Raw genomic sequence first — 42,916 nt, forward strand, 5'->3', positions numbered from 1 at the left:
CCAGCCGTTTACGGGGGGTCCGGTGGGCGGACGGGTGGGTGGGCCGGTGGGTGGTTCCACAGGCTGTAGGGATCGGGCGGAGATGGCGAGTCGCCGTCGTAGTTGGCGACTTCGGGGACGGTGTGGCGGTCCCCGCCTGCTATCCGTATACGCCAGTGGCCCCGTCGGTGAGCTCCCGCACGATGTCGGCATGGCCCGCATGGCGGGCCGTCTCCTCGATCATGTGGACGTAGATCCACCGCAGTGATACCTGGGGCATGTTGGGGTGGGCGACGACGTCGTCGAGCCCGTACCCGGCGGCGATCGTCCGGGACCGCGAGCAGGTGCGGTCGTACTCCGCCAGCAGAACCTCCACGGTGTCGGTGTCCGTGAGAATCCAGCTTTCGTCCCCATCGTCGGCCGGTGGCGCGCCGGGGCCGTCGGTCAGCCGGTGAAACCAGTCCCGCTCGACCACCGTCAGATGTTTGACCAGGCCGGCGAGAGTGGTGAGCGAGGGCAGCAACCGGCGGCCGGCGTCCTGGTCAGGAACACCGCGCACCTTGTGGACGAGTACATCCCGGTAGAAGTCGAGAAAGGCCTCGAGAACCTCGCGCTCGCCGGCAGTGCCGGCCTGCATGACCCGCAGTAGAGGCATACGCGTCCGTGGCGGTGGCATGCCGGCAACCGTAGCGCGCCGGAGGGACAGCCAGACCATGAGGACCGAATAGTGATCATCCGAATGCCGCTCGCGGGCCAGCGAGGACGGTGAGGTGCCTGGAGCTGGTAGCGCGGGACGCGCCTGCAGACGTCGCGCGGCCTTCAACCACGGTCACTCGTGTTGGCGGAGCCGGCACTCGCCAACTGTCTCCCCAAGCCATGTCCGCGTGCTGCGTGCGCCAGCTCTGGCCAACTACCGTGACGACCGGCGCGCTGGCACTGGCCAACAACGGCGAACTGCCAGCTCAGGCTGGCCATGTGCACCCGATCCCTACACAGGCTGTGACCGTGCGGGGCGCCGGCCGCCGGCCGANCGTCACGGATCCGAACATCCCCCTTGACGATACAAGGTGACCTTGTATCGTGGCGGGCGTGGAGATCACGAGCACGCAGGATGCGGCGCTGGGCACGGTGATGACGGAGGTCCTCACCGCCTACCACCGGCACACCGCCAACGCGCAGGCGCATCTCGCCGAGGCGCTGCTGCACCCGGACGAGCGGGTCCAGCCCGGGGAGCTGGACGAGGACGGCGAGCCGATGACNCCGGACCACCTCACCCCGGCCGAGCACCAGGCGGCCGCGACCATCGAGGCGGCGCTCGCGCAGGCCGCCGCCACCGCCCTGGCCGCGTTGGCGACCACCCGGGCCTCCCTGCGCATCCCGGCGACGGCGGTGGCCAGCGATGCCTGAGCCCACCCCGATCGAGATCCGGGAGCTGACCGATGCCGAACGGCAGGAGCTGCGCGACCAGGTGCTCGGGGTGGCGTGGACGTGGGCCCGTCGGCTGGCCGACCTGCAGCCCGCCGACGGGCCGATGAGCCCGTACGACGGCGGCGAGGACTCCCAGCGCGCCGCGGCCCTGGCCCGCGGCCGTGCCCTGGAGTTGCTCGCCGCGACGGCGAGCGCGGCCGCAGTCGACGACCTGGGCTACGCCGGCGAGCCGGCCGTCCCGCCCGCGCCGGCGGCGGTGGCGATGTGGACCCGCGACCAGGTCCTCGCCTACCTCGCCGACGCCGGCAGGCCGCTGACCGCGGACACCTGGTCCGGGTACGTCACCCGCGCCCAGGCCCCCGCCCCTGCTCGGCGGGTCGGGCGCACCCCGATGTGGGACCCGGACACCGTGCGGGCCTGGCAGGCCGCCCGGCGCGGCCGCGGCTGGCGCGCCGGATCCACCGGACCGCACCACCAGGACGACACGGCGCGGGAGGCAGGCTCATGACCCTCACCGAGGCCCGGGCCCTGGTCGGCACCGACCGGCTGTGGCTCGTCCCCGGCACCGGCAAGGTCCTCGTCGGCGTCCGCGTCGACGACGTCCGGGTCAGCTACGGGCGCACCCAGCTCCAGGTCCAACCGCTGTCCGGCCGCGGGCATCGGTGGATCGACGCCGAGATGACCCAGGACGTCGAGGACTGAGGGGGTATCCTGCCACCATGGACGATCATCACGTGACGATCGTGGACGGGGCCGGGACGTGCGCCTGTGGCTGCGGCCGGCCCCGGCCCGCCCCGCCCGCCGGCGGCGGCCGTACCCCGCTCTACGCCTCCCGGGCCTGCCAGATGCGGGCCTACCGGGCCCGCCAGTCCGCCCGCCCGGCGACGCCGGCGGACCCGCCGTCCGTCGCGCCGCTGCTCGCCGCGGTGCGGGAGCTGGCGGCCGTCCTGGACGCCGGCGAGACGCCGAGCGCCACCCAGACCGACGTCGTCCACGCCGGGATGATGGCGCTGCTCGCCCGCGCCACCCCACCACGGGCACTATCGCGACGCCGGTACGGCTACCTGCCGTGGGTCGACGCCGCCCGCGTCGGCCGGCAGCTCGCGCTCGCCCCGGACGACGACGTCGACCAGGTCGCCGAGCGGCTACGCACCGCCGGGGCCCTGGCCGTCGGCCCGGCCCAGACCAGCCAGCGGGCCTGCCGGGACTGGGTCGACACCTGGCGCGAGCAGCACCCTGCCGCGCCGGCGATCGCGGCCGTCCAGGATGTCCCGGTGGTGGCCACACCGGACCCGGCGCCGGCCGGTACCACCGACGGCACACGACCGTCACGTGACGACCGTCCCCGCCGGCGGGCCGCCCGGACACCGCGACCGGTGGTCGTGCGATCCGACACCGGGGACCGGCCGCTGACCGAGGCCACCTCGGCCGCAGTCCGCGCCCTCGCCGCGGCCGGCGTCGACACCCAGCCCGTCCTGACCCGCGGCGAGGGCGGGACAACGTGGACGGTCACCCTGGACGGGGTGCGCCTGGGAGAGGTCGTCCGCGACCTCGGCCCCCACGGCGGCCGGGTCTGGCGGGCGGCCGTGGGGGCCGGCGCGCGCCTGCCCGACACCGCCCCTACCCGCACCGCAGCCGTCGACATGATCGTCGGCCATCTGTCCGACCTGGCCCGTCGCGCCCGCCGCGCCACCCTGCGCGCCTCCTGACCAACCTGCGATGCGAGCGGGACTCACGCGAACGCATGTTCGTATCGGTGGAGGCCTGGAGGGTCCTGTCGAGCAGGACCCTCATATGTGCCCGCACGATTTTGGTGAGCCGGCGGGGATGGTGAGCGTCCCGTCGGCGGTGTGCTCGTGAACAGGTCTCAGCCGGCGGCGCGGCGTGCGCGGATGAGGGCCTGGCGCACGGCCTCCCCGTCGACCCGGGCCACCGTGGCGTCCCCGGCGGCGGCTCCCGCCTCTGCCACGGCGGCCGCGGCCGCGGCGTAGGTGCCCTGGCTGACGACCAGCTCGTCCAGCGCGTCCGCGTACACCCCGGCCAGGCGCCGCTGCGCGTCCTCCCCGACGACCCGCCGGGCCTGGTGCGCCGCCGCGGCGCGCGCCGCCGGCGGCAGCGCCTCCAGCACCTCCAGCGCGTCCGCCAGGGCGTCGCGCAGCAGCGCCGCCGGATCGTCGGGACGCGTCGCCTGGTGGTCGTCGTCGCTGGTCATGCCCTGACCGTATACCGCCGTACACCCCGGACGGTCACGCATCCGCACACCATCATGTATGCCGGTGTACACACCCATGTATGCCGGTGTACACACCCATGTATGCCGGTGTACGGTCCCGGTGTGGACATCAGGATCCCCGGGCTGACCCGGCCGCAGGCCCACACGCTCGTCCGGATCACCACGACCCTCGTGGAGGCCGACGGCGAGGTCGGGACCACGCCGCGGCGCGCCCTGCACCCCCGGACCCTGGCCACGCTGGTCCGCGCCGACCTGGCGTGGGCCCACGGCCCGTCGGCCGGACCGACCCCCGCCGGGATGGCGACGGTCACCGCCGCCCTCGCCGCGCTACTCGGCGGCGAGCAGCTCGCCCCGATCCGCCGGCGCGCGGACGAGACGTGGCTGCCGCAGACCGTCGGCATCTCCCTCCACCCCGTCTACAGCGGGTGGGGCGTGGACGTCCGATCTGGGGCGATGGCCCGGCCGCGCGGCTGCTACGGCCCGTACCTGACCGTCCTGCCCACCCGCTACCACGTCCGGTAGCCCACCAGCTCCGGGCGCGGCGCTCATCTGCCAGGACGCACGCCGCGCCCGGTCCCCCACCCCAGTCATCCCGGGAGGAGACCTCCATCATGACCCGCCTGACCCTGCTACTCGGCCTGGTCCGCCGGACCTGCGGCCGCTGCGGCACCCCGATCCGCTGCTACAGCTGCGCCACCCACGGCGGCTGCTGGCACCGGCTCTGCGCCAAGTGCGGCGCCGCATGACCACCGTCACCGTCGTCTCGTTCGGCTACCTGCACGGCGCGCCGCCGGCCGCGCACATCACCCTGGACCTGCGGGCGCATTTCCGGGACCCGCACGTCTCACCCGAGCTGCGCCACCTCACCGCCGCCGACCAGGCCGTGCGGGACGCGGTGCTGGCCACCCCCGGCATCACCGACCTGATCGACGCCACCGTGGCGGCGGTGGCCGCCTACCAGGCTGGCCCGTCGGCGGGCCCGCTCACCGTCGCGGTCGGCTGCGCCGGCGGCCGGCACCGCGCCGCCACCGTCGCCGGCGAACTCTCCAGCCGGCTCGGCGCCCGGCTGGTCCACCGGGACCTGCACCGGCCCGTGGTCACCACGGGCCGGGACCGCACCGGGACGGCCGGCCCGTACGACACCGAGGCCCAGGCCGCCGCCGGCCCCGTCGCGGCGGCGGTGCGCGCCCTGCACGACGCCGGCCGGGTCCGCTCCGGTGACCCCGACGGCGTCGTGCGCGCCGTCCAGCTCGCCGCGCTGACCGCGGCGGCCGCCGACGCCGGCGTTGCACTCGGCGCCCAGGACACCGCCACGCTGGCCTGGCTGGCCGGGTGGACCCCGGTCACCGTCCAGGTCGTCATCGGCCTGATCGCCCGCGCCACCGGCGCGGCCGCCGCACACTGATCACACCGNCTCCGCGAACACCCCGGAAGGAGACCCCCCCATGCGCAGGCGGACCACCGTCGCGTTGGAGCTGTCCAACCTCGCGCAGGACGCCGAGGACACCGGCCAGCCCCGGCTGGCCCGCGCCCTGGACGACGCCGCGGCCGCGGTCGCCGCCGGCCGCGCCCACCCCGACGCCGCCCTCGCCGAGATCCTCCCCATCGTCGCCCGCACCGGCATCGACCCCGAAGACCGCTACTGACCCACACCGGAGGACCCGTGACCCGCCCCACCCGCGAGCAGCGCCTCGCCACCGACCAGGCCATCCGCGACGCCGACCACCGCCGGCTGCAGGCCCGCGTCCTCGACGCCGCCGACCGGCTCGACCCAGCCGACCAGAGCCTGTCCGCCCAGCAGATCCGCGCGACCGCCGCCGACATCATCAGCGCCCCTGACGTCGCCGACCAGCGCGAGGCCGTCTGGGGCGCCCAATGACCGTTTCCGAGGACGCCTACGGCCGACTGATCGCGCTGACGATGAGCCTGGCCGACAAGCACGACGGGGCCCGCGAGTTCATCGAGGCGGGCCTGCCCGACGACGTCCGTGCCGCACTGCCCAAGATCGAGGACGAGGCGTGGGCCCGGATCTCCGCGGCCGACGGCGGCAAGTTCGCCGCGCAGCGCGCCGACGAGATCGACCGGGCCCGCAGACGGCGCCGCTGACCCACCCCTCCACCCCCGCGGCCCCGGTCCGGCATCCCGCCGGCCGGGGCCGCGGCACGTCCCCACCAGATCCCCAACAGCGCCGGTACCGTCCCGCTGGCCGGCCCCCGCGGGCGGCGTGTCGCCGCGCAGACCCCCCTCCAAAAGGGGCTCCGGCTCTATGAGGAGCTGGAGGGCGTCCGGGCGGACACCGCCCAGCGTCACCAGCGTCAGCGGTAGGCCCACAGGTTGGTCGTGTCGACCAGCTCGGTGTCGAGGACGGTGAGGATGCCGTGGTGGTCGCTGGCGCCGGCGGGGGNGTCGAGCAGGTCGTAACGGGTCAGGGCAGGCGCGAGCGGCCCGGATACCCAGATCTGGTCGATGCGGTCGTCGGTGCCAGTGCGGCGCAGCATGCCCGGGTCGCCGGTGCGTTCGTGCAGATGCCAGGCGGCGTCGACGTAGCCGCAGCGTTCCAGCATGGTGGCAACGCGCCGGTCGGGGGCCAGCGCACCCTCGGCGTCGACCTGGACGGTGCGGGCGGCGAGGTTGTAGGGCCTCATCGCGGCATAGTCCGGCTCCGGGCCGCGCGCCGGCGGATAGTTGATGTCCCCACCGATGATCGCGAACGGCGAGTATTTGTAGCCGCGGGTTGCGATCAGCTTTACCTCCTGGACCGCGCGGTCCGGAGAGTGCGGGTCCAGATGGGCGGACACGACCGCCAGCGGTCGCGGCAGCCCGACGTCGAAGGTCGCCACCCCGAAACCGTGGACGCTCCCGGCCTCGGCCCAGTCGGTGTTCCACCGCCGCCAGCGGCCTACCGTCTCGCGACGGTAGAGCAGCGCCGGGCGGATCCCGGTGCCGCTCGGCGGTAGGGGGCAGGCGTCCATGTCCAGATCGGCCATCGCCCGGCCGAGCTGCTTGTGCCCGTACCGGTCCCAGTCAGACGCCTCCTGGAGCAGCAGGAGATCCGGGCGAACCCGGCGGATCCGCTCGGCCAGCTGCGGCCAGCGGTCCTGAGGATCACCGTCCCCGCTCGCGAGCCCTCCATGAGCCAGGTTCTGGGCCACGATCGTCAACTCCACTACATGTCCTTCCCGCACCGGCCTACCGTCACATCCGTGTCCAACTCCTATCAGCGGGTCATCACCGCCACCACGGCCGGTCCGATCACCCTGCACCTGACCGGGACCGCCGACGTCGACCTGACCGCGGCCGGCGGTCCCGACGACCATGCGCAGATCACCCTGCGGGCAGCGGCCGGGAGCACCGCCGCCGCCCAGGTCGACGCCGTACCCGTCCACGAGGACGGCACCGACGTGCACCTCACCCTCACCACCGGGTCCCCAGCGCCGGGAGCACGGCCGGATCGGGTCCACAACCAGATCACCGGCAACGTCAGCGGCAGCATCATTCAGGCCGGCGACATTGGCGGCGGGATCGTCCTGGGATCCGGCCGGCGCGGCCGCGATGTCACCGTGCAGACCGGTGCCCCCAGCACGACCGTCACAGTCACAGCCCGGCTACCCGCCGGCTCGACCGTGCTCCTCACCGGCCAGCCCGCCACCCTGCGTACCAACGGACCGCTCACCGTCCGGATCGTCGGATGAGGAGACGGGTGGAGACCCGCTCACGGACACCGCGCGGCGCGCCGCCCGCCAGGCCGCAGCCTCCACCCAGGTGGACGCGCACCGCCCCGACGGTGACGCCAGGGGTTCTACAGGCCGACGGAGCGCAGCATGTCGAGCAGGATGTCGACGTTGCCGACCGCGTCGGTCAACGCCTGGCGGGCGTCTCGGAGCTGCTCGCTCTGCCCGGCCAGAGTGGCCACGTCCCCGGTCGCAACAGCCCCCTGCGAGGCGGCGATCACCCCGAGCAGCGTGTGCAGGCCAGTGACCGCGTGGGCGGCGGCGACCGGGATCGGGCCGGTCTCGGGATGCTGGGCGATCAGCCGCAGCACCTGCCAGCGCACGAACCCGATCCGGCGCACCGCATCGTCGGCGACTCCCGCCGAGACCAGCTGCTGCTCCCACGCGGCATGCCGGGCGGCGGCGTCGTCCACGGCCCCCTCGGCGAGGACGGCCTCGGCCTGGGCCATGCCCAACAGCGCGTTGACCATCCTCAGCCGGTACGCCTCCACACCCCCGAGCCGTGCCGCCTCGGCTGCATGCTCCGCCGGGGTGTTCGCCCCGTCGTACAGGCCCAGGGCGGCCATCGCCGCNGCGATCTGCCCTACCGTCGCCGGCTCGTCGTCGCCCCGCGGGCGTGTCTGCTCCACGCCACCGGACCCTAACCAGCCCCTACCGGACATCGGCCATCACCGCCGTACAGACCACACCCGGCTGCCGCCAACGGCATGTCCGCCCTCGGAAGCGGGCCGATTTATGGAACCCCTCGGCACCGCACACCCGCGCGGAGGTGGGTGTGGACTGGTACATGGCCCACCGGCCGTGGGGCTCAGAGGGCGCNGGTCATGGGGTTGTCGCGCCACTGATCGACGGCGCGGATGTAGGAGTGCACGACCGGGCTCGCGGGTGACCACCGTCCCTGACGAGCGATCGCGGAGACCGGGGCGCCGGCGCGGGCGGCCGCGGTCGCGCCGCCGGCGCGCAGACTGTGCGCGCTGAACCGCTCCGCACCGGGCAGCTCGGCGCGCACGGCGGCGGCGCGCACCGCCCGGTTGATGCCGTCCCCCGACATCCGTCGGGCGGCGATGCGGCCGTGCCGGTCGACAGCGCGCAGCAGCGGCCCGGCGACGATGCCGTGGTCGGCGAGCAGGTCCAGCCAGCCGCGGACCGCCCGCACCGGGCAGGTGTCGGGATGGCCGCCGTAGGGCACGGCAACGGTCTCGCCGATCGCGTCCTGGTCGGTCTTGCNCGCGCGGACGTGGACGATCAGGCCCTCGTCGACCTCGTCGACGTCGCCGATGTCGAGCGCGGCCAGCTCCGAGCGGCGGCCCATCATCGCCACCCCGAGCACAAGCAGCGCCCGGTCGCGGATGCCGAGCGGCCCGTCGGGGACCGCGGCGACCATCGCACGCAGCTGGTCGCGCGCCGCCGGCGGCGCCTGGCGCACCCGGACGCCAGCCTCGGCCTGGGCCCGGCGATGGGTCCGCAGGACGAGGCGGGCGCCGCGGGTGTCCGGGCCGGGCAGACCGGCGTCGCGGTGCGCCCGGCGGATCGTGGAGATGGCCTGTTCGATGCTCGCCGCGCCGGCGCCGGTGTCGACCAGGGCGCTGACGTACTCGGCCAATGTCGCGTCCGAGCACGGCGACGCGGTGCGGCCCTGCTCGGCGCACCACGCCGTGAACCGCTCCCACTGGCGGCCGTAGGCCCGGCGGGTGTTCGCCGCGGTGGCATCGGCGATGCGCTGCGCGGTGATCGTGCTGATCGTGTCGTCGATCGCGCCGGCCGGGGCGGGCACGGCGACCGCCGTCACGATGGTGCTCGGCTCGATCTCGGTCGTCATCGTGCCGATCCCCGCCCGTTCGATCATGGATTCTGACTCGCGATATTGCATGTTATCGCGACCCAGAACGGACAGGGGGCGGGGCTGGGCGGCGCGACCAGGAACCTGCCGCGGGCGCCACTCGTCAGGATTTCCGTCAGCTCTGGCGACATGCCGCTTTCCGGAGTTGGCGGGCGGACCAGCGCCCGGCTGCAGCCACGTGGGGACTGCGGCGGGGCGCGTGTCGTCGCGCGGGGCAGCCGTTCCCGCGCCACGCGTCCTCCCGTAGATGGAGGAGAGCAATGGCATCGACCTGGAACTGGCGTGGTGTTGGTCTGACCGAGGGGCAGGAACGGCTCATCCGCGTCATCGTCTGGATCATCGTGGTGATCGTGACGATGGCGGTCCCGTCCCTGCACCAGATGTAGACCGCACCCGGCGCCCTTCGACATCCCCCGACCGAAGGGCGCCACCCGATGCCCCCCCCCACGACCGGCGAGACGGTGCTCAGCGAGCTTCGCCAGTCACCCATCCAAGATCGAATGAGTAAAGAATTACTCGCCCTCACGGGTCACGGTCGCGGCACATCGGCGCGCCGGCCGCAGGCGACGCGGACGATCCCCGCCGGCGCCGGCGGACCCGCGACCCCAACCGGCGCCCAGCGCTGTCGCACGGGTGCGTTACGGTAGGGGCGCGGTCATGAACCGTGGGCCCGGCTCGAGGCCCGGGGAGCTCGTCCGGCCCGTGACCGGATGGCCCCGAAGGTGCTCCGCGCCGAGCCGCCTCTCTCTTCTTGTTCGTTCTCGGCCGACGCGTCCCGCGCGGCGAGTTCACGGGATCGCCGCGGTGCTGGAGGACCGTGCCATGCCCAAAAACCATGCCCGCAAGAACGCCCTCGCCGCGATCAAGGACACCTACAGCGTCGACCACACGACGGCGATCGCGATCCTCGACGACCCGGCCAACCAGCTGCTCTGCGAGGACTGCGGCTGGACAGTCGGGATGGTCTGCCCCGAGTGCCCCAAGGGCTGCGGCTGCGAGACGCGCTGCACCGGCTGGCGCCACGACGAGTACCGCGAGTCCGACGGCGAGCCGGACGAGTACGAATGCGACTGCGGCTACCACGGCGCGGAGGACCACTGCTGCGAGTGCGGCGCGGCCCCCGCCGAGTACCACTGTGCCTGCTGACCAGCCGGCGGCGACGACCAGAGCCGCGGCCGTCGAGGCAGCCAGCCGGGGACTCGCGGTGTTCCCGCTCCCACCCGGCGCCCGCCGGCCCGCCGCCGGCGGCTGGCACGCCCGCTGCCTGACCGACCCCGGCGAGATCGCCGCGTCCTGGCCCGCCGGCGCGAACATCGGGATCGGCTGCCGGGCGTCCGCCGTCGTCGGCCTGGACCTCGACGTCGCCGGCGACGGACCCGGCCAGCTCGCCGCGTTCGCCGCCCGTCTCGGCGAGGACTGGCCCGACACCCTGACCGTGCGGACCCCCAGCGGCGGCGCCCACCTGTACTTCCGCGTCGGCGCCGGCTGCACCATCGCCAGCGTGTCCGGCGGGCGCACCGCGCTCGGCGCCGGCATCGACGTCCGCGGCCCCGGCCGGCGCAGCGGCGGCTACCTCATCGGCCCCGGCTCGCTCGTCAACACCATCGCGTACGTCATCGTCCGCGACATCCCGATCCAGCCACTGCCCCCCTGGATCTCGACCCGGCTCCGGTAACCGCAGCGGCCCTCGACACGCCGCCGAAATGCATCACCGATGCATCACTGGTGCGCCGGTGCCGGCCTGGTTAGGTGTCGGATCAAGACCGACGACCCGGACAGTGGAGCGTGCGATGACCACGGCACCACCCAGCACCGCGGCACCGGCCGCCGGCTCCGCCAAGGCGGCGCCGGGGCGGCCGCGGTTGACCGGCCCGCAGGCGGTCGCCGCGCGCCAGCTCGTCGCGGCCGCCGCGGCGCTGCCGGTCAGTGCGGATGCCCGCCTGTTCGCGTTGGTCCTGGCGGTGCGGGCCGCGCGGACCGGGTGGGCGAACGTGACCTGCCAGGACCTGCGCCGCTACGCCAACCCCCACGGGGTGCTCGACGAGCTGCTCGCCGGCGGCTGGATCACCGCCGACGATGACCGGGATCCGCACCGGGTCGTGGACGCCGACCCGGCCGACGCGCTCCCCCTGCAGGCCGGTGGGCTCACCGGGCTGGTCGACCCGCCGATGGGCGAGCTGATGCGCAGCCGCGTGTCCGGCTGGATCACCCGCACCAGCGCGGCGAAGCCGTTGAAGAAGACCGACGCCGCCGCCCGCCTGCTGGCGCTCGCGCTGGTCCTCGACGCCGACCCCACCACCGGCCGCGGCCACCTGCCCGACGACCTGCCCGAGCAGGTCCTCGCCGCCCTCACCCCGAAATGGATCGTCCTGCTCGACGGCGGCGGCTACCAGCTGACCGACGCGGCCGCCGACACCCTGCCCGTCTACCAGCCCACCCCGCAGGCCTGACCGCACACCAGCAGTTCACAGCGGGCGCCACCGCGACCGCCCATGGGGGGTCCGGGCCGAGACAGGTAATACGGCGGCCGGATTTTCGCTGCCGGTCCGGATTTGACTATCCGCCTTTACTTCGCCCGGTATCCACGAAATAATTCTCCTGGAGACTGGAGGAGGGAAATCCTGATGGCGGATCATAGCGGTATCGAATGGACCGAGGCTACCTGGAACCCCACGACCGGGTGCGATCGGATATCCGCCGGGTGTGATCACTGTTATGCTCTGACGTTGGCTCGACGGTTGAAGGCGATGGGGTCGGCGAAGTATCAGAACGACGGGGACCCTCGCACCTCGGGGCCGGGGTTCGGGGTGACGGTCCACGCGGATGTCCTGGCGGTGCCGCGCCGCTGGCGGGAACCCAGGCTGATTTTCGTCAATTCGATGTCGGATTTGTTTCATGCTCGGGTGCCGGTGGATTTCATCCGGGCGGTGTTCGAGGTGATGGCCGACACGCCGCAGCACACCTACCAGGTGCTGACGAAGCGGTCCCGGCGGCTGGCCCAGCTCGCGGGCGGCCTGGAGTGGCCGTCGAACGTGTGGATGGGGGTGACGGTCGAGGACGCCGCCGCTGTCCACCGGGTGGACGACCTCGTCCAGGTGCCCGCGGCGGTGCGGTTCCTGTCCTGCGAACCGCTGCTCGGCCCGATCCCCGGCCTGGACCTGACCGGTGTGCACTGGGTGATCGCCGGAGGAGAGAGCGGGCCGCGGCACCGTCCGGTGGAGCAGGCATGGGTCGGCGGGCTACGGGATGCGTGCCAGGACGCGAGGACACCGTTCTTCTTCAAGCAGTGGGGTGGGTCGACACCCAAGGCCGCCGGCCGGCTTCTGGACGGCCGCACCTGGGACGAGATGCCCCGGGCCCATGCGCCGGTCGCCTGATCCCCCATCAAAGGATGGGAACGGAAACCCGCCCGCGCGGGTGCCTATCGGGGTAGCTCGTAGGGCGGGACGGGCGGGGTGTGCCGGTACAGCCGTATCCCGTGCGGCGGGGTGTTCTTGACTATCTCGAGACCGGGGAAAAAGCTGCCCTGGCCGGTCGCGTCGTCCGCACGGTCCTGCCGGCGGGCGCGGGCTTCCTGNCGCATCACGGGAAACTTCCGCGCGGTGGCGCCGTAGACCGTTTTCATGATCTCGTCCCCGGCAGGGTGGTCCGTCGCGAAGATCATGTCATACATCGGCGAGTTACCCCGATTGGTCATCCGCAGGGTGTGGGTGAACCGGTAGCCCAGCGCTTTTTCCAACTGCCAGCGCATCAGGTTGGTGAACTCGTTCCGGGCGCCTTCGGGATCGAGGTGGCCCGCGCGCCGGCCGGCGAGGATCGGCCTCCACGCCTCCGACCCGAACAGCTCCGTGATCAGCCACTCCGCCCGTGCCCGCTGGTCTGGGGTGAGCTGGTCGTTGACCACCCGGACGATCTGCGCGGACGGCAGGAGCAGGAACAGCTCGACCTTCGTCCGGGACTGCCGCTTGTGGGCCGCCAGCACCTCGAGGAGCGCCCAGCGTGCCTCCACCCCGTCCGGGTCGACGAACGCGAACGTCGGTGACCGCCGGTAGGCGGCCAACCCCTCCAGGGCCGGCCTCAGGGTGTCGTGGACGTCCCCGGTGTGGATCACCACATCCCGGTCGGGATACCGGCGGCGTAAGGCGGCCTGCAGACTCGCCGCCCGGCCCGCCCGCAGCTCGAAGCCCCGCACCACCGTGAACGGCGGGTCGGTCGCCAACGCGCGCAGCAGACTTCCCTCAATCCGCTGATCGCTGTCCCGGCCCACGTTCTCCGCCTGGCCAGCGAAAAGATCCAGGTAGACGGTGTTCCTCGCCTTCGCACACGCCTTCATGAAAGCCGGGAGATAGTCGGACAGCATATGCAGCTTGCTTTCCGTCCAAAACCCCCACGGACGCTCCGCAACCACTCACTGTAAGTATCACTACCGATAACCGCAGGGAACTACCCGTACGGTCCAGACACCCCATAGTCACCAAGACAGCATGAGTCCGCGACGCTGACGCCAGTTGGGTCGCAGGAGTCGGCTGCGGCCGCCGTGGCGTGACTCGCCGGCGGCCCGCCTGGTGCTCGTCGACGAGCGGCGCGACCCTGGACCCATGACGAAGTCGCAAGGTTCGGGCACGCCGATGACGTCGGAGGCCGCCTCGCGGATCCAGTCCGCCGGCGACCGAAACCCCGGCGGGCGCACCGGCCGGAGCGGGTTCGGGCGCCGCGCGCAGTCCGCGGCCGCCGGCAACGAGACGAGCAGGACGACGGGGACTGACCGGCGGCGACGGTCGCGGTAGCGGCCCACCGGGGGGCGCACCCGCCGGATCCGGGTTCTGGTCCCCGCCGGCCCCACCCGGTGCTACCGCTACCGCCCAGCTCAGGGCGCCTCCGACCGGTCGCGCGGCCGCTACCCGGTAGCGGACCCGCCGCTACCGCCCCCGGCGCACGATCATCACGTGATGGCCGTCAGGAGGCGGGGATGCCGCTGACCCCGAGCCGGTGGCCGAGCGCGATCCAGTTGGTGGCGATCTCGTGCTGGGCGTCGGCCAGGGTGAGCTGGCCGGCGCAGACGGCCTTCTTGGCGGCGTTCTCGACCGGGTCCTTGTCGTTGTGCAGCCCCTTCTCCGGCCACAGGTTCGCGACCGCGTCCGGGGCCCCGCCGAGCTCCAGGGAGATCAGATGGTCCAGCTCGTAGTTGCCGGGTGNCGCGCCAGCGTAGTCGCCGTAGGCGGCAATCGCCTCGAGCTTGATCCTGTTCGTGACCGAGGTCGACGGGCGAATCGTCGCCGTCCACCCTGCCTTGCAGATCGTGGTGCCGATGGTCGCCTGGGTCACCGCCGGGTTGGTTGCTCCGGGGGAGCAGGCAGGGTCCGGCAGCTGGTCGTGGTCGCGGGCCTGGCAGTGCGCCGGGTAGTCGGTGGACGCGGCCACCGGCACCGTTGTCGGCGTCGACGCGAACGCGGCACCGCGCCCGGACGCCGAACTCCCGGTGGAGGTGCAGGCCGACAGGGTCAGGGCTGTAACCAGCGCGAACAGGGCGATGTACGGACGTGGCATGACACCGGATTCTGCCGACCCGCCCGCCGCGACCGCTACCGTCCAGCTCAGGGCGGGCGTCCGACCGGTGCGCTGTCGCTACCTGGCGGCGGACCCGGTGCACGTACGTCACGTGATGATCGTCAGAGGATCGTGTCCCGCGAGTCGTAGGCGTCCGGCCCCGGACCGGCCGAGTCGACCAGGACCGGGTCGGGGGCACAGTCCCGGCACCGCTCGCGCTGGTACGCCTCGCCCGGGACGTCGTTGTACCCGCCGATGATCGCGTCGCCGCAGCCGCGGCACTGACCGATCACCGCACAGCTCTGACACCGTTCCCGCCGCCCCGGAGTGCCCGGGGGCAGCGCGGTCACCCCGGGGATCAGCGCATCCCCACAGCCGACGCACTGCGGCGGCACCGCGTCATCCTCGTCGCTCCAGCCGTCGCGCTCCGGCCACACCAGGCCGTACAGGCAGGCCGCGCACTCCTCCGCGCCCGTGGCGGTCGTGCCCGGCACGAGCAGTGCCCCGCACCGGGTGCACTCCGCTCCGGCCACCGTGCCGTCGTCGAGCTGCTCCTGGTCCACGTTGACCCTCCCCGTCCTCGCAGTCGTCACCGTGATGATCCCGCGGCCGCGGGTCCTGCAGTCCCGGCACCGCCTCAGCCGGCCCGACACACGTCCGCGTACGCCGTCGCCGCCACATCCCGCACGACTGTCGGCCTCAGCCCGTACGGCGCGAGATCGATCCGGATCCGGACCGCCGCCGCGTCGTAGTCCAAGCCACTGTCGATCATCATGCAGACCTCCTGCGCGACGGTGGCGAGCGGTCCGAGAGGAATCGTCACGTCGTACAAGGTCTCCAGGTCGGCCTGCAGACCATCCACGCCGCGCCACACCGCCCCGTTCCCCGCCGGGGTGACGGCCGCAGCGGTGATCGTCGCTTCCACAGCAGTGGGAGACGGTGCCGGGGCCGCACGGCCATCCGTCGAAGTCCTACATCCACCGAGCAGCATCACCGCGACCACCACGATCACAGCTGCACCATGACCCCGCACGAACGTCCCCCCGACCCAGTATTTTCGATCTTGCTGTCGTAGATTCTCAACACTGTTGACTAACTCAAACCATGATCATCCCGAGTGCTCAACCATACGATGATCAAAAACCGCATCTGAGCCCGGCGACTCATCATGATCTTTTCGGTGTCGGCCGAATCGACGCTGTCGAACGGGGATCATGATGACCATGGCGGATCCGACCGTTACTGACCCTGACGTACGGCACATGCTCAAGCTGCTGGCGATGATCCCCGGCCCAGACGACGTCTGGTTCTGGAACCGGATCAACGAGGGCCGCTACCGCGGCCATCCATCCCTCGAGCCAGAGGAGTGGTCCGGCGAGGACACCAGAGGGTTCATCGATGGTGGCTACACCGTCAAAAAGATCATCGGGCATCTGCCGGGGACCCTGCGGGGCGAGGTCCAGGCCACGGGCCTGCTCGCCAGCTACCTGATCGTCTTTTTCGATCACGACTCGGACAGCCTGCGTCAGGCCATCGCTGTCCGAGTCGGCGAGGGCTTCAGCGGGTTGTTCGGCCAGCGGTGGATCGACGACATGCTCGCGACCGCCTGGCGGGTCTACGTCACCCATCCCGTCACCCCCCGGAAAGACCTCGCCGAGACCTGGCGTCGACGCGATCTGTAGCCGGACGTTCGTCACGTGACGAACGTCCGCGCAAACCGGGCGAGGACGTCGCCATGGCACGCCCGCGGGGCGCACCAGCAGCCCAGCGCCCGGCCGCGCAGCTCGGGGATCCGGGCGAGCAGATCGGGCCGGCCGGCGAGGTCATGCTCGTAGGCGGCGATCACCTCGGCCCGCTCGGCGTCGCCCGCGCCGGGGCGCAGCCGGTGCCTGTTGCCCCACACGGTGTCCCGGCCGATCCGCACCAGCAGACCGGCATCACGCAGGTGGCGCAGCAGCGGCGGGTACGGCTGGTACAGGCCCGGCAGGCGCACGACGACGGTCTCGCCGGCGGCCAGCCGCTCGAGGATCCGGACGTCCGGCGCCGCCAGGCCGTCGCCGGCGTCGTCGAACAGGCCGGGCTGCATCGGCACGAGCGGCATCACGTGTCCGCTCCACCTACCGGAGGGACGTGGCTGGGCCAGTAGTCGGCGATCGAGGCGTATGCCTCATCCCAGCCTTCCTGGTCGTGTATTGCACCGAGGGAGCACTGGCAGGTCGGTGGGTGCCGATCGGTAGCGAAGTACACCGCGATCGCCAGGGCGCGGTCCTGAGCGACCTCCCAGGCGATCCGCCGGAAGTCCTCGGCGGTGGTGACGATCGTTGCCTGTCGCCGTCGTCCCGCCTTGTCGGCGTCCAGGGCGGCGACTGCGACGCCGAGAGCAGCGTCCTTCGCCCGGCACAGGAGAGCTTCCAACTCGTCGACGCGCTGGCGGAGGGCATCGCGGTCCTGGACGACACGGACGTACTCGGCGGGCGGGATCGGGTCGGATGCGTCACGGATGGTCATGCGACACCTTCGAGGTGGTGGGCGAGGGCGGCCTCCAGCTCGGCCAGAGTCGGCCGGACGGTGCCATCCGCATGGGTCGGGGTGGGCGCGAGGTTCTGCGTGGCGCTCAGGGTCGTCTCCGTGGCCGCTGGGGACTGCTCGGACGGGACCGGCAGTCCGGCCGGACCCGTGACAGTCTCGACCTCCGCCGGGCCGGGCTGCAGGCTCTCGGCGTAGGCGCGGATCGCGGCAACGTCGTGGTCATGTTCGGCGTACACCTGGGCGGCGAGGGTGCGGACGAGGACGGGGCTGCGCCGGGACCGCTGGTAGACCGGGCTCGCCGCGACCGCGGCATCGACGATTCGGCCACGCAGGACGGTGCCGATCGCGTCGTCGATCGCGTCGTGCCGGGCCGCCACGGCGGTGGTGTCGTCCGCGGCCGCCCGGTGCTGCTCGGCCGCGCGGGCCCGGGCCAGCCGTTCGGTCTCCCGTCGGATCTCCGCCTCGACAGCGGCGGTGTACCGGCGGCACGCGGTGCACGGGCACACCGCCGGCGACTCCGGCAGGACCGCCGGTTTCCGGTCGTCGCCGGTGTGCAGCCGGTGCTGCATCAGCCCCTGCGGATGGTCGATCCGTCCGGGCAGGTCGGCGAGCAGGTGGTCGGCGAGCACCGTCGGATCCCAGCCGTCCGCGAGCGCCGCGGCGACCGGGGCAACGAGCAGCGCCCGGGCACGGTCCCCGATCCGGACTCGCTCGTGGCCGGCGACGACCTCGAGCACGGCCCGCACAGCCGCCGACGTCTCCAGATCGGCCGGGTCGGTGGTGTTCGTAGTCGAGGTTGATTCACCACCACCACCGCCTGGCACGGCGACCAACAGCGCGGTCTGCGCAGGCGCCGGCGACGGTGGTGGTTCTTTATTGAGGTTCTTTACATGAGGGGAACCGGACATGGGTGTCCGGTCGTCAGCACCACCACCGGACGCTGATGTCCGGTCGTCGATGTCACCACCAGACACCAGTGTCCGGTCGTCGATGCCTGACCACCGGACACTGGTGTCCGGTCGCGGGGCATCGGCGGGGGGCGGGACGACCGGCATCGGCAGCGCCTGGACCGAGGGCATCCGCGCGGCGTAGGCGGCCTGGGGATGGCTCTTGCGACGGTTGTTGTGCCGGCGGGTCAGCTCGATCAGCCCCCGGGTACGGGCCTCGTCCAGACACCGCTGCACCTGCCGCTCGCTCACCCCGACCTCGGCCGCCAGCACGGCGTTCCCGGGCTCCCCGTCGCGGCCCGGCAACCCATCGCGCCACTTCATGTGGCGGGCCAGGCGCATCAGGACAGCCTTGCCGGTGGGCGTCGACATCTCCGCGTACACGGTGTCCTCCCACCGAGGACGACTCACCCACTCCCCCGGCGGCAAAGGCAGATCCTCGTGGTCACGCGGCGCGCTCACAGTGCCCCCCCCGCGTCGAGGTACGCGGGTTTGACGAGACGCAATATTGCCGGCCGTGACCGGCATGACGCGGGGCGCGGCAGATGTCCGAGGCGGGAGGTAACACGCCTGAACGAATGGGCGGACTCAGTGGCCAGCAGACGCTGGCGCGTGGCATCGTTGAACACGCAGCTGCTTCCTCGGGAGAAGGGGCGGCACCATGCGGGATCACTCGGGCTGGCACCCGGGCCCCGCGCATTCGTAGACGAGGGCCGCGCCTGGCAGCGCGGCCCTCGTTGCGTTACGAGGCCATGGGCACCGCCACGGGCAGCGGTGGCTCGCCGAGCTCGGGCACCATCACGTCGAGCGCGGCCACGAGGTAGTCCGTGCGGGTCGCGCCGGCGGCCGCGGCCGCCGCGTCGATCCGCGCGAGCAGGTCCGGGGACAGCCGCAGCAGCACCGACCGCCGCGGGCCGTGGCTGATATCCGGTGACTTCGGCATGGGGGATGTCTACCGCAGTCCGTCCGGATGCTGACGGACCTACCACCGGCGTGTTGCGCGGGATATCAGTGGTCGCTACGTGCCGAGGCCCGGCACCCCTGTGGTGGGATGCCGGGCCTCGGGTCGTCGTGATCGGTGTCGTCATCGTCCTGTCATGGGTCGGCGGCAAAGGTCGGTGTGGCGTCTGAGGGTCAGAGGGCGGTGCCGAGTGCCAGGGCGGTGAGCAGGGCGCCGGCGCCGGCGAGGGCGAGCAGCGCCCGGCGGATCCGCCGCCATTTCCGGCCGGCCAGCCCGGCGAGGTGCTGCAGGTGCGCGACCCGCGGGGCCGGGTCCAGGGCCAACGCGGCGAGCGCGGCCGCCAGTGCCGCGGCGCCGCCCTCGCCGGATGGGTAGCGGCGGATCGACGCCCACGAGACCGGCGGTGGCTGGCCGGGGCCGTCCGGAGTGAGGTCGGGCAGGACCGCGGAGCCGAGCAGGGCCAGACCTGCGGCGGCGGCGAGGACCGCCGCCCACCAGACCACCTGGGCGGCGGCGGGCAGGCTGCCCGGGGTCCAGTCCCCCGCCATGAGGGCGGCGAGGCCGACCGCGGCGAGCGTCGCGGCCGCGCCGGCGATCCCGAGGGCGGTGCTGTTGGCGCGGGCGAGCTCCTCACGCACGGCGGCGTGCTGACGGTCCAGCTCGGCGAGCAGCGCCAGGTCGTCGGTCGGGGCGGTCATCGGCCGATCCCGGAGACGCCGAGGGTGCGCAGGATGAGCCGCTGGACGTGGCCCAGCGTCGTCGTGGGGTTGTGCTGGTAGGCGACCAGCGCCTGCCCGGGGTCGACCCGGGNCGGGTCGATGTCGAGGGCCAGGGCGAGCTCGTCCGCCGCGGCGAGCGCGAGCAGGGACGGGTCGTCGTAGGGGTGGCGGTGGTCGGCCAGCGCGATCGCGCCGAGGACGTCGACGCGGCCGTCGTTGTCCTCGATCTCGTACCGGGACCAGCCCCGCTCGGTGAGGGCGAGTAGGGCGCCGGCGAGCAGGGCCTGCGGGGTGGTGACCGGGCCGGCCGCCTGGTAGCGGGGGTGGCCGGTGCGCAGATCCGGGCCGATGGTCAGGACGCCGGGGATGGATCCGGTCTGCCAGAGCACCCAGTGTTCGGTGTGGTCGAGCGCGGCCGCGGCCGTCGGCGCGGTCACGCCGGCCGGGGAGTGCAGGGCCAGGGTGAGGATCGTGGCGGCCTGGACGTCGTCCAGCGCGGCCGCCGGCGGCGACGTGGTGGTCGCGGTCGTCATGCCGGGTCTCCGATCAGGGCGAGGGTGCCGGCGCTGGTGGCGCCGGTGACGGCGACCCGGGGCCGGCGACGGGCCGGGCCGGGCGGGACGGCGGGCGCGGGCTGCCATCTGGTGGGCGGCTGCGACTCGGCGGGCGGCACAGTCGGCGCGGGCGCGGGCTGCGGTCCGGCGTCCGGCGTGGCCGGTGCCGGTGCGGGCGTGGGTGCCGGCTGCGGCTCGCCCGCCGGCGTGGTGGGGATGGCGGGCGTGGGGTGGTGGTGGGGCGGCGCGGTGGCCGCGGCCAGCGCGGTCGGGTAGGTCTCCCGGGCGCCGCAGCAGGACCAGGTGGCGGTGGCGGTCATCGGGAGGCCGTCTCGACCGGGAGGTCCCAGCGGTAGCCGAGGCCACGCGCTGTGCTGATGACCTCGAGGGGGGCGAGGTGGCGGCGGATGCGGCGGATGTGTTCGGTGACCGTGGAGGGGTCCTGGTACTGGGTGCCCCACACCTGCTTGAGCAGGTGTTTGCGCTCGAGCATCCGGCGCGGCCGCAGCGCGAGGTAGGCGGTGAGGTCGTATTCGCGGCGGGTCATCGGGACGNCCACGCCGTCCACGCGGACCTCCTGGGCGGGCAGGTCGACCAGGAGCCGGCCGTCGGCGTACCGCAGCACCTGCCGGGTGGGGCGTCGCCGGTCCGCCGCGGTGTCCTGGGCCGCCGGCGGGGGGGTGGGCGTCTGGTCGAGCGTGCCGGTGATCTGGAGGGCGGCGGTCAGCTCGACCACGGCGTCGGTGAGCGCGACCACCGCGGCGGTCAGCTCGGTCGGGGTGTCGGGTCCGAGGGGGGTGCGGATCGGGATCGGGACGGTCATGATGGGGGCCTCTCGTCTGTCTCTGCTGGTCTCTGCTGGTGGGAGCGGGTGAGGGGCCCCGGCGCGGCGATGCTGTCCAGGCATGGGCGCCGCGCCGGGGGCGTACTCAGCTGCTGCTGTCGGCGTAGTCCGCGGCGGTCTCGCCGGCGGGGACGTCGGTGTGGTCCGTCCCGTCGTCCGGCCCGTCGATGTCGCCGGCGTAGAGCTCGCCGTCGTCCTCCAGCCCGTCGGGGTCGACGTCGTCGAGGGCGCCCTGGACGAGCACGTCGGCCTCGTCGAGCAGCTCGTCCACGCCGGTGACCGGCGCGGCGTCCGCCGGGCCGAGCATCCGGGCGACCCACGCCTCGGTGGCCGCGCGGTGGCGCCGCGCGGCGTCGGCGATCCGCGCGGGCAGCGGCCCGGTCGGCGCGGTGTCGTCGACGTGGACGATCTGGACCCGGCTGGCGTGGTCGTAGGTGTACTGGCCGGCGCGGGCCAGCACGGCCGGGTCGGTCAGCGCCAGCACCTCGCGGCCGCCGGCGATGGCGATCCATCCGCCGTTCCCGAGGCGGCGCGAGGCGGCCGACGCGGCGGCCTCGGCCTCGGTGGCGGGGCGCAGCCGCCGGGGCCGGTCGGTGGTCTGGCCGTCCAGCGCCCACAGCCAGCCGTGGCGGGTCGGGGGCAGGGTGGTGTCGGCCGGGCGGGTGACCCGGTCCAGCTCCTGGAGGGCCATTCCCGCGACGCCGAGGGCGCCGGCGGTGAGGGCGACGTCCCGCAGGACCGTCATGCTGATGCGGATCATGGTGTGTCCTCTCTCGTGGTCGTGCTGGTGGATGGAGTGCGGCAGGGGGGCCGTAGCGGAGGTCAGGCGGGCGGGGTGGTGATGGTGATGACGGCAGTCCAGGAGGCCCACGTCCCCTGATCGCCGGTGAACGCGCCTATCAGGGCGCCGGCGCCGGGGGTGGGGTCGAGGCGGATGTCGTGCCATCCGCCGGCGGTGTCGTCGCGGACCTCGTCGGCGGGGGCCAGGAGCTGGGCGACCCCGGCGGGCGTGAGCACCGGGGAGATCGGGGTGTGGGGGTAGGCGGCCCGCAGGATCTGCTCGTGGTCGAACGCCAGGCCCTCGGTGAGGGCCCGCTCGACGGGCACCCACTCGGCCGCGGCGGCGTCGTCGCCGGCGGCCGGTGTCGGCAGGTCGTGGAGGTGGGTCCGGTAGGCCCAGGTGGCGTACCGGCCGCGCGGGTCCCGGCCGGGGTCGGCCCAGACGCCGACCAGGGCGAGGTCCTCGGCGTGCAGCCCGGTCTCCTCGGCCAGCTCCCGGCGGGCGGCGTCCTCGGGACGCTCGCCCGGGTCGATGTGGCCGCCGGGCAGCGCCCAGCGGCCCTCGAACGGGGCCCAGCCGCGGCGGATCAGCAGCACGTGCGGGGTGCCGTCCCGCTCGGACAGGGCAACGACGTCGGCGGTCAGCCGCGCCATCTCGGTGGTGATGTCGGTCATCTCGGTCCTCTCGGGTTGTGCAGGGATGGGCGTCGGGGTGGTCAGTGGCGCCAGCCGGGCGGGATGGCCAGCTCGAGGGGCAGGGCGAGGACCTCGGCGTTGCGCCAGACGTATTCGCCGCGTGGATCGCCCCAGGGGCGGATGACGTGGACGGTCTGGCCGGGTGAGTCCGCCCAGGGCTGGCCGGAGTACTGGTGCCGGTCGGGGGTGGACTCCCACTGCTCGCGGGTGGTGTCCGGTTGGAAACCGGGCGCCAGGTACCAGCCCAGGCAGACCAGGGCGTGCTGCGGGTCCTGCAAGGCGCGCAGGGCGGTGGAGGTCTCCCAGACCAGGTCCCCGGGCTGCGGGTGCTCCATCCGCTGGCGTATCTCGGTCGCCACCCCGGCACGCCGGTCGGCAACGCTGATCGTGGTGCGCAGCAGGCAGGCGGCGGCGATGAGCCGCTGGGCCTCGGTCATGCCGGCCGCGGCCGGCGGCAGGGCGGGCCTGCGGCCGCGTATGCCCATGTCAGCCACGTCCGCGGGCGGCCGCCGGGGCCGGGTCGAGGTGGACGTGGGGTGCGGCGGTCAGGTGGCGGGCGGCGTCGGTCTGGGTGAGGTGCCAGCCGCGGAACGGCTGCGGGTGTCCGGGCAGGTAGCCGGTGCCGGGCAGGTCGGCGGGGAGCCGGGCGGGGTCGGCGGGCACGCCGGGTGGGACCGGGGCCTGGCCGGGCAGGCGCAGGACGGCGAGGTTGGCCTGGGAGAGCTGGTCGCGTAGCTGGGGGTGGATGGTGGCCGCGGACGGATCGCCGGTGATCACGACCAGGGCGACGGCGGCCTTCCGGCCTTCGCGGGCGATGCGCAGGGCGGCGCGGGTCAGCGCAGAGGTCGACGAGGCGAACAGGCCGTGGGTGTCCTCGACGATCAGGATCAGTCCGGGCTGGTCGGGGGTGGGCTGGTGCAGGGCCTGCTGCTTGAGGCCGTTGCAGACCTGCCGGTAGTGGAGATGGGCGACGGCGTCGTCGAGCTGGGCTCCGAGGTCGCGGGGGTTCAGCGCGGCGCGTGGGGTGTTGTACATCAGGGCGGGCAGGTCGCTACCGCCGTGGGGGTCCGTGGTCCACAGGGCGATCTGGCCGGTGCCTGCGGCGGTGACGGCGAGCTGGGNGGCCAGGGNGCTGGTCCCGCTCGCGGGGCCACCGATGATCAGGCCGCTGTGCAGCCCGTAGCCGGGGGTGATCAGTGGCCACAGTGCCGGGGTGCGGTCGGCGTGGAGGCCGATGATCGCGCTGCCGGTGGCGGGGTCGTAGGCGGCGTGCGGGCCGGGGTAGGGGTGCACGGCGCGCAGCCGGGCGGGCAGCTCACCGGCGGGGGNGCGGGNCCTCGAGAACAACATCGGATCGGGTCCTTTCCTGGCAGGGATGTGGGGGATGGACAGGCGTGCTGTGTGGGTCAGGTCGGGCGGGAGCCGGCCGCGTCCTGGCTGGCCTGGTCGAGGTGGACGCGGGGTGCGGCAGCGGCCAGCTGGGTGGCGGTGTCCGCGTCGAGGTGGTGGATCCGGATCGGCCGGGGGTCGCCGGGGGTCAGGGCGACCCCGGGCTGTTCCAGGACCGGCGGCGGGGTGGGGTTGGTGGAGCTCATGGGTGGTGTCCCTCTCTGCGGGGCTGGTGCGGGGTGGGCGGTCAGGGAGTGAGGGCGGGCCGGGCGGCCGTGGCGAGGCGCAGTGCGGTGTGCAGCAGCTCGGTGCCGGCCGGACGACCCGTGGTCTGGGTGAGGTGGCGGTCGGCGGTGTCGGCGGCCAGGGCGACGGCGGCGGCGGTCAGAGCGAGGCGTAGGGCGTCGGCGCGCAGTCGGCGGAGTAGGCGGTGGGTCATGAGGCGGTCCTCTCGCTGGTGGGGGTCCAGGTGCCGTGGAGGTCGTTGTTGACCAGGCCGGCCTTTTTCAGGGCGTTGAGGATCGTGCGGGTCTGGGTTTCGGACAGGCCGGCTGCTTCTTGGATCGCGCCTTTGCGGACGACGCCGTTGCATATGAGCTGGTAGATGGCTTGGTGGGAGGGGGTGCGCAGCACGGGATGCGCGGTCGCTGCGGGTGCGCCGCCGAACGTGGGTGCGGGGGGAATGTCGCCGAGGCCGAGGGCCGCGGGCGCCGGGCTGACGGGCGCAGCGGGCGTGGCGGGCGCGGTCGGGGTCGGGCGGGGTGTGGGGATGGTGATGGTGGGGCGGGTGCGGGGCTGGTGGAGGGCGGCGGCAAGGGCGGGATCGGCGGCGGCGAGGGTGGCGATGAGGTCGGGGTCGAACGCGGCGATCTCGTCGGCCAGCGCCGCCTTCGCGGCGTCGCGGCGGGTGTGCCGGTCGCGGTAGCCGTCGCCGAGCATCGCGAGCACGGCCGGCTCGAGCTGGGTGGTACGCGGGGCGGCGGCGGCGAGCGCCGCGACGACGACGTCGGGCTCGTAGTGGCCGCGGAACGGCGCGACGCGGGCGTCGTCGCCGCCGATGTAGCCGATGCCAGGCACCGGCGGCAGCGTGGAGGAGTCCAGCTGCAGCGAGGGCAGCATCCCGCCGGAATTGCTGCCGGTGCGCAGCGCCACGGTGTTGAACGCGGCGAGGTTCGCGCGTAGCGCGGGCAGGCTGCCGTACGACTCGACGCCGGGGTACTGGGTGGCCAGCCACAGTCCGGCGCCGCCCTTGCGTTCCTCGCGGGCGAGGCCGTCGGCGAGCTTCGCCATCCGGCTGCCCTGGGTGAGGACCTTGTGGCACTCGTCGATGATCAGGATGACGAGAGGTCCGGACTCCAGGGGATGCGTGGACCGCGGATACAAGCCGTTGATCTTGGTGCGGATGGTGACCAGGTCCGTGAGCGCCTCGAGCTGGAGCTCGATCTCGTCGGGGTCGGTCGCGGGCCAGTCNCAGCAGGCCAGTAGGCCGGGCAGGCTGGATCCGCCCTGGGGGTCGCCGACCCAGACCAGCACGTTGTTGTACTGCAACGACAGACCGAACAGTTCCAGGACCCGGGATTTCCCGGCGCCGGACGCGCCGACGACGGTGCCACCGAGGGCACCGAACCCCGGTTTGAACACGCGCACCGTGGCGTGGGCGAGGTCGGGGTAGACGCCGATCCGGACCTCGCCGGTGGTCGGGTTGTAGGCGTGGCGGACACCGGGGTAGGGGTGGACCTGCCGCAACGGGTTGCGGTCGGCGTCGGTGATCAGGAGGGTGGCCCGGTCCGCCCCGCCCGGGTGGGTGTCGACGCTGACCTGGTCGAGGGGCATGCCGAGACCGGAGGCGATGAGCGGGCTGGCGTCGATCGCGGACTTGGTGGACTGGCGGCCGGGTTCGAGGCGGATCGTCCAGGTGGTGCCGGTGCGGACCGCGGCTTGTTCGGTCAGCCGGCTGCCGGGCAGGGCCCGGCCCTGCGCGGCGATCGTCTCCGCCCACACCGCGGGGATCAGGTCCTCCCACGCCGGCGCCGGCGGCTCGGGTTCCGGGTCGGGTTCCGGGTCGGGCTGGGGGGCGGGGGCGACGGTGGGGATGTGGTGGCGCCGCCAGACAGGCGCGGCGGCGGCGAACCCGCCGCCGACCAGGGCCACCGCGGCCCAGCCCCCCGCTCCCTGCACGGCGGCCCACGCCAGCCAGAGGTCGCCGCCGGCGACCAGGACCAGCAGATAACGCCGGGCACGGCGCCGCGCCGGGCTGCCCGCGACCGTGGCCCGCCGGATCCGCCAGCCACCGACGGCCAGCACCCCACCGGTCCAGCCAGTGACGGTCCAGCCCAGCGCGCCGGGCAGTCCCGCCCCTGCCGCGCCGGCGACCCACAGCACGCCGATGAGCAGCAGCGGGGTGGTCTGCGCGTGCAGCCGCAGCCCGACATCGGGGGGCTGGGGCAGCCGGTCGGCCAGCCTCTGCCGCACAGGGGCGCGCGGACGGTCCGGGGCACTGGTGGGCTGCACGGTCACGGGGGGCTCCTTCCTGGCGGTCGGACGGGAGACGAGAGGGGGTCCTGGCGACTTCCGCACAGACCCGAACGTGCGTTCGGGTCCGGCGGGAGTGGTCAGGCGCGGCGGTACCAGTCGATCGCCGCAGCACCCGGGGTGCTCGCGACGGCCTCCTCCATCAGCCGGTGGGCCTCCAGCGCCGCGGGCACGGCGTCGGCGGCCGCGGCGAGCTGCTCCGCGACGTCCTTGGCCGTCGCGNCCGCGCCGCTGGCGGCTTCGAGGGCCGTGGCGAGCTGCTCCGCGGTGTCCTTGGCCGTCGCGATCGCGGCGAGGACCTTCTCGTCCGCGAGCTGCGAGGCGGTCAGGTAGGTGGTGGACAGCTCGATCCGCTGCGTGATGTCGGTCGTGACGTGGCCGGCGAGGGCGTCGTAGGAGGTGCCGGACGTCTCGATCCGCGACGCGATGTCGCTGCGCGCGTGGCCGGCAAGCTGCTCGTAGTACGTACGGGTCGACTGGATGTTGGTGGTCTCACCACTGCCAGTAGTCATGAACGGGGCTCCTTCGAGGGCGGGGATCCCGGCCGCGGTCGCGGCCGAGTCGTGCGCCATCAGCCCGAGGGGTGGGCTGGTGGGGTCGGGGGACGGGCCGGCGGCCTCGTCGGAGCGGACGAACGTCGGCCCGTCGACGCGGAGGCCGTCTTGGTCGAGCCAGCCGGTGTAGCCGGCGTGGCGCTCAGCGAAGAACCGGCCGGTCGGGCAGCCCAGGCGGTGATCGGCGGCTCGTGCGCTGACCAGCCGGCCGTCTCGGTCGGCCGCGACGCACTCGGTGCAGGCCGCCGTGGCCTCGGCGTCCCGGGCGGCCTGCTCGGCGGCCACGTCGGTCGCGGTCCGCTCGACCCGGTAGCGAGCGCTGATCCACTCGGCGATCAGCGTGTCGCGCTGCGCGGCGGTGTAGGTGTCCCAGGGCAGGCCCGACATGACGCCCCGCTGCTCGTCGACGGTGAGGTCGGACCAGCAGCGCGGGGCGACGATCTCGGCGTCGGATATGTCGTCGTCCGCGGTCGGCGTCGTGGCGCCGGCCGGCGTCGGCGTGGGAGACGCCGGTGGGCCGGTGCGCCAGGTCGGATCGTCGTGGCGGGCCTGCGCGGTGAGGATGTCGGCGGTGCTCACCCGGTACAGGCCATAGCGGACGCGCAGGTGGGCGCGGACCGCGGCGGCGGCCTCGTCCACGCTGAGGTCCCCCCACTCCCGGCCCGCGGCGCGCACGTCGGCGACGATGCCGCGCTGCTCGTCGACGGACAGCTCCGACCAGCAGCAGGGTGCCTGCCGGCCAGGGCCGTCGCCGCGGCTGTCTGCCGGCTGGGACGGGCGGTCGGTGGTGTCCTGCCGGCCACCGGCCGGCGGGGTCGACGGTGTGCTCGGCTCCCCCTGGGGGCGGGGTCCGGGGCCGGCGACCCACACGGTGGGCCCGTCCCAGGGGCGCCAGCGGCCCCGGTCGGCGCGGGTGGTCCGGCCCTGATGCCAGCCGGCCCGCCAGCCGTCCCCGGCGGCCTGCCAGATGCTCCCGGCGGCCTGGGCGACGCCGCCGGCGGCGGCCTCGACCCCGGCGGCGGCGGTGTCGGTCACGGTGGGCCGGGCCGGGCTGGGGGGCAGGGGCCGGCCGAGCAGGGCGGCCTTGCCGTGCCGCCAGGTCTGGCGGGAGGCGTGGACGATCGCGTAGGTCAACGCCCACAGCAGCAGCAGCTCCATCAGCGCACCCCGAGGGTGTGCTGCAGCACGGTCGCACCAGCACCGCTGATGATGGTGATCGCGCTGGTGACGACCGACCCGACGCTGCCCGGGATCGTCGCGGCGACCGCGGGCAGGGTCAGCCCGACACCGAGGGCGCCCAACTTCTCGGGACGGCGGGGACGGTCCCGGCCGGCCCGGCCGGTGCGCCCGGATCCGATCGCCCGCGGCCAGCCGTAGACGTCGCCCTGCCCGCGGCCGCGGCCCAGAGCGCCGGCCCGGGTGCGGGCGGAGGCCAGCGCGGCGAACGTGTTCTCGTCGGGGATGAGCTGCAGCACGTAGTAGATCGCCAGGACCAGGGCCAGCGCACCGGGCACCGCCCCGCCCAGCGTCGTCCGGGTGACCTCGTTGATCACCATGTTGGCGGCGTGGGTTCCGGCGTGGATCGCGGTGTACAGCCAGCCGCGAGACAGCGCCGCGCCGGCGAGCAGCGCCAGCAGCGCCGCGACGCGCGGCACACGGCGCTGCCACAANAGCAGCCCGATCACGAACAGGGGGATCGCCGCCGAGACGGCACCAGGGTTGGTCAGGTGCAGCGCCTGGGCCTGCACCGGCGCGAACGCGGACACGGACACGGTCTGGGACATGGGGGTCTCCTCGGGTCAGAGGTGGGAGGGGTCGGTGTAGGTGGCGATCAGTGCGGTGATGCTGCGGACGTAGCCGCGGGTCTCCGCGATCGCGGGCACGGCGCCCGCGGCGTCGACCGGGCCGGGGCCGCAGTTGTAGGCGGCGATCGCCAGCTCCGCGCGGCCGCCGTAGCGGGCCGCCAGGGCGCACATCAGCCGGCCCTGCGCGGTGATCGCATCGGCCGGGTCCCACGGGGAGGCGGTCCCGTCCCCGTCGGCGTCCACCGCCCAGCTGCGCCAGGTCGCGGGCATGAACTGCGCGATGCCCTGCGCCCCGACCGCCGAGCGGGCGTTCGGGTTGAACCCGGACTCCTGGGCCAGCTGCGCGGCGAGCAACGCCGGGGTGATCTGCGGGCACTGGCCGCCGGCGCGGTCGATCCACGGCCGCAGCGCGGCCGGGACCGGCGCGCCGGGCGCCAACGGCCCGCCCGCCGGCCCGCCGCCCACCAGCGGGACCAGGCCCGCGACCGCGGCAACCGCGACCAGCAGGCAGGCCACGACCAGCCGGCGACCCAGCCACCAGGCCACCACCGCGGCGGCGACCAGCCCGACCAGCGGCCAGCCCGACTCGACGGTCAGCGGGGTCATCGCAGCACCGCCAACGCCACCAGGCCGNCCAGCAGCACGGCCAGGCCCAGGCGGGCCGGACGCTGGAACAGCCAGGCCACCAGGTAGCAGACCAGGCTCACCGGAATCGAAATCGCCCACTGGTAGACCTGGNCGGCGCGGCGCCAGCCGTCGGCGTCCTCGGCGCACCACGGCGCCTCGCGGGCGTAACGGACCAGATCGGCCATCGGCGGCTGCGGCGCGGACCAGGGCGACGGGGTCTCCCCCACCGCCACGTCCCACACCCGCGCCACCCGCGCCCGCACCGGCAGCAACTCCGGCGCCACCAGCTCCGTCGACACGGTCGTCTCCGGTGTCCACCCCGCCGCCTCGGCGCCGCCCGGGCAGCCGGCACGGTGCGCCTGACCGGCGGCCGCCTGACACACGCAGCCACTCACCACCCCCACCCCCCATCACCAGACGTGACGATCAGGGGCGCGGGGGTCGGCGCGGTTTGACCGCGGTCGGCCCTCGCGTGTACGCGCGGGCGCGCGTCGGTGCGCGTGGTTGCCGGCCCCCGCCAGCCCGCCGGCGCCGACCGCGGACCGCGCAGCGCGGTTTCCGCCGCTGTTTCACCGACCGTGACCGTCAGGACGGCCGATCCGGTCAGGGTTGGGCGCGCAACTCGGCCTCGTGCAGCCGGGCGACCGCCTCCTTCACCGTGCGCAGCAGCAGGTCCACCTCCCGGCCGACCGCCGGCTCCGGGGCGTGCACCAACGCGCCGCGCAGATAGTCCACGGCCACCCCGACCTGATCCGCCGGCCGGCCGCGGCGCACCCGCGCCAACTCCCGATCGAACCGGGCCTGCCGCCGAGCGTGCCGGGCTCGCACCCGCTCCACCCACGGCCGCGGCGCCCGCGCCTGCCCCCGCGACATCCACCCTCCACGTGATCGTCATGACCGTGCTCCCACCAGCTCGCCGGCCTCGCTGTCCGAGACAGCCGGCTCCGAGACAGCCGGCTCCGAGACGACCGACGCAGGGCCGGCGGGCGCAGAGCCGGCGCCGTCGTCCGACGTCGTCGCCGTGGCATCCCGCTCCCCCGACCCGACCGGGTCCGCCTCGACCGCACCGCCGCCGGACACCACCGCGGCCGGGCCGGCCGGGGCCGGGCCGGCCGGGGCCGACTCGGTGACGGCGGTGTCCCGCGCCGCCCGGGCCCGAGCGGCGTCCAACGCGTCCCGGGCTGTCCCGGCCGCCGGCGCCGGCGCGTCGCGCAGGGCCCGCAGCACCGTGCGGCCGTAGTCCCGCGTCCCGAACTCCCGATCAAGATCGGCGCCGGACGGGTCACGGCCCTCGGCCCGCTCCTGGAGCACCCAGGCCGTCATCTCCGCCCGCCGAGACGTTGTCCCGGTCGACCGAGACCGAGACGTCCCGTCCCGCCCGGCCGCCGTCTCGGCGACCGCGGTTCGAGACGACCCGGACCGAGACGCCGACCGGGACATCTCGCTGCGGGACGTCTCGGCGACCGCGGTTCGAGACGACCCTGAGCGAGACGGGAGAGCGGGACGAGACGGCGCCGNGTCGGACACCGCGGTCGTCTCGGTCGGCATCACCGGCGGGAGTTCCGGCGCCTCGAACGTCTCGGTCGAGACCGCGGTGTCCCGCTGCTCCCCGGCCGGCAGCGCCGCGGCCTCCCGATGCGGCAGCGCGGTTTCGGGCAGGGCCGTGGTGTCCGGGCCGGCTATGAGCCGCGCCGACCGATCCAGGCGGATCTGCGCGACCAGACGCTGCAACTCCTGGCGGGTCGCCGCATCAATCGCCGGGTCGGTGACCGCCAGCACGTGGCGGCGCCACGCCGGGATCTCGTGCACCGGGTCCAGCAGCAGCCGGATCCCCCGCAGCGGCGGCGCCGCAGGCCCCCGATCCCGCGGCGGCGGCAGTTCGTTGCGGCCGGACAGCACCGCCTTGCGCAGCTCGACCAGCAGCCGTTCGAACGCGATCCCGGCGAACGTCGGCACCGCGCACGCCACCACCACCGTGGTCAGATCACCACTGGTGCGGTTCCACGCGTTCAGCCCGTTGCTGGCGACCGACGCGCCGACCGCCATCACGGTCGCGACCCGCGCCCCGAACGACCCCCGGCCATCCAACGCGGCGTTGAGAGCGATCGCGCCCAACGCGACCGGCAGGCCGTCCGCGGCCAGCGGCAGCAACGACGGCGCATGGAACCCCAGCCGTGTCGCGAACGCCTTCTGCTCCCGGTACGACCACACCGCGCCAGCCGCCCACACCGCGGCGATCAACACCAGGCCGACGATCATCGGAATGCTCAGCGACGGCTTCCCGGGCCGATCTCCCTCCGCATCCGCGGGTGAGACACCGGCCCGATCCCGCCCGCTCACGACAGCCACCCCCCGCCCAGCAGCACCACCGCGACGGCGAGCAGCGCCACCAGGGCGACGTCCTGGACGGCTTCGGCGAGCCGGGTCCACCAGTGGAAGGGCCAGTCGTCCGGGTCGGGCGGGGCCAGTACGGCCACCACCACGTCACCCGCACGCCGGGCCAGCACCGCCCCCGCGACCAGCGCCGCAGCATGCCCCCCGGTCCCGGTCTGCCACAGCAGCCCCTCGGGCCAGGACCAGTCCAGCCCGGCCCGGCCCAAGCCGACCAGGTGCACCAGCAGACCGGCCACGGCCAGCCCGACCATCGCCACCGCGGCGTTGAACAGCAGACCGTCCACCAGCCCGGCCAGGCGCCGCCGCCACCGTGCCACCGGCCAGACCGGCACGGGCAGCCGGCCGTGCTCCCGCCACGACTCGCCAGGGAAACGCGTGCGCCATACCGCCCGCCGTGGTGCCAGCCGGATCGCGGCCACCTCCACCAGCTCGTCATGCACCGCCTCGGCCAGCTCACCGGCCGTGCTGTGCAGCGACACCCGCACCGCCGGCGACTCCACCGCCGACGCGGGACGCTCCTCGACAATCAGCAGCAGCCGGCCCGCCGAGGTGGCACCGGCGACCGCGAGCCGGCCCGGCACCGACAGATCCGGAGCCCCGTCCGCCAACCCGACCGTGCCGGACAGCTCGGCGAACAGATCCCACAACGACGGCACCATCTCCGCGACCTCGATCTCCGTCGCCAGCGCCGCCGACACCGGCGTCATCACCGTGTCCCGCCCGGCCATCACGCCACCGCCGCGATCGACGGGACGGTGGGGACGGGGGCGCCATCGGAGGCGGGGGCGGCGGCAGAGGTGGCGGCGATGGTCACGTCCATCGCCGCGGACAGCAGCGCGGCACCGGCCTGGCGCATCCGCGCGGGACGGGGCAGGCACAGCCGGTCGAGCGCCGCGGACATCGCGCCCTCGGCGCCGAGCGCGGTCACGGCCGCGGTGTGGACGTCGTCGGTGCCGCCGGCGGCGATCGTGAGCGCGACCGCGGCGACGGCCTGGCCCTCATCGGCGGCCGCGGCCAGCGCCTCCCGCAGCCCGTCGTCGCCCGCGGCGACCCGGCGCAGCCAGGCGTCAAGGCGGGCGACCTCGATCAGGTAGACGCCGTAGGCATCCCGGTAGGCGGCGTATGCATCCTCGTCGGTCATGACGTCACCGCCCGGCGGCTGGCCTGCCGGCGTAGCGCACGGCGCTCGTCCTCGGACAGCCCGCCCCAGACACCGGAGTCCTGCCCGGTGTCCAACGCCCAGGCCAGGCAGTCCGCCGTCACCGCGCACCGGGCGCAGACGGCCTTGGCCTCCTCGACCTGGCGCTCGGCCGGGCCGGTCGTACCAATCGGGAAGAACAGCTCGGGGTCCTCGTCCCGGCACAGNGCCTTGTGGCGCCAGTCCATCAGCCCGCCACCTCCCCCGACACGGGCAGGGAGCCAGGCAGACCAGCAGGCACGGAGCGCCGGGCCGGGGTGATCAGCGCCATGGCCTCCGCGGCCGACAGCGACGGATCCACCACACGGACCACGTCGAGCAGGGTCATCAGTGTCGACTTACCGGCACCGACACCCCCGATCACAGTCGGGCCAGCGGGTCCCTCAGGGACGAAAAAGTCGGGGTCGCCGTCACGGCACAGGGCACTGTCGCGCCAGTCCACGAGGGACGGGATGGGGGTTGGGGCAGGATCGAACATGGGTCTGTACCTCCCGGTGCTGTCGGGGGCTCTGCGGATCAAGGCGTCCGGCTGGTGCTGCAACACCAGCCGGACGCCGTCTTAGGGCTACCCTTGTGGAGGGTAGGCTCGTGCCAACGGACGGTCAATGGGGTAGCCCTAGAAAATTTCGGGCCTGCTCTCAGAGCTAGACCTAGACTGTCGTCATGACACCAGCTGAACCGCCGTACCAGGCCATCGCGGCTGATCTGCGCGCGGCGATCTTGGCTGGTACATACCAGCCAGGGACCGCCATCCCGCAGATCGTCGACCTCCAGGAGCGGTACCAGGTCAGCCGGCAAACAGTCCGCAACGCGGTCCGTGTCTTGAAAGACGAGGGCCTGGTCTGGGCACGGCGCCGACATGGGACCGTCGTTCGCGAGCTGCCGTCTCAGGCGCGCCGGGCTGTCCGGTCCCGCCAGATGCACCGCGACGACTTCGGCTATTACTCCGACCCCGAGTCGGCGGACTGGCGGTCGCTCGGGCCTACCGTCGTTTCGTGGTCGCCGGCCCCGGCCGACGTCGCCGATCTGCTCGGCGTTGAGACGACCGCGAACGTCCTCACCCGTGCGCGTCTCGTCGGCGCCAGTCGGACAGAGCCGCGGCAGGTCGCTACCAGCTATCTGCACCCCGACGTCGCCCGCGGCACGGTCCTTGAGCAGGTGAGTACCGGCCCTGGCGGGGTCTACGACCGGCTGGAGGAAATGGGCCACGGCCCGCTCCGATGGCGGGAGCGGATCTCCGCCCGGTCGCCCAGCGCCGATGAAGCGCGGGCGCTGCGGCTGCTGCCGGGAACGCCGGTCCTGCACGTCGCCCGGGTGTCTACGTCGTCGTCCACCGATCGTGTGGTGGATGTGACCGTGTTCGTGATGAGCGCTGCGCTCTACGAGGTCGAGCACCCGGTGCGCCGGGCGACGTCCGCCCGCTGGCCGGTAAGCCCGGCCGGTGAGCCGAACGTGCCCTTCTCGGGTGCCGACTCGTCTGCGTGACCAGTGCCTCATGCGTCGAATCGTGACTATTGGTGTCGCATCCGTCACTGCCGCTTGCGCGGATACCAGCGCCTTGCGCCGGTGGAGGTTACTTGCATCGATGCAAGGCGCCTTGACCCATGCAAGCCGGTCGTTGCACCCTCGCGATCGGCGTGTGCACGATGCGTGCGGTGGGAGGTGACGGAATGACAGGGCCGTCAGGCCTGCTTTCGCAGATCGCCGGTCGGGCGGGGCTGGGTCGGGCTGACGTCGCGTTGCTTGCTGGTGTCGAGGAGAGCACGATCAGTCGGCTCTGGTCGGCGCCGACTTGGATGGACAGGGCCAGTGGCCGCACCCTTCAGGCGCTAATCACTGCCGTACCGGGAGTCGCCGAGCACGTCGTGACCGCCCCTCATCAAATCCGGTTCGATCAGCTTGTGCGCGACCTCGCTGACGTGGGAGTGACGGTCAACGTCGACCGGGCCGAGCGGTTGCCTGTCGACGTGGGTTTTCCACGCCCATACGTTGTGCACGCGCTCGAAGCATGCCTACAAGTCGTCCGGGGCGATCTACCGGCCGTCGCTGAGCTCCTGCCCCGGTTCTGGGGTCAAGCGGCCGATGGTGCGCTCGCCGCGCTGTTCCGGCCCGCTGAAGGTCTGCTGGCAGACGTGGCGCCGTTGCTCGCCGCCGGCACCGAACTCGCACCCCGACTGACCCGGCAGGCGTACTCGTTCAACGCGATCATGGCGCAGTCACAGCTGGCGCACCACGTCGCCCGGGCCACAGGCCAAGCGCCGGATCTGACTACGGCTGGCGGCGGGATAGATCGGGGCGTCGCCATCGCGTTACGTAGCAGCACCATGGGGGCACTTGCCGCCAGCGATGATCCGGAGCCGGCCGAGCGGTATGNCCAACTCGTGGACCGACATCCCACGGCCGCCCTGGTCGAAGAATGGGCGCTGCCATCCTGGACTCGCGACTGTCGGCCCACAGGAGACATGACACTTCCCGGATCGATCCTGCTGCGGCAGACCGCAGCCGAGGTCATCAGGGAGGTCGATTCCTACGGCGCTGGATACCTTCATTACCTCGTCACCGTCTACGTTCCGCGCGCACTCAAGCGGGATCCGACATTTGGACTTCGGATCACCGACCTGCGCACAGCATTGATGACACGCCGGGACACCGTCATTGAGCAAACCGTCCGTCGATCCGTCGACCAGCTCGCTCGCCACCTGCCGACAGGAGCGTCATGACCACTACGACCGGCCCGGCCGCTGCCTACTCCGCGAACGCGGACTACTGGGTCACGATCATCCGGGGAGATCGCGACCGGTACCGGACCGAGTTGACCAACGCGGCGATGCTGGACGCCATCGGCGACGTCGCCGGGCTCGACGTCCTGGACGCCGGCTGCGGCGAGGGCTATCTGTCCCGCCGTCTCGCTGGCGCTGGCGCTCAGGCCGTCGGAGTGGACATCTGCCCAGAGCTGGTTATCGCCGCACGCGAGCGGGCCGCTGCTGATGGCCTCGAGATCTCCTACGAGGTCGCCGACGCCGCCTCACTTCCCCTTGGCGACGCCTCCGTGGACGTGATCGTTGCCAACCACCTGCTGAACGACCTGCGCGACCCCGCGCCGGCTGTTGCCGAGTTCGCCCGCGTCCTGCGGCCGGGAGGGCAACTCACGGCAATCATGCTGCACCCCTGCTTCTACGGGGTTCGTGGCGTGCTCTCCGAATCGAACCCAGCTGGCTATTTTGGGGTCAGGCCGATCGAACAGCACTTCCTCGTTGACGGGCTCCGCTCTCCTGCCCCGGCAGTCTCCTGGGCCCGGCCGCTCCAAGACCACGTTGGCATCCTGACTGGAGCCGGATTGGTCATCACCGGGCTGATTGAGCCTCGACCCACCGACGACCAGCTCACAGGCCCTGATCCCTGGTGGCGGGAAAACTACCGCTACCCGCTGTTCCTGCTCCTCACCGCCCGCAAGCTGCCCTGAGCCCGGCCCGTCGCTCGTGTTCGCGGCCCCCTGGTCCTCGGCCAGGGGGCCGCGTCATGTTCGGACCAGTGCAGTGCGAGAGGTAGCACGTGTGCGAGAGGTGCGACGGCCTATCGCCTGTGTCGCACTGATGCGATCACTCGCACTGGTGCGATGAGTAGCACTCGTGCGAGACATGCGATGCGGCGTCGCACCTATCGCACGTCTCGCACCAGGCGCTACGGTGCCCGGTATGCCGATCACAGCGGTCGTGAATCAGAAGGGCGGCGTCGGGAAGACGGCGACGGTTGCCCACGTCGCCGGCGCGATCGCTGCCGCCGGCGGGCGGGCGCTCGTGGTCGACCTCGACCCGCAGGGCCACCTGACCGACGCGTTGAAGGTGCAGGAGGCGACCGGTCCGTCGCTTGCTGCCGCGCTGACGGGGGAGTGGACGGGCAAGACGCAGGAGCTGATCGTCGCCCACTCGACGACGGCAGCTGGCGGGGCGCTCGACGTCATACCGACCGCGCTGGAGATGTTCACCGTCGGCCGCACCCTCGACCAGATGCGGGCCCGGGAGCATCGCCTCGCCCGGATCCTCGCCGGCCTCGACGACTACGACCAGGTCCTGATCGACTGCCCGCCCAGCCTCGACATCATCACCGACAACGCCCTGGCGGCCGCCGACGGTCTGCTCGTCCCCGTCCAGGCGGAGGACTCCAGCCTGCGGGCCCTCCAGCTCCTGCTGTCCCAGGTCGCCGCGGTCGACGCAGACCTGCGAGACACCCCGCTGCACCTGCACGGCATGGTCGCCTCCCTCGTGCGGCGGCCGCTGACCATGCTGGCTCGGTCCGTCCTCGACCAACTCGGCCAGTTGGAGGATCTGCCTCTACTCGGCACTGTCCCCTTGGCGGTGGTCGTTACCGAGGCGTGGCGGATGGGACAGACCATCGCGACCTATGCGCCCGACTCTGAGCACGCCGCCGTTTACCAGGCGCTCGCTGTCGCGCTGGTCCAGGCAACCGCGTGAAGAAGGAGCTGCCGCCCCCGACCGGGCCCGACCTCACCGAGCTCCTGCGCAGCAGACGGCGGGCATCCGCCAGCGGCGGCACTGACCCGAGCACTGATCCGCCCGCCCAACAGGATCCACAACCGGCCCCGACCCCCGCCGCGGCACCACGGCGGGCCCCGACGATGGACCGACGCTCCTGGTACATGCCGGCCGAGAGCGCGGCCGCCCTGGCCGCTGCCGTCGACGACCTGCACTACGCGACCCGGCAGCCGAAGCACGCGGTCCTGGCCGCGCTGCTCGCCGTCGCCCTGGAGCACCAGGACGAGGCACGGGAGCGTCTGCAGGGCACGTAGCACCTCTCGCACATGTGCGAAACCTCGCACATGTGCCCCGGCGGCCTGCGCTCCGCTGTGGCCTGGGGATGGTCCGTGGGCGCGTCGCGACGGGCGGGCAGGTCTCGGGACGGCTGAGGATGCCGAGGTGACTGAGATCGAGATCCATAGCCCGACTGTGATCACCGATGGTGGGATGACGGAGCTCGAGTGGGGCAGGGTCGCGCGTCGGCGTACGCCGGTCGTCGAGCTCCTGGGCCTGGTCGTCAACCAGCTCGGTACCGAGCTGGGCGAGGCTGAATGGACACACGGCTGGATCGGGCTGGGCGGCACGGCGCGGTTTGAATGGGCGAGCGGCCCGTTGCTGACCGAGGTCCTCGACGTGCTTCTTCCTGCCACGTATGACGGGGAGCTCGATGGCATCCCGGGGCTGCGGATGACCGAGGCCGAGACGAACTGGGCCATCCTGCGCTGGCTGCCCGCGCCTCCGACACGGCTCTACCTCACCCGGCTGCCCGCGCTCGACCAGGCCCGCGCCGACTTCGCCTCCAGTCAGGCGAGCACCTGACGGGTACGACCGTCCCACAGGATCACGCTGGTCANCCATATCCGCCCGATTTTCGGCGGATGCTACGGCGACCCCGAGAAGCAGTCCACCGTGCACGCGGGTCCAGACACCAGCGCAGATGTCTTCGGATATCGACAGCGGGCCGGGGGACACGCTGGTGATCTACAAGCCGGACCGGGTGGCCAGATCGATGAAGGAGCTCCTGGTCCTCCTCGAGGACCATCTGCACGCCCGCGGGATCAACCTGCACATCCTCACCGGCATCTGCGCCGGCCTCCACCGCCCCGCGGGGGCCACCATCGCCGACAAGATGCTGTTCATGGTCGCCGCCATGGCCGCCGAAATGGAACGCGACCTCATCCGCGAACGGACGCTCGACGGGCTGCGCGCCGCTGAGGCCGCTGGCCGGCGGGGTGGGCGGCCGGTGCGCGTCGACGAGGACACCCTCGCCGTGGTGCAGGCGCGGCGGGCCCGCGGCGAGTCGGTGGGCCAGATCGCCGCCAGGCTGGGGATCGGGCGGTCGACGGTGTACCGAGCCCTACAACAGCAAACGGCAGACGAGCCGGCTGCTCGCCGCCCGCTGCAGCTGTCAGAGAGCACAGGCTGAATCCCGCCTATCAGCGCTTGTCTGGATNTACCGCCCGGCGGCGTCACAGGTGTGGAGTCGTGATGGACACCTTGGTGAAGCGGGCGTCGGCAGTCGGGCCCTGGACGTCCAGAAACGGCCCGGNGACGAGTCCGGAATAGCCTGGTCCCAGCGGCTCGGTGGGGCGCCGCGAGGTCACCACCCGGCCGTTGACGCTCATCGTGAGTTCCAGGCCGCCGTTGAGGTCCGCGCAGTGCGCTGAGATCGTGTTGAGCTGGGTGGGGCGGATCCCGGTGAGGGACTGCCACTCGGGGACGGTATCGCCGGGGGCCAGGATTCCCACGGCGGAGGCGTGCGTCAGCAGGAACCAGTAGCCCTGAGAGCCGCGNTCGGCCGCCCGGCAGGAGACCCCCCACATGCCCTGACCGGACAGGGACGCGGTGGCGGTGACGGTGATGTCGGAGCCGTTGGCGGACTCCGGGGCCGGGATCGGCGTCGTCACGTAGCTGTCGACGCCCAGGGCCTGCAGGTGGTAGCCGTCGGCACGGAAGCCGATGTCGCCGGTCGACGTCCTTTCGGTAGCCCATCCGGAGGAGCTGCGGGCCAGAGAACGCGTATACAGGATGTCCACGACGGGCCCTCCCTTGATCCCGGCCCTTTCCTTGCTGTAGTGCAGCAGGTAGCCACTCACCAAGGAGACACACAACAGAAAGGCCATCGAGACGAAGCTGGCCTGCAACCATCGGCCTTGGCCGCCAGCCCGATTGCCCGGTGGCGAGGGGACCGGCAGGTCCAGGTCGCCCTGTTCGACCTCGCTCCCCCAGAGGTATAGCGGAGTGATGGGACGTTTCGCACCCGCCAGGCTGGCAGTGGTGGCCGGCCGCCGGGTGCTTCGCGATGACCGAATGGTGGGGGTACGGGACAGCGCAGCGACCAGCTGCCCGATCCGGCTTGTCGGCCGCTGGATGACCATCGCCGGCGTACGACGCGACAGGGCGGCCATCAGTTGCCCGGGGCCTCGGTCAGCCCGCATCGTTGTCACCTCCGCTGTTCGATACGGCGCGCCGCTGTGTCGGTTGAGACGTCGGCGCCGTGCCGTTTGAGGAGGGTGCAGTTGGCTGCGGTGTCAGTGGGGGATCGGCCCCAGCCGGCTCAACAGCGGGGGGGGCGGGGGTATCGAGGGGCACCTGACCAAGGATTCCCTCGATGATCTTATTGGCGCCTGCGCCAATCGAGATCGCGGCGAACGCGGTGGTGATCTGTTCGCTACTAAACGCTGCGGCCGCCAGGCCAGCGCCAATACCGACCCGGATCACGATCGCGAGTACAAGCACTCGCGCCGGCAACTGATCGGGCCCTGACCAGGGCCAGCCACCAATCCGTCGTGCCTCGGCGATGAGGACAAGGCCCTCGACGGCGAACCCGCCGTACGACCCCCACATCGCCGCTTCCCAGACCCCCATCACAAGCGCCGACCGTAGCCGTATCAATGCGGATATGGAAGGCTGGCCCCGCCCTGGTCGCTTCAACGAACATCTGGCGCCTGGATTCTGATCATTACCGGGCCGAACGAATCCCAACAAACATGGACGAAACCGGCATGGGTGCGGGAGTGGTCAGGACCCTCCGCCCGGGCGGGCAAACGGGTCGTACGGCGGCCACGACCCCGGCCGCGCCACCCCGTCGGGCAACGACGTCTCCGCGCTTCCCTGTGCCGCCGCCACCTGCTCCGCCGTCAGATCCCGCGCGCCGACGAGATGCGCCTTGTCCAGCACGGCGCCAGTGAGGTTCGCCCCGTCCAGCTCGGCGCAGATGAGATCCGCCGCGCCCAGAAAGGCGCGGGTGAGGTCTGTCCCGACCAGGACGGCGCTGGTCAGCTTTGCCCCACCCAGCACGGCGCCAGTGAGGTTCGCCGCACCCAGTACGGCGCGGGTGAGTTTTGCTTTCGCCAGCCATGCCTCGGTGAGGTCTGCCCCGACCAACCATGCCTCGGTGAGGTCCGCGTCGGCGAGGGTGAGGCCGGCGAGGCTGGCGGGGCCGGTAAGGTCCGCGCCGTTGAGGTCGCAGCGTGGAACACCGTCGAGGAGCGGAAGCCGGCCCAGGACCTGGACGGCGGCACGGATGTCCGCCGCGGGCCGCACCTCCGGCGGCTCCTGGTCGTCGGCGGGTGGCGGCGGGCGCAGTGCGGGATCGGTGCTGCGGGTGCGGACGAACGCCGAGAGCACCTCCACGACGGTGCGCTGATCGGGTGGGGAGTCCACCGCGATCCGTTCCAGGGCATAGATCCCGGCCAGGCGGACCCCGAGGTTGTCCGGGTCGTTCAGCAGCTTCGCCGCCTCCACGTACAACTCCCGCACGTGGGTATCTCTGTTCGCCCGTTTGGTCTCCGCGTTCGCCTGCCGCGTCTCGTCCAACGCGACCAGACCACCCGCCACCGCCAGCAGCGCCGCCGCCGCGGTCAACAGCCCGCCCTGCAACGCCGCGCGGGCCTCGGCCCCGCCCTCGGTACCTGGTGGGTACATCCGATCGGGCAGGTGCCAGATCCCCAGCACCGCCACCACCGCGCCGGCCGCGGCGACCCCGGCCACGATCCACAGCACCCAGCGACGTCCCGCCCGCCGGCGCGCTCCCCCGTTGTCCGCCATGGGCAGGTTGTACGCCACCGTTGCGAACAGGCCGCGCACGGTCACCAGCAACCGGCAGGCCCAGTGCCCAAGACGTGCGGCGATTATCGGGCGTCAGACCGGGACCCTTCCGATGTCCTGTACGGAGTCCCGTACAGTCCTGCTGTACGGATGTCCATACAGCAGGGGAGGTGGCGCCGATGCCGTCGGCGACCGCACAGCACGGCGAGCCCGGCCCGGACGGCCGGTACGACACCGACATCCTCGTGCGCCTGTCCGCCGCCGAGCGCGAGGCGCTGGGCGGCGACCCGCAGGCGGGTCTGGGCCTGCGCCAGGCCCGGATGCTCGCCGAGATCGGCGAGTTCTCCCACGCGGTGGCGTGGGCGCTGATCGCGCTGCGCGCGATCGAGCACGACGGCGGCTACGCCGCGGACACCGACGACGACCTCGCGCACCTGCGCGGCATCATCGCCACGCTGGACCGCCGGCTCATCCCGGCGCTTCAGGGCATCCGCGACGCCGCCGTGCGCCGCCACCACCACCTCGGCGGCNCCCACGGCGAGCTCGCCCGCGCGATGGGCGTGGCCCGCTCCACCGCGCAGACCCGTGTCGAGGCCTTGGCCGGCCGCGACCCCTCGCCGTGGGAGCGCTGGGCGACGGCGCTGGGCACCGTGGCGCTGCCCCGCACGGACGAGACCGGCGAGCAGGACACCGCCGGCGGGCTGTGATCCCCCGGGGGGAACGTTCCCCGGATCCATCCCGCCGACCATCCCCCCTGGTACCGCACTGCTAATGCGGTGGGGAGGTCCCGCTATCGAGTCTTGGTGCACTCGGGTATGCCCAGCGGGCCGCTGACCTGCGCCAGCGGCCCGCGCCGCCCTACCCACTAGCGGGTACGCGGACGGGCACGTGCACAGGGCTGCGGTCGGGTACGCGGACGGGCGCCCGCATCCTCACGGTCATCCCCGCAGGCATCCTCGGGATCAGTGATGGTGAGGGACATCCGTCCCGTTGTTATGTCGCGGCGTGCTCGGGGGGTGCCCAGCGGGCCGCTGACCTGCGCAG

49 protein-coding genes and 7 pseudogenes are annotated in these 42,916 nt (G+C 73.1%); 23 read left to right on the top strand and 33 right to left on the bottom strand.

What is annotated here, in order from left to right; all coding sequences use genetic code 11:
- Window positions 1-139: 139 nt before the first annotated feature.
- Entirely contained in the window at window positions 140-616 is a 477-nt protein-coding gene (locus UK82_RS28380) for a DinB family protein (protein ID WP_055410374.1), read from the bottom strand.
- 762 nt (window positions 617-1,378) lie between these two features.
- Between UK82_RS28380 and UK82_RS32105 the strand changes: the two genes are divergently transcribed.
- From UK82_RS32105 to UK82_RS28400, 3 genes are read left to right on the top strand one after another with little or no spacing between them, the layout of a single operon-like run.
- Window positions 1,379-1,915, top strand: a complete 537-nt coding sequence (locus UK82_RS32105; protein ID WP_055410378.1) for a hypothetical protein — start codon at window positions 1,379-1,381, stop codon at window positions 1,913-1,915.
- Window positions 1,912-2,109, top strand: coding sequence for a hypothetical protein (locus UK82_RS28395; protein WP_055410380.1), 198 nt, complete (start codon window positions 1,912-1,914; stop codon window positions 2,107-2,109). The genes UK82_RS32105 and UK82_RS28395 overlap by 4 nt, the downstream gene beginning before the upstream one ends.
- Before the next feature lie 32 nt (window positions 2,110-2,141).
- Window positions 2,142-3,116: a hypothetical protein gene (locus UK82_RS28400; protein ID WP_055410382.1), complete on the top strand. Its 975-nt coding sequence runs from the start codon at window positions 2,142-2,144 to the stop codon at window positions 3,114-3,116.
- Between the two features lie 158 nt (window positions 3,117-3,274).
- Here the strand turns inward: UK82_RS28400 and UK82_RS28405 are convergent, their stop codons facing one another.
- Window positions 3,275-3,619 carry a hypothetical protein gene (locus tag UK82_RS28405; protein WP_055410383.1) on the bottom strand — a complete coding sequence of 115 codons (345 nt, stop codon included), beginning with the start codon at window positions 3,617-3,619 and terminating at the stop codon, window positions 3,275-3,277.
- A gap of 123 nt (window positions 3,620-3,742) precedes the next feature.
- Between UK82_RS28405 and UK82_RS28410 the strand changes: the two genes are divergently transcribed.
- The 5 genes from UK82_RS28410 to UK82_RS28430 all read left to right on the top strand — a co-directional run bounded on the left by UK82_RS28410 (window position 3,743) and on the right by UK82_RS28430 (window position 5,746).
- Window positions 3,743-4,162, top strand: coding sequence for a hypothetical protein (locus UK82_RS28410; protein ID WP_152990044.1), 420 nt, complete (start codon window positions 3,743-3,745; stop codon window positions 4,160-4,162).
- A gap of 89 nt (window positions 4,163-4,251) precedes the next feature.
- Entirely contained in the window at window positions 4,252-4,386 is a 135-nt protein-coding gene (locus tag UK82_RS41740; RefSeq protein WP_255354373.1) for a hypothetical protein, read from the top strand.
- Entirely contained in the window at window positions 4,383-5,045 is a 663-nt protein-coding gene (locus UK82_RS32110) for an RNase adapter RapZ (RefSeq protein ID WP_083507416.1), read from the top strand. Before UK82_RS41740 ends, UK82_RS32110 begins: the two co-directional genes overlap by 4 nt.
- Window positions 5,046-5,303: 258 nt before the next feature.
- A complete protein-coding gene (locus UK82_RS28425; protein WP_055410386.1) occupies window positions 5,304-5,519 on the top strand; it encodes a hypothetical protein in 216 nt (71 codons plus the stop codon).
- Window positions 5,516-5,746 (top strand): hypothetical protein, encoded by a 231-nt coding sequence (locus UK82_RS28430; RefSeq protein WP_055410387.1) that lies wholly within the window; start codon window positions 5,516-5,518, stop codon window positions 5,744-5,746. The genes UK82_RS28425 and UK82_RS28430 overlap by 4 nt, the downstream gene beginning before the upstream one ends.
- Before the next feature lie 299 nt (window positions 5,747-6,045).
- Here UK82_RS28430 and UK82_RS43490 read toward each other — a convergent pair.
- Window positions 6,046-6,957: pseudogene (locus UK82_RS43490) on the bottom strand (endonuclease/exonuclease/phosphatase family protein); the annotation flags it as partial.
- On the opposite strand from UK82_RS43490, the gene UK82_RS28440 reads away from it, so the two are divergent.
- Window positions 6,844-7,332 carry a hypothetical protein gene (locus UK82_RS28440; protein ID WP_152990045.1) on the top strand — a complete coding sequence of 163 codons (489 nt, stop codon included), beginning with the start codon at window positions 6,844-6,846 and terminating at the stop codon, window positions 7,330-7,332. The pseudogene UK82_RS43490 and the gene UK82_RS28440 overlap by 114 nt on opposite strands.
- Window positions 7,333-7,439: 107 nt before the next feature.
- On the opposite strand, the gene UK82_RS28445 is transcribed toward UK82_RS28440, so the two are convergent.
- The 3 genes and pseudogenes from UK82_RS28445 to UK82_RS43500 all read right to left on the bottom strand — a co-directional run.
- A partial coding sequence (locus tag UK82_RS28445) for a DUF6245 family protein (RefSeq protein ID WP_236706556.1) occupies window positions 7,440-7,943 on the bottom strand: 504 nt, incomplete at its 5' end.
- Window positions 7,944-8,191: 248 nt separating this feature from the next.
- A pseudogene (locus UK82_RS43495) lies at window positions 8,192-8,598 on the bottom strand (integrase); the annotation flags it as partial.
- Between the two features lies 1 nt (window position 8,599).
- Window positions 8,600-9,478: pseudogene (locus UK82_RS43500) on the bottom strand (tyrosine-type recombinase/integrase); the annotation flags it as partial.
- Between UK82_RS43500 and UK82_RS41745 the strand changes: the two are divergent.
- From UK82_RS41745 to UK82_RS28470, 5 genes are all read left to right on the top strand, one after another.
- Window positions 9,472-9,597, top strand: coding sequence for a hypothetical protein (locus UK82_RS41745; RefSeq protein WP_255354374.1), 126 nt, complete (start codon window positions 9,472-9,474; stop codon window positions 9,595-9,597). The pseudogene UK82_RS43500 and the gene UK82_RS41745 sit on opposite strands and share 7 nt — an antisense overlap.
- A 436-nt stretch (window positions 9,598-10,033) precedes the next feature.
- Window positions 10,034-10,357, top strand: a complete 324-nt coding sequence (locus UK82_RS34225; protein ID WP_152990046.1) for a hypothetical protein — start codon at window positions 10,034-10,036, stop codon at window positions 10,355-10,357.
- Complete coding sequence (locus UK82_RS28460) at window positions 10,347-10,886, top strand: bifunctional DNA primase/polymerase (RefSeq protein WP_055410397.1); 540 nt, start codon at window positions 10,347-10,349, stop codon at window positions 10,884-10,886. Before UK82_RS34225 ends, UK82_RS28460 begins: the two co-directional genes overlap by 11 nt.
- 115 nt (window positions 10,887-11,001) lie before the next feature.
- Complete coding sequence (locus UK82_RS28465; RefSeq protein WP_055410399.1) at window positions 11,002-11,661, top strand: hypothetical protein; 660 nt, start codon at window positions 11,002-11,004, stop codon at window positions 11,659-11,661.
- A 174-nt stretch (window positions 11,662-11,835) separates the two neighbouring features.
- Entirely contained in the window at window positions 11,836-12,588 is a 753-nt protein-coding gene (locus tag UK82_RS28470; protein WP_055410401.1) for a DUF5131 family protein, read from the top strand.
- Window positions 12,589-12,789: 201 nt separating this feature from the next.
- Here the strand turns inward: UK82_RS28470 and tcmP are convergent.
- Window positions 12,790-13,619: pseudogene (gene tcmP, locus UK82_RS43505) on the bottom strand (three-Cys-motif partner protein TcmP); the annotation flags it as partial.
- A 220-nt stretch (window positions 13,620-13,839) separates the two neighbouring features.
- Here tcmP and UK82_RS43510 point away from each other — a divergent pair.
- Window positions 13,840-13,998 (top strand): hypothetical protein, encoded by a 159-nt coding sequence (locus UK82_RS43510; protein ID WP_396230665.1) that lies wholly within the window; start codon window positions 13,840-13,842, stop codon window positions 13,996-13,998.
- An 882-nt stretch (window positions 13,999-14,880) separates the two neighbouring features.
- Here UK82_RS43510 and UK82_RS28490 read toward each other — a convergent pair.
- Both UK82_RS28490 and UK82_RS33835 read right to left on the bottom strand, forming a co-directional pair.
- The gene (locus tag UK82_RS28490) at window positions 14,881-15,351 is read right to left on the bottom strand and encodes a hypothetical protein (protein ID WP_152990047.1); all 471 of its coding nucleotides are present in this window, start codon (window positions 15,349-15,351) and stop codon (window positions 14,881-14,883) included.
- Window positions 15,352-15,395: 44 nt separating this feature from the next.
- Window positions 15,396-15,770, bottom strand: a complete 375-nt coding sequence (locus tag UK82_RS33835) for a hypothetical protein (RefSeq protein ID WP_161849180.1) — start codon at window positions 15,768-15,770, stop codon at window positions 15,396-15,398.
- Window positions 15,771-16,020: 250 nt separating this feature from the next.
- Between UK82_RS33835 and UK82_RS28500 the strand changes: the two genes are divergently transcribed.
- Window positions 16,021-16,440, top strand: coding sequence for a hypothetical protein (locus tag UK82_RS28500; protein WP_055410414.1), 420 nt, complete (start codon window positions 16,021-16,023; stop codon window positions 16,438-16,440).
- A gap of 11 nt (window positions 16,441-16,451) precedes the next feature.
- Here UK82_RS28500 and UK82_RS28505 read toward each other — a convergent pair whose 3' ends face one another.
- The 22 genes and pseudogenes from UK82_RS28505 to UK82_RS33840 form a co-directional block, all read right to left on the bottom strand.
- Window positions 16,452-16,859 (bottom strand): DUF4326 domain-containing protein, encoded by a 408-nt coding sequence (locus UK82_RS28505; RefSeq protein ID WP_201784253.1) that lies wholly within the window; start codon window positions 16,857-16,859, stop codon window positions 16,452-16,454.
- The gene (locus tag UK82_RS28510) at window positions 16,859-17,266 is read right to left on the bottom strand and encodes a hypothetical protein (RefSeq protein WP_055410416.1); all 408 of its coding nucleotides are present in this window, start codon (window positions 17,264-17,266) and stop codon (window positions 16,859-16,861) included. Before UK82_RS28510 ends, UK82_RS28505 begins: the two co-directional genes overlap by 1 nt.
- Entirely contained in the window at window positions 17,263-18,645 is a 1,383-nt protein-coding gene (locus UK82_RS28515) for a hypothetical protein (protein WP_055410418.1), read from the bottom strand. Before UK82_RS28515 ends, UK82_RS28510 begins: the two co-directional genes overlap by 4 nt.
- 331 nt (window positions 18,646-18,976) lie before the next feature.
- Window positions 18,977-19,177 carry a hypothetical protein gene (locus UK82_RS28520; RefSeq protein ID WP_055410420.1) on the bottom strand — a complete coding sequence of 67 codons (201 nt, stop codon included), beginning with the start codon at window positions 19,175-19,177 and terminating at the stop codon, window positions 18,977-18,979.
- Window positions 19,178-19,368: 191 nt separating this feature from the next.
- Window positions 19,369-19,893: a Pycsar system effector family protein gene (locus tag UK82_RS28525; protein ID WP_055410422.1), complete on the bottom strand. Its 525-nt coding sequence runs from the start codon at window positions 19,891-19,893 to the stop codon at window positions 19,369-19,371.
- Between the two features lie 550 nt (window positions 19,894-20,443).
- Window positions 20,444-20,788, bottom strand: coding sequence for a hypothetical protein (locus UK82_RS41905; protein ID WP_055410425.1), 345 nt, complete (start codon window positions 20,786-20,788; stop codon window positions 20,444-20,446).
- A complete protein-coding gene (locus UK82_RS43515) occupies window positions 20,785-21,015 on the bottom strand; it encodes a helix-turn-helix domain-containing protein (RefSeq protein WP_396230666.1) in 231 nt (76 codons plus the stop codon). Before UK82_RS43515 ends, UK82_RS41905 begins: the two co-directional genes overlap by 4 nt.
- 382 nt (window positions 21,016-21,397) lie before the next feature.
- Window positions 21,398-22,072, bottom strand: a complete 675-nt coding sequence (locus UK82_RS28545; RefSeq protein WP_055410430.1) for a hypothetical protein — start codon at window positions 22,070-22,072, stop codon at window positions 21,398-21,400.
- Between the two features lie 62 nt (window positions 22,073-22,134).
- On the bottom strand, window positions 22,135-22,767 hold the full coding sequence (locus UK82_RS41750; RefSeq protein WP_063897593.1) for an NUDIX hydrolase: 633 nt from the start codon (window positions 22,765-22,767) through the stop codon (window positions 22,135-22,137).
- Between the two features lie 41 nt (window positions 22,768-22,808).
- The gene (locus UK82_RS28555) at window positions 22,809-23,273 is read right to left on the bottom strand and encodes a hypothetical protein (RefSeq protein ID WP_055410432.1); all 465 of its coding nucleotides are present in this window, start codon (window positions 23,271-23,273) and stop codon (window positions 22,809-22,811) included.
- A gap of 921 nt (window positions 23,274-24,194) precedes the next feature.
- Entirely contained in the window at window positions 24,195-24,383 is a 189-nt protein-coding gene (locus tag UK82_RS28565; RefSeq protein ID WP_055410436.1) for a hypothetical protein, read from the bottom strand.
- Between the two features lie 41 nt (window positions 24,384-24,424).
- Window positions 24,425-24,616 carry a hypothetical protein gene (locus UK82_RS28570; protein WP_055410437.1) on the bottom strand — a complete coding sequence of 64 codons (192 nt, stop codon included), beginning with the start codon at window positions 24,614-24,616 and terminating at the stop codon, window positions 24,425-24,427.
- Window positions 24,613-25,647 (bottom strand): annotated as a pseudogene (locus tag UK82_RS40780) (ATP-binding protein); the annotation flags it as partial. The pseudogene UK82_RS40780 and the gene UK82_RS28570, both read right to left, overlap by 4 nt.
- A gap of 2,773 nt (window positions 25,648-28,420) precedes the next feature.
- A pseudogene (locus tag UK82_RS28585) lies at window positions 28,421-28,933 on the bottom strand (hypothetical protein); the annotation flags it as partial.
- 129 nt (window positions 28,934-29,062) lie between these two features.
- On the bottom strand, window positions 29,063-29,701 hold a 639-nt coding region (locus tag UK82_RS28590), incomplete at its 5' end, for a lytic transglycosylase domain-containing protein (protein WP_313949845.1).
- 597 nt (window positions 29,702-30,298) lie between these two features.
- The gene (locus UK82_RS28600) at window positions 30,299-30,568 is read right to left on the bottom strand and encodes a hypothetical protein (protein WP_055410450.1); all 270 of its coding nucleotides are present in this window, start codon (window positions 30,566-30,568) and stop codon (window positions 30,299-30,301) included.
- 18 nt (window positions 30,569-30,586) lie between these two features.
- Complete coding sequence (locus UK82_RS40785) at window positions 30,587-31,018, bottom strand: hypothetical protein (RefSeq protein ID WP_236706558.1); 432 nt, start codon at window positions 31,016-31,018, stop codon at window positions 30,587-30,589.
- Window positions 31,019-31,213: 195 nt separating this feature from the next.
- Window positions 31,214-31,954, bottom strand: a pseudogene (locus UK82_RS43520) (DUF2637 domain-containing protein); the annotation flags it as partial.
- Between the two features lie 77 nt (window positions 31,955-32,031).
- The gene (locus tag UK82_RS28610; protein WP_055410453.1) at window positions 32,032-32,817 is read right to left on the bottom strand and encodes a hypothetical protein; all 786 of its coding nucleotides are present in this window, start codon (window positions 32,815-32,817) and stop codon (window positions 32,032-32,034) included.
- Window positions 32,817-33,230 carry a hypothetical protein gene (locus UK82_RS28615; RefSeq protein ID WP_055410455.1) on the bottom strand — a complete coding sequence of 138 codons (414 nt, stop codon included), beginning with the start codon at window positions 33,228-33,230 and terminating at the stop codon, window positions 32,817-32,819. The genes UK82_RS28610 and UK82_RS28615 overlap by 1 nt, the downstream gene beginning before the upstream one ends.
- Window positions 33,227-33,454: WhiB family transcriptional regulator (locus UK82_RS28620; protein ID WP_236706559.1), on the bottom strand; the 228-nt coding region annotated here is incomplete at its 5' end. The genes UK82_RS28620 and UK82_RS28615, both read right to left, overlap by 4 nt.
- 20 nt (window positions 33,455-33,474) lie before the next feature.
- Window positions 33,475-33,615, bottom strand: coding sequence for a hypothetical protein (locus UK82_RS33840; protein ID WP_161849181.1), 141 nt, complete (start codon window positions 33,613-33,615; stop codon window positions 33,475-33,477).
- A gap of 335 nt (window positions 33,616-33,950) precedes the next feature.
- Between UK82_RS33840 and UK82_RS28630 the strand changes: the two genes are divergently transcribed.
- The 6 genes from UK82_RS28630 (at window position 33,951) to UK82_RS28660 (ending at window position 39,248) form a co-directional block, all read left to right on the top strand.
- Window positions 33,951-34,772 carry a GntR family transcriptional regulator gene (locus tag UK82_RS28630; protein ID WP_063897594.1) on the top strand — a complete coding sequence of 274 codons (822 nt, stop codon included), beginning with the start codon at window positions 33,951-33,953 and terminating at the stop codon, window positions 34,770-34,772.
- Between the two features lie 1,231 nt (window positions 34,773-36,003).
- Window positions 36,004-36,750, top strand: coding sequence for a class I SAM-dependent methyltransferase (locus UK82_RS28640; RefSeq protein ID WP_055410466.1), 747 nt, complete (start codon window positions 36,004-36,006; stop codon window positions 36,748-36,750).
- Between the two features lie 232 nt (window positions 36,751-36,982).
- Complete coding sequence (locus tag UK82_RS28645; RefSeq protein WP_055410468.1) at window positions 36,983-37,759, top strand: ParA family protein; 777 nt, start codon at window positions 36,983-36,985, stop codon at window positions 37,757-37,759.
- Entirely contained in the window at window positions 37,756-38,094 is a 339-nt protein-coding gene (locus tag UK82_RS28650; RefSeq protein WP_055410470.1) for a hypothetical protein, read from the top strand. Before UK82_RS28645 ends, UK82_RS28650 begins: the two co-directional genes overlap by 4 nt.
- Before the next feature lie 127 nt (window positions 38,095-38,221).
- Complete coding sequence (locus UK82_RS28655; RefSeq protein WP_055410472.1) at window positions 38,222-38,641, top strand: hypothetical protein; 420 nt, start codon at window positions 38,222-38,224, stop codon at window positions 38,639-38,641.
- Window positions 38,642-38,759: 118 nt separating this feature from the next.
- Window positions 38,760-39,248 (top strand): recombinase family protein, encoded by a 489-nt coding sequence (locus UK82_RS28660; protein WP_083507415.1) that lies wholly within the window; start codon window positions 38,760-38,762, stop codon window positions 39,246-39,248.
- 1,001 nt (window positions 39,249-40,249) lie between these two features.
- On the opposite strand, the gene UK82_RS40790 is transcribed toward UK82_RS28660, so the two are convergent.
- Together UK82_RS40790 and UK82_RS28670 are read right to left on the bottom strand one after the other, a co-directional pair.
- A complete protein-coding gene (locus UK82_RS40790; protein ID WP_152990054.1) occupies window positions 40,250-40,690 on the bottom strand; it encodes a hypothetical protein in 441 nt (146 codons plus the stop codon).
- A gap of 153 nt (window positions 40,691-40,843) precedes the next feature.
- Entirely contained in the window at window positions 40,844-41,872 is a 1,029-nt protein-coding gene (locus UK82_RS28670) for a pentapeptide repeat-containing protein (RefSeq protein WP_055410482.1), read from the bottom strand.
- A 179-nt stretch (window positions 41,873-42,051) separates the two neighbouring features.
- Here UK82_RS28670 and UK82_RS28675 point away from each other — a divergent pair.
- Window positions 42,052-42,402, top strand: a 351-nt coding sequence (locus UK82_RS28675; protein ID WP_236706560.1) for a hypothetical protein, incomplete at its 3' end; no start/stop codon positions are given.
- Window positions 42,403-42,916: the final 514 nt, after the last annotated feature.

This window comes from Frankia sp. ACN1ag, assembly GCF_001414035.1.
GTDB classification, from domain to species: Bacteria; Actinomycetota; Actinomycetes; order Frankiales; family Frankiaceae; genus Frankia; species Frankia torreyi.

What these genes read in the sequence shown, in the direction of transcription:
- UK82_RS28380 (WP_055410374.1), bottom strand. Translation starts at nt 616, where the DNA reads ATGCAGGCCGGCACTGCCGGCGAGCGCGAGGTTCTCGAGGCCTTTCTC.
- UK82_RS32105 (WP_055410378.1), top strand. Translation starts at nt 1,379, where the DNA reads ATGCCTGAGCCCACCCCGATCGAGATCCGGGAGCTGACCGATGCCGAA.
- UK82_RS28395 (WP_055410380.1), top strand. Translation starts at nt 1,912, where the DNA reads ATGACCCTCACCGAGGCCCGGGCCCTGGTCGGCACCGACCGGCTGTGG.
- UK82_RS28405 (WP_055410383.1), bottom strand. Translation starts at nt 3,619, where the DNA reads ATGACCAGCGACGACGACCACCAGGCGACGCGTCCCGACGATCCGGCG.
- UK82_RS41740 (WP_255354373.1), top strand. Translation starts at nt 4,252, where the DNA reads ATGACCCGCCTGACCCTGCTACTCGGCCTGGTCCGCCGGACCTGCGGC.
- UK82_RS32110 (WP_083507416.1), top strand. Translation starts at nt 4,383, where the DNA reads ATGACCACCGTCACCGTCGTCTCGTTCGGCTACCTGCACGGCGCGCCG.
- UK82_RS28430 (WP_055410387.1), top strand. Translation starts at nt 5,516, where the DNA reads ATGACCGTTTCCGAGGACGCCTACGGCCGACTGATCGCGCTGACGATG.
- UK82_RS41745 (WP_255354374.1), top strand. Translation starts at nt 9,472, where the DNA reads ATGGCATCGACCTGGAACTGGCGTGGTGTTGGTCTGACCGAGGGGCAG.
- UK82_RS34225 (WP_152990046.1), top strand. Translation starts at nt 10,034, where the DNA reads ATGCCCAAAAACCATGCCCGCAAGAACGCCCTCGCCGCGATCAAGGAC.
- UK82_RS28465 (WP_055410399.1), top strand. Translation starts at nt 11,002, where the DNA reads ATGACCACGGCACCACCCAGCACCGCGGCACCGGCCGCCGGCTCCGCC.
- UK82_RS28470 (WP_055410401.1), top strand. Translation starts at nt 11,836, where the DNA reads ATGGCGGATCATAGCGGTATCGAATGGACCGAGGCTACCTGGAACCCC.
- UK82_RS43510 (WP_396230665.1), top strand. Translation starts at nt 13,840, where the DNA reads ATGACGTCGGAGGCCGCCTCGCGGATCCAGTCCGCCGGCGACCGAAAC.
- UK82_RS28500 (WP_055410414.1), top strand. Translation starts at nt 16,021, where the DNA reads ATGCTCAAGCTGCTGGCGATGATCCCCGGCCCAGACGACGTCTGGTTC.
- UK82_RS28505 (WP_201784253.1), bottom strand. Translation starts at nt 16,859, where the DNA reads ATGCCGCTCGTGCCGATGCAGCCCGGCCTGTTCGACGACGCCGGCGAC.
- UK82_RS28510 (WP_055410416.1), bottom strand. Translation starts at nt 17,266, where the DNA reads ATGACCATCCGTGACGCATCCGACCCGATCCCGCCCGCCGAGTACGTC.
- UK82_RS28520 (WP_055410420.1), bottom strand. Translation starts at nt 19,177, where the DNA reads ATGCCGAAGTCACCGGATATCAGCCACGGCCCGCGGCGGTCGGTGCTG.
- UK82_RS28525 (WP_055410422.1), bottom strand. Translation starts at nt 19,893, where the DNA reads ATGACCGCCCCGACCGACGACCTGGCGCTGCTCGCCGAGCTGGACCGT.
- UK82_RS41905 (WP_055410425.1), bottom strand. Translation starts at nt 20,788, where the DNA reads ATGACCGCCACCGCCACCTGGTCCTGCTGCGGCGCCCGGGAGACCTAC.
- UK82_RS43515 (WP_396230666.1), bottom strand. Translation starts at nt 21,015, where the DNA reads ATGACCCGCCGCGAATACGACCTCACCGCCTACCTCGCGCTGCGGCCG.
- UK82_RS28545 (WP_055410430.1), bottom strand. Translation starts at nt 22,072, where the DNA reads ATGATCCGCATCAGCATGACGGTCCTGCGGGACGTCGCCCTCACCGCC.
- UK82_RS41750 (WP_063897593.1), bottom strand. Translation starts at nt 22,767, where the DNA reads ATGACCGACATCACCACCGAGATGGCGCGGCTGACCGCCGACGTCGTT.
- UK82_RS28555 (WP_055410432.1), bottom strand. Translation starts at nt 23,273, where the DNA reads ATGGGCATACGCGGCCGCAGGCCCGCCCTGCCGCCGGCCGCGGCCGGC.
- UK82_RS28565 (WP_055410436.1), bottom strand. Translation starts at nt 24,383, where the DNA reads ATGAGCTCCACCAACCCCACCCCGCCGCCGGTCCTGGAACAGCCCGGG.
- UK82_RS28570 (WP_055410437.1), bottom strand. Translation starts at nt 24,616, where the DNA reads ATGACCCACCGCCTACTCCGCCGACTGCGCGCCGACGCCCTACGCCTC.
- UK82_RS28600 (WP_055410450.1), bottom strand. Translation starts at nt 30,568, where the DNA reads ATGTCGCGGGGGCAGGCGCGGGCGCCGCGGCCGTGGGTGGAGCGGGTG.
- UK82_RS40785 (WP_236706558.1), bottom strand. Translation starts at nt 31,018, where the DNA reads ATGACGGCCTGGGTGCTCCAGGAGCGGGCCGAGGGCCGTGACCCGTCC.
- UK82_RS28610 (WP_055410453.1), bottom strand. Translation starts at nt 32,817, where the DNA reads ATGGCCGGGCGGGACACGGTGATGACGCCGGTGTCGGCGGCGCTGGCG.
- UK82_RS28615 (WP_055410455.1), bottom strand. Translation starts at nt 33,230, where the DNA reads ATGACCGACGAGGATGCATACGCCGCCTACCGGGATGCCTACGGCGTC.
- UK82_RS33840 (WP_161849181.1), bottom strand. Translation starts at nt 33,615, where the DNA reads ATGACCCTGCTCGACGTGGTCCGTGTGGTGGATCCGTCGCTGTCGGCC.
- UK82_RS28630 (WP_063897594.1), top strand. Translation starts at nt 33,951, where the DNA reads ATGACACCAGCTGAACCGCCGTACCAGGCCATCGCGGCTGATCTGCGC.
- UK82_RS28640 (WP_055410466.1), top strand. Translation starts at nt 36,004, where the DNA reads ATGACCACTACGACCGGCCCGGCCGCTGCCTACTCCGCGAACGCGGAC.
- UK82_RS28645 (WP_055410468.1), top strand. Translation starts at nt 36,983, where the DNA reads ATGCCGATCACAGCGGTCGTGAATCAGAAGGGCGGCGTCGGGAAGACG.
- UK82_RS28660 (WP_083507415.1), top strand. Translation starts at nt 38,760, where the DNA reads ATGTCTTCGGATATCGACAGCGGGCCGGGGGACACGCTGGTGATCTAC.
- UK82_RS40790 (WP_152990054.1), bottom strand. Translation starts at nt 40,690, where the DNA reads ATGGGGGTCTGGGAAGCGGCGATGTGGGGGTCGTACGGCGGGTTCGCC.
- UK82_RS28670 (WP_055410482.1), bottom strand. Translation starts at nt 41,872, where the DNA reads ATGGCGGACAACGGGGGAGCGCGCCGGCGGGCGGGACGTCGCTGGGTG.